Raw genomic sequence first — 57,671 nt, 5'->3', positions numbered from 1 at the left:
AGCTTGGTAAAGTAATCCTTTCAGGGCTGCTACTACCAAAGGCTGACTTTTGTTGGTCGCAAGTTCCCCTTGCAGTCGCACAGTGAGTGTTTCCACCCGTCCGCCAGCTAGCTGTCCCACCAGATTACCTAGAGTTTCTGCTAGTTCCATGTAGGGTTTGAGTTCTTCCAACACATCGGGGCCGAGTCCGGGAATGTTGACGGCTGAACGTGCTGGTAGTCCTAAAAGTACATCCCGAATTTGTTCGGCAACATCAATAGCCACATTCACTTGAGCTTCCGTGGTAGAGGCTCCCAAGTGGGGGGTGAGGATAACTTCTTTGCCTAGCGATCGCAACTCAGATTCACCCAGTGGTTCTGACTCGAACACATCCAAGGCTGCACCCCCAATTGTACCAGCTTTCAGAGCTGCTGCTAAAGCTACTTCATCAATGATCCCACCACGAGCGCAGTTGATAATCCGGGCTGTGGGTTTCATTTTTGCCAGAGTTGTGGCATTGATTAAGTGGGTAGTTTCTGGGGTTTTGGGGATGTGTAGGGTAATATAGTCTGCTTGCCGGAAGAGTAAATCTAGCTCCACCAACTGACAGCCAAGTTGTTCGGCTCGGTCTGTAGAAATAAATGGGTCATAAGCTAGGAGTTTCATCCCCATTGCCTTAGCTACAGAGGCAACATGGGAGCCAATTTTACCCAAACCGACAACGCCAAGAGTTTTTTTGTAGACTTCCGCGCCGACAAAGCTATTGCGATCCCATGCACCGCGTTTCACCGAAGCGTTAGCATCGGGGATGTAGCGAGACAAAGCCAAAATCATTGCTAGCGCATGTTCGGCGGCGGCAATTGTGTTTCCCTCTGGAGAATTGACTACCACAATTCCCCGGCGTGTGGCAGCAGGAACATCTACATTATCCACACCCACACCAGCACGACCGATGATTTTTAGCTGAGTGCCGGCTTCAATGATTTCTTGGGTGACGCGTGTACTAGAGCGAATCATCAGCGCGTCATACTCACCAATAATTTCGAGCAGTTCGGCTGGTTTTAGACCTAGTTTGACATCAACGGTAGCAACTTGCGAAAGAATGTCAATTCCAGCTTGGTCAATAGAATCAGAGACAAGAACCTTAGACATGATTATTTCATTTAAAGCTACAGGTTTTGCTGCACAAGACTTTTTAGTTTAGTCTTTATCTGCCGCAATTTAGCAAAAATTATTCGTTTTAATATCAACTTAACCTTTACTTACGCTGCGTGCTGATGGTATCAAAGCATGAGTTGCTTCCGGTGGGTACTGCCTCCTAACTATTTGAACATGAGTGGCTGTTTCTACCACCCTGTCGCTAAATATAAAGCATGAATAGCACTAAGCACTTATATATTTATTAATAGTTAAGAGTTACCAAAATTTTATCGGCTTAAGCAACTTCCTTGGTGAGTTAGAAATGCCTGCATTCTTGACTGGGCTGCAACTTTAGCTGAGGCAATACTCTGGACAACCACCAAAGGAGCCAGTAACTATTATATCTATCGAATCTTGGCTGTTTCTCAATACCACAAGTAGTATCTCTTAGTCAAAGCAAAACATTGCATCATCAAAATAATTGGATTGTGACAGTTAGAATTTAGGCATCAAATAAATTTTCTTGTTCCTGATTGCGGCAGATTTAAGATTGCTTAGTAGTTAAAAGCTGCCAATTAGTGTCAGGAAAGTACTTGATATACTGATACCAGGCTTACTGAAGGCGTTCCTGCTGATACTTTGGGCAGAAAGCATGGACTGGTTGTTTTGCATAGATATGGGTATTTATTATCACCCCGATAAACCACATCCCTCTTTTATCAGACTTCGCTATAACTCATGGAGGAGATATTACCGTCACCAGTCAATCAATTTTGGATTTTAGATTTTAGATTGACCCCATGCCTAAAATCAGAGGCTTGTCAAGTAATTTGAGATTTTGGATTTTAGATTTATTCTCGCGTTTAAATTCGCAAGTCTCAGACCTTTTTAAATTTACGATGTTTGAATCTTCAATCTAAAATCCAAAATTTAAAATCTAAAATTCGGTGAAGTCGGTGTTGGTAGCTGCTTTCAAGTACGTTTGCCATTAGCTTCTTAGTTTAATTCTTGGGGTTTTGCCGAGTCTTTTTACCAAATAAACCAGACATACTTAATCCTGTTGCCAACAATCCCAGAAGTCCTAATCCGTTCAAAATGGGGTAGATTCCTTGAAGATGAAAGATTTCGCCTGTATGGATACTTAAGAGGAAGCTAGCTGGAACTCCTATATTCATAGACCACTCGCGGACAAACGTTGTTAACATCCCAGTCAGTACGGTTAAAACAAGTGGCAGAGATAGGATGATGCCAAGAATACGATGATACTTACGAAATGAACGTTTCATAGTAGTTCTCCGGTCAGTAGAAACTTTTTTCCAATATAATGTAGCCTCAATATCACCGGGAATGCAAATTAGATCAGAAAAATCACTACCTCAAATATTTAATTAAAAACTATTGCCTTTTAGGAATAACGTTTCTGATTCCACTTTTGGCACCAACAGTATCACCTTTGTAACGAGGGATGATATGAATACTGGCGTGCATAATATTTTGACCGGCGGCTCGATTGATATTCATTCCTATATTAAAACCATCAGGTTCAAATTCTGCTTTGAGAATTTTTTGTACTTTGTTCACCATAAACCAGCAAGCAGATTGTTCTTTAAATGGTAGTTCAAAATAACTGCTAACATGACGTTTGGGAATAATCAAAATATGTCCTTTACTTATAGGATAGCCATCAAAAATAGCATAAGCAGTTGCAGATTCAGTTAATAAGTTGAGATGTTTATGAGGATTACAGAATATGCAATAGTTAGATGAATTTCGCTTATGATTATAGTGAGCATACTTATATAATTCCCGATTTTCATCTAAAAAAACTGAAGAAAAGGGGAGTTTGACAATACATTGATAGGTAGGTTTTTTATGGACATAATGCTCTCGAAAACCTTCCTTTTTGATATCCCTTCTTACAGCATAATAAGCTTTACCACCTGGTTTTAATAAGTGTGATACTTCCATAAGAACATTAGTTTGTTCTTCAGTAAATAAAACATTTAAAACATAAAAGCAAATTATTGTATCGAATTTCTTATCAGGATATTCTGAAAAATAGTAAGGGTCATAACCTGTAATATCGCAACCTTTTTGGCGCAATATTTTAACATCATTACCAAAGCCACAACCAAAGTCTAGTATTTTGCCTTGGAGAAGGTTTTGATTTAATAAAAACTGTGCAGGAAATGATAGATAACTTCTTTCGATCGCAGTGAGATGGCTGAACTGATTTTTTTGCTGTTTCATGGAATTTTGGTGCTGATGTCCCAAAATTATTATTCCCAGCATCCTTTGAGATTATGCGATCTCTACGACCAATACGGTTCGGTTAAGAGTTATTGGTGTAGATAATTGGTCTTTGAAGACGCGATAAATCGCGTCTCTACATCAGGGTTTTGGGCTTATCCCAAGCGTATTGTGTCTACGACGGGCTATTCGGCGATCGCATCAGGGTCAATACCTAGCTCACGTAACTTAGCTGCTAATATATCAGCACGTTGGCGTTCTTGTTCAGCACGTTGGCGTTCTTGTTCAGCACGTTGGCGTTCCTGTTCAGCACGTTGGCGTTCTTGTTGGGCTTGTTCGCTGCTCCACAACAGCATATTTCCTTCTGTATCCCACCAGCGCAGCCAATTCATGGTTTGACATAATCTTTCACCTTGCCAAATTCCGAGAAATAACTCTAACTCAGGAATCCAGTAACGTCCATTAGCGTCTGCTTGCTGCAAGGTATATTGTCCATTTTGTAAGCAGCGTAGTTCTATGCTTGGTTCGTAAGGATCGTAGGTTACGTAGGTTGGAACTTGGAGTATCTTTTCGTAATAATAGAGTTTACCGTAGGGTGGAGTTGAGCGGACTGATAGTTCTCCACCTTCTGTGTCTGAGAGAAATTCCATCACCACAGCCACAGCAGCGCCTTCTGAATTCGGGGTATAGCTGCGACGAACTACATTTGTTGCTACAGACTGCACTTGAGGGACATAAAACCAATCAGGGGCTTTGACAACGATTTTTTTGTTGACTGTGGCTACCAGTCCAAAATTAGAGCCAATCAGCATCTGGGGTTGGATGCGTCCTGTGCTTCCCAAAGCATCGGTAAGCGCAGCAGCGATCGCGGGTTGTTGAATATTTTCCACTGGATCGTCAGGTAAAATGAAGTCGGCTGGGAGTGCTTCCCAAGTTACAATTGGTTGTTTTTGGATGGGGTTAACTTGTAAAACCATAAAACTACTCCTAATATTAATGCACAGTATATTAGTTATTTTTAACAAATCTTCAGCCAGAATCGCTTTTAAGCTTAGAGGTAAAAAGAATGTTCGTGTTAAGGAACGTGGATTAAATAAAATGCAAAACTTCATCCTGCCTCTAGCTTCCATCTCCAATATATCGGAGAGGGATTGAGGGTGAGGTAAGCCAGGGACATAAATTGGATGTTATTTAATTCTTATTCCTAACCATAGTTTTGTGCGATCGCAGCATCTAAATCCAGATAATCTTAAGTTTTGAATCTCTTCGTCTACACTCCAGCTACAGTAATTAGATGAATTCAATTTTTGGGTCAGCAATGAAATTATCTGCAACTCAGTTAGGCATAGTCAATATTCTCGGTCACAGGCTGATAAATAATCAATTTTAGTTGATATGTTTTAATAATGCTTTGTACATTCCCCGCATTTTTGTAACAGTCAAAGTGCCGCGTTGACTAATATCCCGCCCAGAACTTAAGTTCTGGGCTAATAGCTCAAGTCCACTCAAGTGGACTGAAATCTTCCCTTTGACAGAGTTTAGCCATCGACATCGCTTAAAATCTTATATTTATAGGACTTACGCATTGACAAGAAATATCAAATATGGAGAAGTTTAAAACCCACATCTTTCGTAAGGGCACAGCATTGCTGTGCCCCTACAGCATGGTCTATTTAATATCAAAAGATAATTAATCAAAGCCTGAAACAACCTATTTTAGTTAACGCACATCACAATTAATTTGTACAGTGCGTAAGTCCTAATTTAGTCCTCTTGAGAAGACTTTAGCTATTAGCCTCGGAATTTATTCCCAGGCGGGTTAGCAACGAAGCGTCAGATTTAAAAGATGTTGGTAATGACAAACTCTTCTAGAGTGAGGGCATTTATGGCGAAGGTATTGTGTGTGCCGCAGCTACGCCCGTCGTAGACATCGCATTTATTCTGGGAATCATATATTTAGCAAGATTTGCTACTTAATCTCTACTATCCCCAGGTAATTATACGATGGCTTATCAAAACATCACAGGCACTCTTTCGCCAGAAGATATCCAAGAAATTAAAGCAGCGCTACAAATAATCGAACAAAAGATGCCCTTTCTCATTGCTTTAACTGCCCAAGAACGCCGCAAGTTATTCAAAATGGGCAATAAAAGCCTAGCCTTTGTGAACAATAGCGTTAACGCTGCTCAGTCTAACCCTGAGATTTTCCCAGCCAGCTTTGACATTGACGAATTTATCCGGAATTATCAACTAGCCACCACACTCAGCGAACTTTTAATCTCAATCCGCCAACTCAGCGAACAAGTAGATGATACCCTATTGGCCGTCGGTAGCGAAGCGATGCTCGGCAGTTTGACAGTTTATGATTACGTCAAGACAGCAGCGAAAAAGACTCCAGGCTTAAAAAGTGTAGCAGAACTGTTGAGCGATCGCTTTAAAGCTATTAGTAAAGGCAGAGCCGCAAAAACTTCCGGTTCTTGATAAATTAATACTCGTGAACGAGTCTTTTAGCTCCGTTCATCCAGCTTTGATACTCGTGAACGAGTCTTTTAGCTCCGTTCATCCAGCTTTGATACTCGTGAACGAGTCTTTTAGCTCCATTCATCCAGCTTTGATACTCGTGAACGAGTCTTTTAGCTCCATTCATCCAGCTTTGATACTCGTGAACGAGTCTTTTAGCTCCATTCATCCACCTTTGATACTCGTGAACGAGTCTTGGAACTGGATTTATCTATTTAAGTAGGGTGCGTTATGGCTAAAGCTATAACGCACCATGTTCTATAGCTGACTTTTCACGGTATCTGGAAAACCTCACTTCTATTTCTCTCTCCTAAAAGGAGAGAGACTTTGAATTTTCCCCCTTCCCGCATCGGAAAGGGGGTTAGGGGGTTAGGTTTTTTTCCTACATGACGTACAAAGTTAGATTCTATGGCAGTGCGTTAAGCGCCTTTATCATATTTTTTAACAAATCATATCGAAATATGCACTTAACACACCCGATAGTTGATCTAAATTTTTTGAAACGAACCGCAGAGGCACAGAGGATGCAAAGGAAGAGGTAGTAAATCTATGGCACACGCCACATTTTGATAGTATTGTCTTTACTCCCACTAACTAAAGTCTGTCCATCTGGACTGATAGCAATGGCATAAACTAAATCTGTATGCCCGGTGAGAGTATTTTTCAACTCACCCGTTTGCAAATTCCAAATTTTGATTGTGTTATCAAAACTTCCACTTACTAGCGTCTGTCCATCTGGGCTGATGGCGACGGAAGTCACCCCATATTTATGCCAGTTAAGGGTATTTTTTAACTCACCCGTTTGTAGATTCCAAATCTTGATTGTTTTGTCAGCACTTCCACTCACCAGGGTTTTTCCATCTGGGGTGATGGCAAGAGAATAAACTAAATCTGTATGCCCAGTCAGGGTAGCTTTTAAAGAAGGTGGTTGTAGATTCCAAATTTTGATTGTATTATCGTAACTCCCACTCACCAAAGTCTTCCCATCTGGACTAAAAGCTACTCGCCAAACAGATTTAGTATGCCCAGTGAGAGTATTTTTAAGTTTACCTGTTTGCAAATTCCAAATCTTGATAGTCTTGTCAGCACTCCCACTCACTAAAGTTTCTCCATCAGGGTTAATGGCAACAGAATTAACCACATCTTTATGTCCAGTGAGAGTATTTTTTAAGCTCCCATTATCTAAATTCCAAATCTTGATTGTACCGTCCTTGCTCCCACTTATCAAAGTCTTACCATCTGGACTAATAGCAACAGAAGTCACCGCATCCGTATGTAAGGAAAGGGTAGTTTTCAAGCCACCCGTTTGCAGATTCCAAATTTTGATGCTTCTGTCCCCACTGCCACTTACTAAAGTCTGTCCATTGGGACTAATGGCAAGGGAACTTACCCAATCTCTATGTCCAGTGAAGCTGTTAACTAGCGCCAGTTTCTCATAAGCGACGGTTTTGGCGGAAAGATGATTAGTAATTTGCGAAATTCCATATCCGCCTAAAGCCAAAGACAGAAGAACACCAGCTATTAGCAATGGTTTTTTAGATTTAGCTTTTTGTTTGGGTAAATCTACAGGTGATAATAGTTGATTATCGTCAGTTGCTGTGGGCAGTATCTCTGCTAGCTGCGGGGATAATTGATCATAATATGTTGCAGTGGCTGGAATCTCTAGCGGAAGCGGGGATGATTGATCATAATATGTTGCCGTCGGTGGAATATCTGGCAGTGGCGGCGATGGTTGATGATAATATGTTCCTGTGGGCGGGATATTTGGCAGTGGCGGCGATGGTTGATGATAATATGTTCCTGTGGGAGACAGATCAGCTAGTGGTGGCAGACAATTTAAATCTTGTAAAACTGTCTCAGCCGATTGATAACGCCCGTGGTAATCTGTTTGCAGCAACTTATCTAAGATAGCTGCCAATTCTTCGCTGAATGGTTGCCGCAAATGTTGCCGCCAATCATCAATCCAGCCGTATCCTTGTTTTTTCCACAATTCCCAAGGGGCAATAGTGGTGAGGAGATGAAAGCAAGTTGCACCTAAACTATATAAATCACTAGCTGGATATGCTTCACCACCCTGCATTTGTTCTAAGGGTGCATAACCAAAGGAGCCGATAGTTGTTCCTGGTTGAGCAACCACTGTCTCGCTCAACTGTTTAGATGCACCAAAATCGATGAGTACCAAATCTCCTTTAGTTGGTTGGGGGGATTTGCGACGAACGATATTCTGTGGCTTGATATCTCGGTGAATGACTTTGTATTGATGAACAGATTTAAGGATGTTTAATAAATCGAGCAATAATTCCCGAATCTTGAACTCACTAAAGATTCCCTGGTGTTGTAATTCTTCTAATAAATTTTGCCCTTCGATATACTGCTGCACCAAATATAAACGCTTATCTTCCTCGAAATATGCAAACAGCGTCGGAATTTGGCGATGTTCTCCTAATTGTTGCAGTCGCCTTGCTTCTTGCTGAAATAATTCTGTTGCCTTGTGGAGTGCGCCAGTTCCCTGTACCTGCGGTGCAAATTGTTTGATGACGCATATTTCATTGAACTTTTCAACGTCTTCAGCCAAATAAGTTTTACCAAATCCCCCGCTACCTAATACTTGGATAGGGCGATAGTGTCGCAATATTACCAGGGGAATTCCGCAATTAGCGCAAAACTTTATCTCATCAGAACACGGGGGATTGTGGCAAGAGGAGTTGAGGCAACATATCATATAGAGTGCATCTACCGATAGATGTATTTATTATTACCTAGCAAACAGCTACTGTCAGCCTTCGGTAGTGCGCTTCTTATGAGTACTAGATAAAATTCTAGGGGTAAATGCAGAGCGATCGCTAGTTGATGTGGTCATTAGGTGAAATTTTGCGTAGGGTGGGCATCGCCCACCCCAAATTGTTATCCCATCACCTCAGCCGTCTTCTTCTTATCCAACTTGAGAATCAACACACCCAAAGGTGGCAAACATAAATCCAGCGAATAGGGACGACTGTGCAAAGACCAATCATCTGTCCATTTACCACCTAAGTTGCCCATATTACTGCCGCCATACTGACGCGCATCACTATTGAACAACTCAGTATAAAATCCCTGTTGCGGTACACCGATGCGGTAGTGAGAATGTGGTTGCGGTGTAAAATTGCAAACGACGATCGCAAAATCATCAGAATCCTTGTCACGACGCATGAAGGAAACTACACTATGGCGATTATCGCTACAGTCAATCCACTCAAACCCCGGTTGGGCAAAATCCTGGGTGTACAAAGTTGGTTCAGAACGGTAGAGATGGTTCAATTCCTGGAAAAACGTTTTCAACTTTTGGTGGGCTTCATTCTGCAATAAATGCCACTCCAAATCTGCCCAAGCATTCCACTCACTCCACTGCCCAAACTCCATGCTCATAAACATGGTTTTCTTGCCTGGGTGAGCAAACATATAGCTAAATAAACAACGCACATTCGCTAACTTTTGCCACGTATCCCCCGGCATTTTACCGATGATATTGCTCTTGCCATGCACCACTTCATCGTGAGACAAGGCCAGCATAAAGTTCTCGCTGTGGTTGTACCACATACTAAAGGTGATATTGTTTTGGTGGAACTGACGGAACCAAGGGTCCATGCTGAAGTAATCCAGCATATCGTGCATCCACCCCATATCCCACTTCAAGTTAAAGCCCAGTCCGCCTGTGTAAGTCGGCCAAGATACCATTGGCCAGGAAGTAGATTCTTCAGCAATTGAGAGAATACCGGGGAAATAGCTAAAGATAATGTGATTTACCTGACGCAGAAAATCTGCTGCTTCGAGGTTTTCTCTGCCGCCGTACTTGTTGGGCAGCCATTCTCCAGGTTCGCGGCAATAGTCGTTATAGATCATCGAGGCAACAGCATCGACACGAATCCCGTCAATGTGGTATTTGTCAAACCAGAAGAGGGCATTGGCTGCTAAAAAATTACTAACTTCATGACGACCGTAGTTGAACACCAAAGTACCCCATCCTTTGTGTTCGCCCTTGCGGGGGTCAGAGTGTTCGTAGAGGTGGCTACCATCAAAGAAAGCTAAACCATGTCCATCTTTGGGGAAGTGACCCGGAACCCAATCTACAATTACCCCTAGATCATTTGCGTGACATTTGTCAACAAAATACATGAAATCTTCCGGGCTACCAAAACGGGACGTGGGGGCATAGTACCCAGTTACTTGATAACCCCAAGAACCATCAAAGGGATGCTCCGCAATGGGCAGCAATTCTAAATGAGTGTATCCTAATTCTTTGACATAGGGAATGAGTCGGTCTGCTAGTTCTCGGTAGGTAAGGAAGCGTGCCCCCGGCTTCAGTTCGGAAACGACAACTACAGGTTCAGTTTCACCATTTGGCAGTTTAGCTGGTTCGGCACTCGAAGCATGTAACCAAGAGCCTAAATGCACTTCATAGACTGAGACGGGCTGGGTAAGGGGGTCAGTGCGACGCCGCTTTGCCATCCACTCTTCATCACTCCATCTGTAAACATCTAAATCAGTGACAATAGATGCTGTTTTCGGACGGGGTTCCTGCTGGAAACCGTAGGGATCAGATTTTTCGTAAATGTGTCCTTCAAAATTTTTGATTTCATATTTGTAATGCTCTCCCACACCGATTTCAGGAATAAACAATTCCCAAACCCCGGTAGGTCCTTTACGCATCTGGTTTTTACGCCCATCCCAGAGGTTGAAATCTCCCAACAATGAAACATTACGAGCGTTGGGTGCCCAAACAGCAAAATAAACGCCCTTAATGCCGTCTATTTCCGTGGGGTGCGCTCCCAGTTTTTCATATATCCGGTGATGGTTGCCTTCTTTAAACAAATGCAAGTCAAAGTCTGTCAAATGGGGAGAACGGAAAGCGTAAGGGTCATAGGTGACACGCTCATGTTCACCCTCTTTAATCCGTAACTGGTAGTTTGCCAGTTCTGCGGTTTCAATCGTGCATTCAAAAAAGTGGGGATGATGCACTGTTTCCATTGGGTATTCCTTCCGTTGTTCGGGAATAACTACCCATGCGGCACTTGCATTTGGTAGGTAAGCCCGCACAGCCCAGACAGTTTTGCCGTCTTGTTCTATGGGATGAGAACCTAGTATTTCAAAGGGATCGTTATGCTGATTCCAAACGATGCTGTTAACCTGTTCAGGGGCGATCGTGGTCATGGACATGAAGCTACCTAAGTGAAATAACGTGATTGACTAAATCTACTTTCTTAATATCTATATATTCTTTACATTTATTTGCAATTTTGTCGTCACCGTTATCCTACATCAGAATTGGGCATTGGGCATGGGGCATTGGGCATTGGGCATGGGGCATGGGGCATTGGGCATTGGGCATGGGGCATTGGGCATTGGGCATGGGGCATTGGGCATGGGGCATTGGGGAAAGCTCTTGACTTTTGACCCTTGAGTAATTTATCAAAAATTTAAAAATGGGAAAAACTGAAATAACGTTTTACGTAGGCGAAGCAAGAAAATCTGTTCCCGAATTTTGGGGTCTAGTTTTGGTGGCGGGGCTTCTTGCAGCTGTGCTTGCAATTGGATGTATTCGGCAGCTGTTAGGAATTTTCCATCAATAGGCGATCGCGCTTCTATGATAATTTTAGTGCGTAATATTTCTTCTGGTGTATCCTCTGGTGGCGGTAATGCTATTACCACTAACCCCCAATAGTTACTTAACGCAAAAAAACTTGCAATAATCACAGTCAAGCTCAGAAATTTTACTACCTTTCTCGCTTTAACTCTCCCCATCTCCTGAACTGCGTTCACAACGCAGCATGAAAATCTGTTTTCCTAATGCCCCATGCCCAATAAAAATAAAAATCTGGCAATATCAAGGGACATTACCAGGTCTCTTCTGATATGGAATAGACTACAGGGAATGCTCAGGAGCAATTGCCAGCGTGCGATCGTAATGAATTCTTTTACCCTCTCAAAACTTAGGAGTATAAGCCATTCCAAATACCAAATCAGGGAATTACCTTACCCACAAAACAGCTTAGATTCACGTAACTCAACTTCCTTTGACTTGGGGAAGAAGATTTGGTCAGGCGAGAATTTCCGGCGGATACTTGGTTGAGGACGTAACCCTCATCACCCGTGTCCTCTACTTGCTGCCCTACTTAGCTGATATTTGAGCAAACTCTGGGCTTCTGATACACCAATAGAAAGATATAGGTTTTTACGTTAACCTAATTAATTCCAGCTATGTGGTGACGAGCCTTGTTAATAAGCTGTTTTGGGTATGATTTAAACTAAAGCTGATAGATGCCTTATTTAGGAGTAGCTGCGGGAGTAGTTGCGGGAGTAGTTGCGGGAGTAGGTGCTGTAGTAGCGGCAGGGGTAGACCCAGCAGGAGGTGCATCAGTTGGTTCACCTGTAGCAGCGGGAGTACTAGTGGTACCAGCACCATCACCACCACCTTCACAGGCTCCAAGCATTGTAGCCAGACTTAACATTAGAGCCAAACCAAAGATTTTTGTTTTCATAACTCCTCTTTCACCAATTGTGGCTAGAACAATTTTTCGCCTGTTGAATACGATACCGTATTTATTGCTTTTTTTTAAGGCTGCGAGATTACATACTTAAAAAAACAATCCTTTGGCGTATTATTTTTGGGATTACACATCATCTAGCCATCTGATTAGTTTCTCTTAACTCAGGAGCAAAACGGAAATAACCAAGTTTTCTAGCAAACCGAGTTATCATAGCAAAAAATTTTATTTTTTTCGCAGAGTATTGCATCTTGCTGCCCCGCGTTGCCATACTTTAGGTGCGATACCTAAAGGACAAGCTGTCCAGTTGCTAATCGCTGATTGCAAACATTGATACAGCTACCTATCAGAATAGTTAAAAGAGTGTAGTCTGTTATGTGTGCTTGTTCCAGAAAAGGTGACTTTAACCTCAGCAAAAACAATCAATCGAAAGTACAGTATTTCCCATCTAAAAAAAATTATGGTAGTTGCTCGTAAATCTGCTGTTTCTACAAGAGGTAATTGGTTCCGGCAAGATTCTATCCTTTCTTTAGGGAGGCGACGCTCTGCGCGTATGGAGTCAGCAGCACGGAGCGCTTCTACACCAGTATCCTCTCAAAGACAACAGCATTCCTCGAAAAATCTCGCGGTTTCTCCCACAAATGAGGCCGTTATGCCCAAATCGGTGAAAGAGTTGGGTAGACGACAAGTACCAAATCTCAATGAACAGTCGAGTGCGAACCAGAAGCCTCCGAGGGTAGGTTTTCTTCCCCTTCCCACAATGCCTAATTCGGGAGCGACACCAGCGACACCTTTGTGGTTACTGCGCTTGTACACCTTTCATCGTTATTCGACAGTTTTGGCATTCTTGTTAGTAGCCTCGACACTTGCTGTTTATGGCTGGACGGTATATTCCCAAGAGCTTTGGAGTCAGTCATATCGCAGACTGCAAAGCCTCCAACGTCATGAGCGACTGCTAATGACAACCAACGCGACGCTGACAAATAAAATGGCCCAAGAAGCAGAACAACCAACAACAGGGCTGGTATCGCCGAATCCTCAAGGGATGATTTTCTTGCCTCCAGCATCTCATAGTTCTAAGCCAGCATCGTCTAACACAACGCCAAATTCTCAAACGCAACAGCAAACACTCTCGCCACTGGGATACTAATTCGTAATTCGTAATTCGTAATTCACAAAGTCAGATTTACAGCAATTTTCAAGTAATTAAACCATACTGTCGAGCGAACAGATGTGCAGAAGTCACCAAGCAAAACAAAATTCAGAAAGTTTCGGAATCCAACACTTACAAGGCGACAGAAGGATTATAAACGAGGGCTTTTGGGAAAATTAGCCTCTAATATCCAAAACCAAACATCCAACACCAAGTCCCGACTGTTTATAGTATGGGGTGTATTAATGGCAGCAGGGTTGGGGTTGAGTATCAACTTGTATAACCTACAAATTGTCAAGGGGCGAAAATTAACAGAGCAGGCGCGAAACCAGCAAATGGTAAATTTGCGACCTTTTATGCCCCGTCGCCCGGTGGTTGATCGCAATAGTAATCTGTTGGCGATTGACCGTCCTGTATATACTTTGTACGCTCATCCCAAGCTGTTTGATAAGTCTAATGAAGATATGGCAGAGCGACTTGCCCCAATTTTGGCAAAAGATCCTGCTGAATTGGTGAAAACTTTTCAAGGCAAAAGAAGCGGAATTATACTTGCCCCAGCTCTACCGGAAGAAATTATCGATCGCATTATCTCTTTGCGCTTAAATGGCTTGGAGTGGATTCAAAAATACTCCCGATATTACCCCTCAGATGATTTGGTTGCTGATGTGGTGGGCTATGTGAATCTTGACCGTCGTGGTCAAGCAGGTGTGGAATACTCTCAAGAGAAGTTGCTAGAACGTCCTGTGCAAACTATGCGGCTCAGTCGGTCGGGTAATGGGGACTTGATGCCTGATCATGCCCCTGAAGGTTTTCTACATTTTGATGATTTGCAACTGCAACTCACTATCGATAGCCGCCTGCAACGAATTGCTCGGACTGCGCTCAAACAACAGATGCAGAAGTTTGACGCCAAACGTGGAGCGGTAATTGTGATGGATGCGTTGGATGGTTCCTTACTCGCCCTCGTTTCTGAACCTACCTATAACCCTAATGAATACGCTAAAGCTAATATTTCGCTATTTAAAAACTGGACGGTGGCGGATCTTTATGAACCGGGATCGACTTTTAAGCCTTTGAATGTGGCGATCGCTCTGGAAAATGGCGTCATCAAACCAGATGATATGTTTAATGACTCCGGTTCTATTCAAGTAGCTAATTACACTATTAAAAATGCTGAGAACAATGGTTACGGGCGGATCAACATCGCTCAAATTCTGCAACATTCTAGCAACATTGGCATGGTGCAAATTATCCAACGTTTAAAGCCTTCAATCTACTACAACTGGCTAGAACGTTTGGGGCTAGGACAAAAAGTTGATACAGATTTACCTTTTGAAGTTGGCGGCCGGCTCAAAAGTCAAGAAGAATTTATCGCTTCGCCAATTGAAGCAGCTACTACTTCCTTTGGACAAGGCTTTTCCATGACACCGTTACAGCTAGTGCAAATGCACGGTGCTTTAGCCAATGGCGGTAAGTTGGTAACACCCCATATAGTTCGGGGGCTGATTGATAGTAAAGGGCAGATGCATGATTCACCCACTCGCACCACCCCCCGCCAAATTTTCTCAGCCGCAACAGCTCAAAAGGTTGTGGAAATGATGGAAACTGTTGTTACTGAAGGCACTGGCAAGGTGGCACAAATTCCGGGATATCGCATTGCTGGTAAAACTGGTACAGCCCAAAAAGCTAGTCCTTCTGGCGGCTACATCAAGGGTGCTAGAATGACCAGCTTCGTAGCTATTTTGCCCGTGGAATCTCCTCGCTATGTAGTGTTTGCACTCGTGGATGAGCCAAAAGGAGAAAGTGCCTATGGTGCTACTGTCGCCGCGCCAATTGTGAAGTCAGTTATAGAAGCCCTGATTCCTCTTGAGGAGATTCCGCCAAGTTCTGCTATCGAGCAACAGACACCAACGCCGTAGGGATTGGGGGCAGAGGAATGGAGCAACGCCAATTTTTTTATGTTAGCAAATGCAAACAACAGGTAAGTAATTAAGTGGGTCAAATTAAATATAAAACCTCACCCTGCCTCCGGCTTCCCTCTCCTTAGTAAGGAGAGGGATTGAGGGTGAGGTTTGATCTTATCGAAACAGAATTCAGGAGTCAGGAGTCAGAATTCAGCAATGTTTTCTGTACGACTGGCAGATGAATAGATGGGTTTAAGACCCCCACTAAATTTTCAATTTGGTGGTGCAACAATTCAGTCGCGGGTCTGAATCCCCGACGGGAGCATCTCAGTTTTGCAAATACACCAGATGAAAAACAAGATTCCTGCTCCCTCTCCTTAATAAGGAGAGGGCTGGGGTGAGGTTTAGGCTTTCTACGAAAGTGAGATGCTCCCATCCCCGACTGATTGATTCTGACTCCTGAATTCTGACTTCTGAATTCTTCTTTATTGATTCCTTTTCAAGTTGGTAGATCACAAGTGGTAACAAACACAAACATATTCTATGATGAGTAGATTTGATAATGTGATGTCTGTCTATGCCTGCTAATACTACTGACTTGGAGAAACGTTTATGGGAAGCAGCTGATGAGTTACGCGCTAACTCCAAGCTAAAGTCTAGTGAGTATTCTATCCCCGTACTGGGGTTAGTCTTCCTCCGGTACGCTGATTGGAAATTTACCCATGCTGAGGAAGAACTCAAAAATATAGGTAGTAGAAGACGGGGGATTACCAAAGCAGACTACCAAGCCAAGGGTGTAATGTACTTGCCTGATGCTGCCAGATTCTCTACACTGCTGAATTTACCAGGAAGCGCAGACATTGGCAAGGGAATTAATGATGCCATGCGTGCCATTGAAGCAGAAAATGAAGAATTAAAGGATATTCTCCCCAAAACTTATAATCGCCTCGAAAATGATCTGTTATTTGACTTGCTGAAAAACTTTAACAAAGTCGAATTAGGAATAGATTTATCAGGTGATGCTTTCGGGAAGATTTATGAATACTTCTTGGGTAAGTTTGCTATGAGTGAGGGACAGAAGGGGGGAGAATTTTTTACTCCTATTTCTGTAGTAAAACTGATTGTGGAAGTAATCGAACCTTATCATGGACGAATTTATGACCCGGCTTGTGGAAGTGGTGGTATGTTTGTCCAAAGTGCATCTTTTGTAGAAAGGCACAAGAAAAATCCCAGTACGGAAATTAGTATTTATGGACAGGAAAAAGTAGGTGAAACTGTGCGCTTGTGCAGAATGAACTTAGCCGTACATGGACTTGCAGGAGATATTCGGCAGAGTAATACTTATTATGAAGACATTCACGAGTCAGTTAGCAAATTTGACTTTGTGATGGCTAATCCACCTTTTAATGTAGACAAGGTGGACAAAGAAAAAATCAAAGGAGATCCGCGTGTTAGTACATTTGGGATGCCTAAGGCAGATAATGGTAATTACCTGTGGATTCATTTTTTCTGGAGTGCATTAAATGCCAGAGGTAGGGCAGGATTTGTCATGGCTAATTCTGCCAGTGATGCGCGAGGTACTGAGTTAGAAATTCGGCAGAAACTCATCCAATCTCATGCAGTGGATGTGATGATTGCTGTTGGTTCTAATTTTTTCTACACTGTTACTTTACCCTGTACCTTGTGGTTTTTGGATAAGGGGAAAGCAGATACTATCCGCAGGGATAAGGTATTATTTCTTGATGCTAGGCACATTTACCGTCAAATTGATCGAGCGCATCGGGAGTTTAGCGCCGAACAGATTGAATTTTTGGCGAATATTGTCAGGTTGTACAGAGGTGAAGCAGTAGAGACTAGCGATGGAAGTCAAGCTTTGCTGGATGAGAAATTCCCGGAAGGAGAATATATTGATATACCTGGACTGTGTAAGGTAGCAACGTTAGAAGAGATTGCAGCGCAGGGATGGAGTTTAAACCCTGGACGTTATGTAGGTGTTGCGGAACGGGTAGTGGATGATTTTGATTTTGCTGAGAGGTTGGAGGAGTTGAATGAGGAATTGGAAGTTTTGAATGTGGAAGCGAGGGAGTTAGAGGAGAGAATTGCAGAGAATGTGGCGATGTTGTTAGAACAAAGTTAATGCATTCAATTTTTTAGCTGAGGTAATAGTTATGAATATCACACTCAAACCAGAAGTAGAGCAATTTATTCAAGCGCAAATTGCAAGTGGTAGATTTGCAAATGCTGAGGAAGTGATTAGTAAAGCATTAAAGTTGCTGGAAGAACGGGATAAAGAGTATCAGGAATGGGTAGAAGAAACTCGGCAAAAAGTTGATGTCGCAATTGCAGAACTTGAGCGCGGCGAAGGTTTAGATGGTGAAACTGTAGTGATGCAAATACTCGAAAGATTTCAAAAAGCGCGTGAGGTATAGGAATGAGTAATTACTTTTTCACAAGAAAGTTCCGGTGTACATACAAGCTAGAAAAGCTGATTTTTATAGGCTTAAATCTCGTAGGGTGCGTTATAAACTTTAGTTTTAACGCACCGAAAATATAGAATGGTACGTTAGCATTCGGAATAACACATCCTACAAAACAGAGAATGTAATTGAATTATTGGATAGTATTGTATGAAAAAACCTGTAACTCAAACAAATTTTGGTTTATTTATTCAAGATTGGAAACTAGCTTATTTCCCTGATTATGTTTATTTCCAAGAAGGTCCTGGATTAAGAACATCACAGTTTACTGATTCAGGAATTAAAGTAATCAATGTAAAAAACATACTTTTAGACGGAACAATAGATATATCAAATTCTGAGAGATATATTTCTCTAGAGGAATTTGATAAAAAGTATAAGCACTTTGCTATTGAAGTTGGTGATATAGTTGTTTCTAGTTCTGGATGGAGCTATGGCAAAGTTGGGAGAATCCAACAAAATCATCTTCCCTTAGTGATGAATACGAGTGTAATTAGATTTCGTCCTCTATGGGAAGAATTATTAGATGCTAATTTTTTATATTATTTTTTATGCTCATCTTTTTTTAGGAACCAAATAGAAAGCTTTATTATTGGTTGCCAACAACCTAATTTTGGACCTGCACACATAAAAAGGATGCAAATTCCAATAATATCAATTAATACTCAGAAGAAAATAGCCGCTATACTCTCAGGGTATGATGACCTAATAGAAAACAACACAAGACGCATCAAAATATTAGAAGAAATGGCACAAACCCTCTACCATGAGTGGTTTGTCAAATTCCGGTTCCCTGGTCATGAACACACCAAAATGGTTGATTCTGAATTGGGGTTAATTCCTGAAGGGTGGATAGGAAAGCTAGAAGATGCTTTAATTTTGCAGAGAGGATTTGATTTACCAACTAAAACACGGCAACAGGGAAATGTTCCCGTTTATGCAGCTACAGGAATTACTGGATGGCATAATGATGCAAAGATTAAAACTCCATGTGTAATTACAGGTCGAAGTGGCTCACTAGGAACTGTAATGTATGTTGATGAAGATTTTTGGGCTTTGAATACAACTCTATGGGTAAAAGAGTTTCGTAAAGTTACCCCAATATATGCATTTTACTTATTAAGTAGTTTAGGTTTAGAACAATATAACTCTGGTGCAGCAGTTCCAACTCTTAACAGAAACGATATTCACGGTTTATCAGTAGTAATTCCTCCATCTCCAATACTTGAACAATTTAATAGCCATGTTGACCCCTTATTTAAATTGAAAAAAAATCTTATCAAGAGAAATGAGAATCTCTGCCAAACCCGTGATTTACTTCTCCCCAAACTCATCTCAGGAGAAATCGATGTAGAACACCTAGACATCACCACAGAGGACATAGCAGCTTAGTCAATTACAAATATAATTATGATCAAATTGGAACTATATCAGTATGTTGCTCTCCGTCGTGATTTCCCAGAATACAACCTCAAACAGGGTGATGTCGCCATGCTAATTGATTATGTGACTCATCCAAGCGATGGAGAAGATGGCTATATATTAGAAGTGTTTAATGCAGCAGGTGACTCTATCGCTGTTTTTACCGTTCCCATGTCAGCAGTAGAAAAAATGCCTAGCGATGCAGTTCTTGCTATTCGCCCATTAGCAGAATTAAAATAGTCACCCAATAAAACCACTAACCAACTTGCAATCTGCTGTAAAAGTCGTTCAACATCGTATTTAGGTACTTCAACATCGTATTTAAGTACTTGGAAGTCGTATTTAGGTACTTAAAAGTCGTGTTGGAGTACTTAAAAGTCGTGTTGAAGTACTTAAAAGTCGTGTTGAAGTACTTGAAAGTCATGTTGGAGTACTTGAAAGTCGTGTTGGAGTACTTGAAAGTCGTGTTGAAGTACTTAAAAGTCGTGTTGAAGTACTTGAATATCGTGTTGAAGTACTTAAAAGTCGTGTTGAGGGGGAGCATCTCAAATGTGCAAAAACCTTGAGAGCCCTCATCCCCTAACCCCTTCTCCCAAAGATGGGAGAAGGGGAACTAGAATTATGTCTCCCCTCTCCCATCTTTGGGAGAGGGGCTGGGGGTGAGGGAAAAGATTTAAGCAAAATTGGGATGCTCCTTGTTGAAGTACTTCAAACTTTGTCGCACCACGAGCTGTGTCAATACTGCTCGGTTAAGAATATTCGTAGGTTGGGTTGAGGCTTTGCGAAACCCAACAAACCTCGCCAAATGTTGGGTTTCGTTCCTCAACCCAACCTACACATTTTTATTTTTTGGGCAAAACCTACGCAGTATTGCAATCTGTGTAGATTGGGTTGAGCTTTTGCAACTGTGCGTGAGAAAATCACCCCCTCAATCGCCAACACCAAATTTTTGAGTTAAAAATGGAGTAAATCGATACTCCATACCTATGCGTCCACCTCACCCAGACTCAGAAGCAGCGTTAGAGAATGCCACTATTAACCTATTCTCTCAACTGCAATGGCAAACAGCCAACTGTTACAATGAAACCTTTGGTACAAACAGCACACTGGGGAGAGAGACAAAGGGTGAGGTAGTTTTAATTCCCAAACTCCAGTCAGCTTTACAAAACTTAAACCCTGACTTACCCACAGAAACTATCCAACTTGCCATTGAAGAATTAACTCGTGATAGAAATACATTGAGTTTAGCCAATGCGAATGCAGAAATTTATCAACTCCTCAAAGATGGAGTAAAAGTCAGTTTTAAAAATGATGAGGGTGAAGACGAAGCAGAAACAGTCAAAGTCATTGACTGGAATCACCCAGAAAATAATAACTTTTTTCTCGCTTCCCAATTCTGGGTTACAGGAGAGATTTACACCAGAAGAACAGATTTAATCGGGTTTGTGAATGGTTTACCCTTAATATTCATTGAATTAAAAGCACATCACCAACGTTTAGAACTTGCCTATAAAAATAATCTCGCAGATTACAAACAAACTATCCCCCAACTCTTTTGGTACAACGCATTTATCATCCTCTCCAATGGTACAAAAAGTCGCATTAGTAGCTTAACTGCCAAATGGGAACATTTTGCTGAGTGGAAAAAGATAAATTCTGAAGGGGAAGAAGGGATAATTTCTCTAGACACCATTATTAGAGGAACTTGTGAACCTACCAAATTACTGGATTTAGTTGAAAATTTTATCTTCTTTTATTCTGCCAAAGGCAGTTTAGTTAAAATCATTGCCAAAAATCACCAATATTTAGGAGTTAACCAAGCAGTTACCGCAGTAACAGAAATTAAATCCAACCAAGGCAGATTAGGAGTATTTTGGCATACCCAAGGTAGCGGTAAAAGTTATTCAATGGTCTTCTTCTCCCAAAAAGTTGTGCGAAAACTCTATGGAAACTGGACTTTTGTAATTATCACCGATAGAGAAGATTTAGACGAACAAATATACAAAAACTTTGCCTATGCTGGTGCTGTGACAGAAATAGAAAAAAATGTCCGCGCTAAAAGTGGAGAACACCTCAAACAACTCCTGCATGAAGATCATCGCTACATTTTCACGATGATTCAAAAATTCCGCACCGAAAAAGGCGGAACCTACCCGATAATTTCAAATAGGTCAGATATTATCGTGATTGCAGATGAAGCACACCGCAGTCAATATGACACATTTGCTCTCAACATGAGAAATGCCTTACCCAATGCAGCATTCATTGGTTTCACTGGTACACCCCTAATGCTAGGAGAACAAGAAACCAAAAAAACCTTTGGTGATTACATCAGCATTTATAACTTCCGCGAATCAATAGAAGATAGCGCCACAGTTACCCTCTACTACGAAAACAGAATTCCCGAATTGCAACTCGCCAATGATGCACTCAATGAAAATATGGCAGAAATCATTGAATCTGCAATACTGGATGAGGAGGAAGAGAAGAAATTAGAAAGACAATGTGCCAGAGAATATCAATTAATTACCAGAGATGACCGATTAGAGAAAATTGCTCAAGATATTGTCACCCATTTGTTGGGTAGAGGTTATCAAGGTAAAGCAATGATTGTCAGCATTGACAGATTTACTGCTGTCAAAATGTACAATAAAGTTCAGCACTACTGGCAAGAACACTTGCAACAGTTTAAAAATCAAATTGCTCAGTTTAATTTAAGCGAATTTGAACAAAAAAAATTATCAGTCACTATTAAATATATGGAAGAAACAGATATGGCAGTAGTCATATCTCAGTCTCAAAATGAAGTAGAAGTATTTCAGAAAAAAGAATTAGATATCACTCCTCACCGTCAAAGGTTAGTGAGTGAATCTCCCCCATTGGATGAAAAATTCAAAGATGCATCTCATCCCCTACGCATTATATTTGTCTGCGCTATGTGGATGACTGGATTTGATGTCCCCAGTTGTTCCACCATTTACCTAGACAAACCGATGAAGAACCATAGTCTGATGCAAACGATTGCCAGAGCAAATCGTGTCTTCCCAGGTAAAATAAATGGACTGATAGTTGATTATATTGGTGTCTTCCGAGATTTACAGAAAGCACTAGCTATTTATGGTTCTGCATCTGGTGGTAGTATTCAAGAAGGGGATACCCCAGTTAAAGCTAAAACAGCTTTAGTGGCACAATTGAGAGAAGCGATCGCCCAAACCACAACATTCTGTACGCAAAAAGGCATTGATTTTGCTGTACTGGAGTCAGCACAAGGTTTTGCACGCACCAAATTTTGGGCAGATGCAGTAGAATCCATCATTATTAATGATCATGCCAAAAAAACTTATCTTTCTCTAACAGGTAACGTTAACAAACTTTACAAAGCCATTCTTCCAGATGCTGGTGCTAATGAGTTTACTCTTATCAATGCTCATTTGCAGGTAATCAAAGACCAAATTCTGGCAGAAGTACCAGAAGTTGATGTGTCCGAAGTGATGTCCGAAGTGGAAGAACTGTTGGATTTGTCCATCACTGCTGGCGAGTTTGTGATTCAGGAATCTCACAGTCAACGCATCGACTTAAGCAAAATCGACTTTGCAGCCTTAAAAAATAAATTTGCTAGTACTGACTACCAGAGAACAGAGACAGAAAAACTCAAAACTGCGATCGCGCAAAAACTCCAGCAGATGCTGAAGTTAAATAAAACTCGCATGGGCTACCTGGAGAAATTCCAGCAGATGATAGCAGAACACAATGCTGACTCACGCAACGTGCAAATATTCTTCAATGATTTGATTAATTTTGCTCAGGAATTGGGTGTTGAAGATAAAAGAGCGATCGCGCAAAATCTTACTGAAGAAGAATTAGCAATTTTTGACTTCTTGACTAAACCAGAAATTAAACTGACTAAGCAAGAGGAACAGGAAGTCAAACAAGTTGCTAAAGAACTATTAAAAACTCTTAAAAAAGAGAAGTTAGTTTTGGATTGGAAGAAGAGACAGCAAACCAGAGCATCAGTAGAAGTGGCGATTAAGGATAATTTGGATAGATTACCTCAGAGTTATTCTGCTGAACTGTATGAACAGAAATGTCAGGAAGTTTATCAGCACATTTATGAGAACTATTCTGGACAAGGGAGTATCTATGATGCTGGTGCGTAAATTCTACTAGTACAAAATCTGCTTTTATCAGACGACCTAAGCCTTACATATTTACCCCAGTTTTACCCCAAACTACCCAAAATTACAAAGAAGGCAGGAGTTAGGAGGCTCTGGAAACAATCCCTATAACTCAATACGGTTCAGTTAAGGTTAAAACTCTTTGTCAAAGCCAATTTTTTTAACTAACCGCAGAGGCGCAGAGAAGCCAGTGCGTTGCGGGGGTTCCCCCCGTTATAGCAACTGGCGCGACACAGAGAGAAGAAAGAGATGCTTAACTGAACTGTATTGCCCTATAACTCGCATTAAAAAAGGGCTTAGAAGCCCTGTAATGCTTATATTTATTTTAAGGCGGCACCCGGATTTGAACCGGGGGTGGAGGTTTTGCAGACCGGTACTGTGTACCCTTTGGCTTCAAAAATGCCCATGCAGTGAACAATCTAGCAATAATCGCTTGACTTTGAATATCAAAATGAATATCATCATAGGGAGATAGAGGTTAGAGATATTCAAATGGGTATAGCCAAGACAGCTAGAACAGCCAGGGGTAATGTAGGTGTTGAGGAGTTCAGGGGTAAGCTAAGGCTGAGATTACCCAGGTCAGTAACACCACTGGGTAAACAAGTTATCATTAGTACTGGGTTAGATTCAAATGATATTAATAGGCGGCGAGTGGATTCAGTTGCTAACTGGATAGAAGAGGAGATAATCACAGGGCAACTTGACCCAACACTTAAGCGCTACAAAGAGAAACTAGAGAGCTACAGAAAACCTCTGTTAACCCTGGTTAGCCCCAAAACACCACAGACAGACATCCTGGAGTTATGGGAGCAATACTGTGTCTATATGAAACCGCAGCTAGCCTCTACCACATATAGGCGCGATTATGCCAGAAAGTACACTAATCATATTAAGGGGCTACCGACAAAGGACTTAAGCCAGTCGATCGCAATCAGAGATCACCTGTTAACCCAACTGTCCCCCAATGCTGCCAAGAGGGTACTAACCTACCTAGCAGCCTGTTGTAAATGGGCTATGGGGTCAGGTCTGGCTAAGGATAACCCCTTTGCCGGGATGTCAGAGGACATCAAGTTACCAAAGCATGATTCAGATGCCATTGACCCATTTAGCAAACAGGAGATGAATAACATCATCCAGGCATTTGAGACTACCAGGGCGCACTATGCCCCCTTTGTTAAGTTCCTATTCTGGACTGGTTGCCGGACTGGTGAAGCGATCGCTATCCAATGGAAACATATTAACCCTGAATGCACACAGATTAACTTCTGTGAGTCCTATGATAGCCAGTTAAATATTAGGAAGGGTACTAAGACTGGCAAGGCTAGGAAGTTTCCCTGTAACACCCAAGTTAGGGAACTATTGTTATCCATTAAGCCCCAGGATATCAGCCTAGAATCACAAGTATTCACTAGTCCAACTGGGGGAATAATCAGCAATACTAGATTCTCTACTCAGGTCTGGAAAGGGGGCAGGACAAGTAATAAAAACTACAATGGAGTTATCCAGGGGTTATTAGATGCTGGTAAAATCGAGCGCTATCGATGCCCATATAACACCCGGCACACCTTTATTACCCTAATGCTGGCTGAGGGGTTAACAGTCTCCACAGTGGCCAAGTTAGTTGGTAACAGCCCAGAGATTATTCTGAAGCACTATGCGGGTAACACAGTACCCCTAAACCTTCCAGAACTCTAGTAAACTGGTTAACCTATGAAGAACCCCCGGATCATTTCAGGGGTTTTGTTGTTAGTCTACTGGGTTTACTTGTCTCCAATATTCCCTAGTCTCATCTATTGGCTCCCAGGTTAGCCCTTCAGGATCTTTTTTGGCTGTCCAATCTGCTATGGTTTTCATCTTCATCTTGGCTCCCCCTAATGTAGAAAGAGTTGCTGCAAGGGTCTGGGCTTCCTTTGGTGTCTTGGTAAACCTCTGGGCTAACTCAGCTCTGGTAAGCACTAAGGGTTCCTGGGATGTTTCAAGGCTAACCTGGGGAACTTCCAAGTTATCTAAGGTACTCTCTGTCTCTTCAGAGTATGTAACTGGTTGGATAGGTTGTGTAACCTCTTCATGCTCTGGTGTAGGGTTGGTTCTTTGCCAAATGCCCCCTGAAGTACTCATAGGATACCAAGGCTCCCCCTGTTTATCCCTATTGGCTAAGTTCCACCCTACACTTAACATTTCCTCTGAGGACTGATAGGCATCCTTAGCCCACTGCCTGAGTATATCTTGAGGCATCCCAAGCTTCTTACTAAGTAACTGAACTCCTATGCTCTCTCTTTCAAGGTTAGGTAATAAGTTAGGTAGGTTACATAACTTTTGGTTGATATCAGATATCTGGGCTTGCATAATGATTACTTGCTGTTCCAGTTGAGTAACCTTTAGGTCTGGTTGGGTAACTGGTTGTGTAATCTGATCATAACTAAGTGCTAAATCCTTCAGGAAACTAGAGACAGATTTGCCAGTAAGTTTGGCTTTTGACTCTATGATTACCTTCTCTGCCTCTGAAACAACCACTTGAAACTTAGGCTTAATACTTGGCATAATATCTCTTTTAGGTTAGGTAACTAGTTAGGTAAGTTATGTAACTTCAGGCTAGCATATTCTGTGGTCTTCCTGAGTCCAGCGATCACAGCATAAGGATTCTTTGGGTGGTAGTTAGCTAACCCTAACCAGCCATTGCCACCCATGAGCTAAACTGGCTACTAGTTAGTAAAATCAAAGGTGTAGGCTTCATCCTCATCTGGTAGCTTATTTAGCACTTGTAGGCTGCTAATCTTGGTTATGTAGCACTGACTATGATAACCAGAGGTGTGGTTAACCTGAGAGGCCTCGATAACTTCAGGTGTAGCCGCTAGCAATGACCCATCAGCCAACTTATAAACCACCAAGGCAGGTTTTATTCTTTGATAATCTACTACTTGGATACCTTTAAGGTCATAGAAGTATTTGTACTTGATCAGGGAATAGCAGTTATTATCAGGGTAGTTAACCGAGACTGGCTGACCATTGGTAGCATTAAAACTTACCAAAGTAGGTCTAGGGACTACACAAATCTTACCAAGTGTGCTATAATATCTATATTCAGAGTTTTTGCTGTACATTTTAGTTATTCCTTGGGAGTTGTATCTCCCTGTAATGTTTTCTTGATGGCTCCCTCTGGTACTGGACATACCTTGGGAGCTTTGGCTATTTAGGTTAGTTAGCAGATAAATCTTGTGCAGCGATCGCGGTCTTGAGTAGCTCTCTAACCAGATAGCTGGTAGAGACACCAAGGGAACCCGCAAAGTTATGGGCTGCTTCCAGTTCCTCATGGCTAATAGGAACCATCAGGCGCTTATCCTTCTGCTGCCTTGGTTGGTCATTGATAATACTGATGATGTTAGTTGCGGGTCTACATTTACCCTTGGCGGTTGCACCAACCTCTCTAGCCATTTGAATCAGATTAGACATATCAGTTGTAGAAGTAAGTTCTACAGATAATCAGTCAGGTTGTCTCTAAGTGCCTAATGGACACTAAGAAAACCATAGGAACCACAGAAGCCATAGGTACTTGGAAGTCCTAATAAAAGTACTATCATTAGGACTTCTTAGCCTCTAGCAGCCCTGCTTAGGATTGCCACTTTAGAAGCCCCAGAAGCCATTAAAAATCCCTCAGAGGCAATCTGTACCTTAAGGGATTTACTGTGGATTCTAGGGGGCTAAAGCTAGCTGTTTAGGGGTCATCTGGGTATCCTTGGGGTCTTGGTTGTATCTGTATTAGTCTTGGGTGATTGGTATCCTTGACCTCGGCTATTTACCGGAATAGACTGAGAGAAGTAATATTAAATACCATTAAGTTTAATGCTAGATAAATACTTAGACCTTATTGAGAACCACCTCAAGCGGTTAGTTGCCACAATAGCTACTGTCACAGGTGTCACAGGGTTGTGTCTTTTAGTGTACATACTGATTCAAATAAGCACATCTAAAACAGATCGACCTAGTATAGAGGAACAGCCCCAAACTCAAGCCCAATCAGAGAAACCATCAGAGGAGGTAGAGTCTAAGAAACCCTTTGACAGAAACCAGTGCAAAGTATATAACCTGGGGTTAGCTTTAGGCGCTTGGGTGTTTCAGTACAGGGGTATAGATGGGAAGCTAAACTACATCTTATTTACAGACAATCAAGAGGTTGTCCAGACATTTGATAGAACCCCTTTTGGTATCAGTTGGTGGTCTAGTTCTGGCTTCAGGAGTTCTGATTATCCAGAAATAGCGAAGGTATTACCTCCAGAAGGCTTAAAAGAACTAGACTCATCACTAAATCACTTTAGTTTTGCTGCTATTGGAACCCCTGCTTTTGCAAAAGCAGTACAGGAAAGCCATAATGCAGGGTTATTAGATACCTGTGATGTTGATTAGGTGATTATCAGGGTCGGACTCAACATCTAAGGGGTTTCTCTGTTATCCCTGGTAACAGAAGTAGCAGAAGGGTAACAAAAGGTAGCAATAGTTTGTTACCTCTAAAACCCTTATCCTGTATGGGTTCTAACCAAAAGGTAGCAAAGTAGCAGTGGTTTTGATGTTAAAAAGTCCTATACTATTCTCTATCCCTTTTTTTAGAGAAAATATATGCTACTTTGCTACCTTTGGCTGTGAAGCCAACCCCTGTAAGGATTTCAGAGGTAGCAACTGTTGCTACCTTTCTGCTACCTCCTGCTACCTTTGTTACTCTTGGGAATCCATAAATAACCATTGCATTGTCTGCGGATCAAACTTAGATACTTTAGGCTTCACAGCATCAGTTAGAGCATAATATCTAGAGTTATTACCCTTGACCTTCATCTGTCTCTGGTCATAACCCAGTTGCTTAAGGCTGGCTTGTACTGCCACCTTATTCTTCCCTTGGTTTTCATACCTAATATTCATGGCTGACATGAGATCAACTAGCTTAAATGCGATCGCCTTAGTACCATCTTTGGTGGCAGTGGCTAGCACAGTCTCTAGTTGCTCAACCCATGAACCCTCGACCATATAATCTCTGTTTCTAGCCTCTGATGCGGCTTGGCTGTCTCTACTTAAGTCTGTAGGATGTCCATTAGCTAACTTATGATAAGCAGTAGCCCATAGCTGATCTACATTCGCATCTAGCCAAGCCAAAGGTAGTTTCCAATCATCAGCCATATCCACAACCCAATACCTTTTATTACCTGTATCATCCACAAGGAACTGAGACTTATTAGTTGTGCCTATGAACACTGTAACCCTTGGGGTAACTGACATCTCATCAGCTTCCTTATACTTTGGAGTGTACTTATCTACAGTGGTTGATAACTGTTGCTTAAGGATGCTAGCCTCTTTACCTTTGAACAAGCGATCGCACTCGGCCAACTCCATAATCCATGTCCGGGTACAGAATCTAATGAAGTCCATGTCCGAAGTCCCAGAGGGTAGCTCAGTACCCCAGAACTTAGCCAGCTTGCTAACAAAGGCAGACTTACCCGCATCTTGATCACCTTTGATGATCAAGGCTCTCTTCATGAAACAACCGGGTTCTAAGGCTCTTTTAACCGCACCACAGAGCCAAGTAGTAATCATTTCCTGAGTCAGTCGGTCTTTAGTACCAAACAGAATCTCACCTAAGTTATCCCATTCTGGTAAAAGTCTAATCTGTTTCTCTGTGTAGTGTTGTGCGGCTCTATGTAAGCGCTTTTCTTCAACAATCCGATCCTGTTCTTCCAAGCTAAGATGTCTAAAGTAAACTAGGTTTTCTGAAAACTCCTTATAAACCTTATCCAAATATTTCTTAACTGGCTGAAACTTTTTATCCTTCAGTAATAAACCCAGTTGGCGATCATAGAAGCCCTCAGATGTTCTAGGTCTAGCCATTTCCAATGCTTGTTCTAACTTGGCTACCAGCATCCCGACTGTGGTGGACTTCTCATCATAGTAAACAGTACCCGCCCAAGCATCTTGCTCTAATGATTTAGAATAAACTGCCTCGAATACTTTCCAGAAAGCATAGGATCTATCATCAGCTTTCAATATAAATGCTCTGGCTTCCTTTCTAGCTCTAACACCACTATTACCATCTTTAGGATCAGCCCATCTAGACCTATCAGAACCCAACTGGGCTGTTACTGCAAAGAAGTCTACACATCTCAACCATGCTAATAACTTCTCACATTCAGAGCTACTATTATCCTCAAACCTTGACTGAGTATCTGTATCTGAGCTATAATCCTCATTAGAGGAGCTAGAGTGTCTACCTAAAGATGCTTTAGAAAATCCCATTATTTGAATCCTTGGGCTAAGTGCCCGGTTGTTTGTTTACTGTGAATATTGAACTTTAGGGCAACTAGCTGTGAACTGGTTGCCCTATTTGGTTTCTTGGGGTTGCACTAAAAAACCTAGTGCAGCTAACCTGATATACTCTGACTGCGAGTATCCAGCGATCGCCGCTAGTTCCTTAATCCTTAATCTTTCCTGTTCAGTAGCGCGGAAGTTAACTTTTGCTGTTCTAACCATCTGAGTAATCCTTATTGACCTTACTAATAGGATTTTGTCAGATTTGGTTATTCAACAGTAGAATAAGGGTTTCAGCCTCTGGTTATCCCTGATTCTCATCTGCAAACCTTAAGAGAATCTAAAGAAATCTAAACATATATCTAAAGGAATAAGTATTTATACTTGCGAAGTGTTTAAGGATATTCCTAAGTCAGCCTTGATCGCCTTCAGTACAGTAGACCTGACATAGCTAGACATTCCCTGGCCTGTTTCAGTGGCAGCCTGGGACAGTAACTGGTGTTCTTCCTCAGTTAGCCATACCTGCAACTTGACTTTCCGGTTAGTTCTCTGGTTAGTCATTATTCGCACTCCTCATCATCCAAGAAGATTTCCTCACCCTCAGCCCAAGGCCAGGTATCGATATATATTGCACCTAAATCACACTTAGACCCGCAGCAAGTATACAGGGTTTTCATTGCTGACTTGACCAATGGGATAACTGATAAATTCTCTAAAGCTTCCTTATCTAGCCCTATTAGATATTCATCTAAACCTAAAACCACTCTGGTAAAAACTGGGAGTTTCATTGTTTTTTTGTTTCTTAGTATACTCCCATTATAGCCTCAGTAAGTTATTATGGCTACCTATAACTGGCACATTGACAGGACAAACTGGTACATAGGGTTAACCTGTTTACAATCATTCTGGTATTTTAAACTGACCTAAACTACCTGAGTCAGCCCCAGGCATCCCCCAGGATAACTAGTAACTAATGTGGCAGTCTTAAGTAACAGTGTTACTATAAATACTGCAAGTACTTAAAACTATTTATGATAACCAAGATAATCTCAGGGCTGCTAGGGGTGTCCATAGTGCTGTCCAGTTCCCCTGTGCTAGCCAGAAGTATCTTTATGGGGGTAACTAATAATGGGGCTAAACTGTATGCCTTAACTGGCTACCCCCCTAACTCTGAGGATGATGGTATGCTTGGCTGGACATCCTTCACTTATGGCATAGAGGATACCAAGGGCTTCAGAAAAGTAGAAGCCTACACATCTTTCTGTAATGGTGGTGAGCTTCTGTCTCATCCAGTTAAAGGTACTGGGGAAATCTTAAAACTCCTGGTTGGCATTCTAAAACACATAATGGTTTTGTAATGGTGATAGCAGACAGTAAAGCCAGCCTAGACCTGCTTAAGGCTATCTGTGCTGTGGTTTACCACTAACTAAAGAATCCTCAGAATACTCTGAGGACTTAGACTTTGAATATCACTTTGAATATCAAGAAAGCCTTTTATTTGGTTTTAGATTATCCTTAAAGGCTGAAAGCCTTAAGGCGGCACCCGGATTTGAACCGGGGGTGGAGGTTTTGCAGACCTCTGCCTTACCACTTGGCTATGCCGCCACACCAGGATTCCCTGAACTACTTTAATGTTTTTAAGGTATCTTAGTAGCCATAGGGCGCTAGTTAACCCATAATAGCATAGGATTCTGAGGTAGAGATAGTGGGTTAAGTGGATGTTTTTGGTAGTCTTTAGGCGATCGCTAGGGAGTCCTAATGACAGGTTAACCATAGCACAAACAACCCTTAGCAGATTAAGGAGAATTATGAGTTTTAATTCCTCACTCCTCAATTGTTACACCTTCACTTCATCGGCAAAATTGCCCCAACGGACAAAGTGAAAAGGACCTGCGATAGAACCCCACAGACGTTCATTAGTGTCTAAATCCCTTCCCCGGTCGAGGCTGAAAAATTCTTTAGCATCAATCTCAAATTCGTTATCTAGATAAGTATTTTTGCCGTCACGAAACACAATGCAGCCTTTACCAGGTTCAACCCTGCCTTTGAAGCTATTACCTGTCCACTCTACAACCATGTTGCAACCTGACATTTTCTCCAATTGGTCAACGGATAAAACTTTTAAACGTTCGGGTTCACGAGATGCGCCATAAAATTTTTGTTCTTCTTTAACCGTGTAGTGTTCAATAACAATGTGGTTTTCTGCCGGAATCAACTTCATTACCCGCATCCGGTAGGGTTGATTGAGCATAAAATCATAAGCTTGTTCGAGAAATAAACTTACCCCTGAGAATAATTCCAAAGGAAGGGGACGGATACACACGCGAATGTGAGCATAAAAAGGCGGATTTTCAAAAGCTTGTTCTTGATTGCTAAAGTCAGCTGCCATCCACCGGGCTAAGGTGGCAATATCAGTAGAATGAGTCACGTCGTTTTGCTCCGAATTCAAAATTCAAAATTCAACTAGATATTACGATCGCTTTTAGTTCCAGAGTGCTAAAATCCCATTGCCTCGGCTACTGCGCCCAATTCTGCTGCAATACCCTGTTTAAATAGACTGTGATTGTGTTTAATGGCTGTATCTGGGTCTTTTAAACCATTGCCTGTGAGGACACAAACCACTGTCGCCCCTGTCGGAATTTGGTCTTTCACCTGCAACAACCCGGCTACAGAAGCGGCACTAGCCGGTTCGCAGAAGATACCTTCTGATGCTGCCAAAAGTCGATAAGCGTCGAGAATTTCGGCATCGGTAACGGCGTGGAAATTACCTTGACTTGCGGTTTGCGCTGCAACAGCTAATTCCCAACTAGCAGGGTTGCCAATGCGAATTGCTGTCGCTAGGGTTTCGGGATGTGCTACTCGCTGACCGTGTACTAAGGGGGCTGCACCTGCGGCTTGAAATCCCATCATTCGGGGTAAGCGATCGCATTTTTTGGCTTGATGATATTGACAAAAGCCCATCCAGTATGCTGTGATATTTCCCGCATTGCCCACGGGGATACACACCCAGTCTGGGGCATCACCTAACACATCAACAATTTCAAAGGCTGCTGTTTTCTGCCCTTGTAGGCGGTAGGGATTGACCGAATTCACCAAAGTAATCGGATAGCTTTCGGCCATCTCGCGGACAATTTCTAGCGCTTGGTCAAAATTACCTTTAATTGCCAATACTTCTGCACCGTAGAGTAATGCTTGGGCTAACTTGCCCAGCGCCACATAACCTTCGGGAATCAGTACAAAGGCATTCATTCCCCCACGCCTTGCATAAGCGGCGGCGGAGGCTGAGGTGTTGCCCGTACTGGCACAAATTACTGCTTTTGCCCCTGCTTCCTTGGCCTTGGAAATTGCCATAGTCATCCCCCGGTCTTTGAAGCTGCCGGTGGGATTGAGACCGTCGTATTTTACAAAAACCCGCACTTGTCTGCCAATGCGTTCGGCGATCGCTGGCACTGGTATTAGAGGTGTGTTACCCTCCAACAGAGTCACAATCGGTGTTTTTTCGCTCACAGGCAAGTATTCGCGATAGGCTTCTATCAGTCCGGGCCAGGGTTGGCGATGAGATTTAGCAGTAGACAGGCTCAAAGTCACGGGATTTAAAATTTCTTAATGTAAGGATCGGATATTTAGAAAGTGTGGGATCAGGAAGCGCCGAATGGGGAAGAGTCAGAAAGTAAATTTCTCTTTGCCAGTTCCCAGTTAAGAGTCCCTTAATTCCAAACGTATATTATTAAGAATATTATTTTTTGTGGTACAGGCGTTACACTTGCTATTTTTATTTTATTTAAAACGTCAGTTGATCATAAACGGCCACGGCACTCTTCGGTTTAACGAAATATAGTCTATATCTGATTTCTTGCGTAAATTACCCATAAACAGTGATAATAATTCATACAACCAGAATTGACAAGCTACCAATTCAGTATTGCTAAGTACCGTCGATTGGACGGAAGTTTTGCACACTTGGGGGGATGTATTCTCTGGAACACAGTCATTATGATCACCGTCTCTGATGATTAAACCTGAAATCCATTAGAGTAATTGATTTAAAATCTCAAATATTATCATAAAGCTTAAAAGAGCATTATTATAATATTTCTAATGGTGTGAGTTAAGTTGTGGATTTAATTAGCGATGCCTACTTGTTTATCTAGTGTTTCCGATCGCGACTCCCAGACCAACTGGGTTAGTAAGTTAACCAAGTCTTATTATCAAGACGACCAGCAAGCTAAATTCATGCATTTACAAGCAGAGGTAGACTCCCTGTTGCAGCAGTTGGAAAACCTGAAGCACCAACGTCTAGCCAACGCTAACCAAAAAGAATAAATCAGTTTTGTCGATAGCGATGTCTACGACGGGCTATTCGGCGTCGCTTTTCCCCTCTCTAATCTAAATTTTAGTCAGGGGCTAAATTTTGCTAAGGGGACTGCTATTCAAAGCGCTGATTTTTCTCTGACCAGCGCCTCAAACTGTAGTTATGAGCATTTTCTACCAGTAAAGCTAAAGATTGCACCCCTGAAAGTTTGGCGATCGCAGAGAGTCTTTGTAGGTAATTTCCTGTAAAATCAGTGTAAATTACTTTATTACTATCAGACAAAATTATCGTCCGTTCACGGCGTTGCTCTGTGTTTTCCGCCGAAATCCCAGGTGTAGACTGATTCAATGATGCTATTTCTGCTACTGAGATAGTCAGTATTATTTCTGGTTTAGTGTTATTTGTTAAATCAATCACTTGAACTGGCCAATCACCCAACTTTACCTGCATCTGCTCAAAGCTTGGAATAGCACCAGCCGGAACTTCACCAGATTGCTGTAAAGATTGCCACAGACTCGATAAAATTGCCTTGACCCCTTGGGGATTTTGTTGATACTCTTCTTGTAGAGTGATTGGAGATGGTTGCACCCATTCCAGCGCTGCATTTGTCAAGGCTAAAGGTTTGGGTTGGAGAACATCGTTTAGATTCCCTGGAGTTTTTGGACCAGCAACTAATAGGCGCAAAACTTTACCCCGTAGTTGCACCGCTTTGATAGCGGCTAGAGTAATTTGTTGTTCTCCATTTGGCAACCAGACCACAATTTGGATTTCCGGGTCAGAAGTGATTCCCAAAGTTTTCCAGAAAAATTTGGCGGTGTCAGTTTTGGGTAGGTTGAAATTCTCAAAGGGGGAATTTAGCCAGCGTTTCCCATCATTAAAAGCACTCACCTCTACCTGATACCAAACTTGGTTATCTGTCAGTTTCAAATCTGCTGGGGAATTTGGTTGCAGCCATTCAGTGTTGATGACTTGAGTAATTGCTTGCACTGTACCAACAATTTGGCTAGGGTGAGTAGAGGATATTTGCGATGTACCCTCACCATTGAGTCTTGCTAATAGACCTTGAATATAGGCAAGATGATCTTTTGTAATTTCTGGTTGAGCCTTTAACCAGGAATTAGCATTTGCTTCTCCTCGCTGAACTGCTAAAATCAAAGCGAACCAAGCTTGCACATCTAGTCTATTTGGGTTCACCCGCAACGCGGCGGCTGTGCGATTCCACAACCGTTTTTCATCAGCTTTGAGTAGAGTAGCAATTTCTTGGACATTATGTGGCGACGCTTCAAACACCTGTAAAGCTTTCCCCCAGCGACCATCAATCAAATCTGCCAGCACTTCTTGACTAGGACTTGCCCAAATTTTCTGGGCTTGGGTTTTAGTAAGTTGGGAATGCAAGCGAATCAAATCCATTTGCGCTTGCGCCGCCTCTGGCAAAACTCCTTTGCGCTGTTTCTTGAGGAATTTCAACCATTCAAAGGCTGGTGTCCACAGTCCACTACGGGCAATTAACAGGGCGTTTTGGTATGCAGAATCCTTGAGGGCTAGTGAGTTGAGGGTAATCGCCTCCAATTGAATTGGTTTGAGGAATAACTTCAGAGGCTTGACTTGGTAAACCTGTAAGTGCGGTTCTAAACCGATAGTTTGATCAACAACTAACTCTTTTGTACCATCACCAGTTACCTGCTGCCATTTGGGCAATTGTCCATTAGGACTAGTCCAAGACAACATTTGTAATAAATTCGTGCGTTCTGGATTGTAGTATACGACATAACCGTAAGCGATCGCACCAGTTCCTAGTTGGCGTTGACCCCGCAAATTAAACCAAACTCCTGGTAATGGAGTCCCGCCTTCAAAGCGTTGCACCTCAGTTAAAGGTAGGGGAATGCTGATATCCTGGGGTTCTGATATCCCATCAAGCAAGGGAGAAATCACAAAGGATTCATCTGGCCCTGTTACAGGTAATTGAGTCGCTAGATAGTAATAATTTTCTGACTGAGATTTAAACTCTAACTCTTCTGAGCGTTCGTAAACCCTCAGTTCCACAAGTTCTTCACAATTAGATTGACAATTAGCACGCTGTTGAAAAACTGGTAGTAAAAATGAGTTTTCCGCATTTTGATATAAAGGTAGAGTTTCCCCAAATATTTGGTTTTTTTTACTCAAATCGAGTTGAATTTCTTTGAGAGTTTGGGGGCGTTCGTGCTTACCAAGGGGAATTTGTGCCCATACAGGTAAAATTTTATTTAGCCAGCTTACCTGATCTGGATTAAAGATGAAGAGAACACTAATCCAGGCAAAAGCCATAATTAGACTAGCACTAGTCAAGAGAATTGCGTAGCTTGCCGCCGTAGGCATCGCTAGCATTGATGACAACCAACTTCCCCGTTTTAGCATTTTCTGGGGTTTTTTAGCAACGCGTTTCATCACACCAGCATGAGGTTTATTTAGTTTAGAGCCTTTTGGCCTCAGCTTGCGTGGGCGATTTGCCATATTAGTTTCCAATCAATCCAGTGGGGTATTGGGCATTGGGCATTGGGCAAAACAGTTGCTCTTTTCCAAGTTCCGAGTAAAGAAGTGAGATTCCCCACTCAGCACTCAAAACTCAGCACTGATGAGGGACATGGGGCAATTCAATTTTGGATTTTGGATTTTAAATTTTGGATTAAATTTCAATCTAAAATCCAAAATCTAAAATCTAAAATTCTTGCTCCCTCTGACTCTTAAGAGTCCCCAGTACCTAATATCCTGTTATACTCGCCCTTTCAGAAGTTGCCCAGAAGCATTAAGTCTAATTTTGGACAAAATCCGTAAATATCCCCATGTGAACCCTAACTGATCGCGAATACACTCTACTCACTTAAGTATGTGAGCAGAGTGTAAAAAGTTGAAAGGTAGACTTATTAGCCGCAGTCATCGCCAAACCTGGATGTTCGCATGGTTACTAATTGCCGGAGTAAATGGAGTTGCACAAAAAGCACTGGCACAAGAGTACACAGATATAGGAACTACTGAGGAGTCAGGAGTTAAGAGTGATAATATTATTCCCTCATCTCGCCTTTCCCCAGAAAATCCGATGGCGCAAGTTACATCGGTTTCTCAACTCAAGGATGTACAACCTAACGATTGGGCATTCCAAGCATTACAGTCTTTGGTAGAACGCTATGGTTGTATAGCCGGATATCCAAATAGCAACTATCGCGGTAATCGCGCCTTAACTCGGTATGAATTTGCTGCGGGTGTGAATGCTTGTTTAGATAGAGTCAACGAATTAATCACTACAGCCACCAGCGATTTAGTCACCCGCGAAGATTTAACAAGATTACAAAAATTGCAGTCAGAATTTGCCCCGGAATTAGCAACTTTGCGGGGTCGTGTCGATAGTTTAGAAGCCAAAACCACCGAAATCAAAGCCAACGAATTCTCAAGAACAACCAAACTCAATGGATTACTGATAGTTGGCATTCAAGGACGGACTAACAATCGTGGTGATGTTAATCCTAGAGATGGACAAAAAGATACAAATGATGCAGGGAAAAACATTAATGTTATATCCCTAGCGCAACTATATTTAACTAGTCAAATCACCCCTCGTAGTTACTTGTTTACAGGTCTTTTAGATGGTAAAGGAAGAACTACGCCGAGATTTACCAATAGTGTGTCCCGAAATGATGTTCTTCTTGGCTACGAATTTCCTACAGATAACTTGATTGTAAGTGACCTCAATTTTCATTGGCTGGTGACAGATAAATTAGCAATAATGGTGGGAACAGAAGGCGTAGGTATGTCATCTGCTTTCCGAGGCCCTAATCGGGTAGAAAGTGCTGCAACCGGCCCGTTGTCTTATTTTGCCCAAAGAAACCCAATTTTAAATATGGGATATGGTCACGGCGGTATAGCTATTGATTGGCAATTTGCTAAACGCGCTAGTTTGCAGGCAATTTATACTAGTTATCAACCAGGAAATCCCGGTAAAGATAGCGGTTTATTTGATGGAACCACCACTACAGGCGTGCAATTGCTGCTAACACCAACTGATACTCTAGATTTAAGTTTGTATTACGTTAACAATTACTCCTCAAATGGTTGTTTAATAACCTTTGTTGGTGATGAATGCTTAACTACAGTTAATACCACTACTGGAAAATCAGCACCTTTGCAAACCAACGCCGTGGGTGCGACTCTAACTTGGCAAATTTCTCCGCGCATTAGCGCCGGTGCATGGGGTGGTTATACTAAATCTTACATTCCTGGACAATCTGGAAATGTAGAGACGACGAATTATATGGTGTTTCTAAATTTCCCTGATTTATTTGCTAAAGGAAATTTGGCGGGCATTTATATCGGTCAACCTCCTAAAATCACCCATAGCGACCTACCTGTAGGGAATAATGTCCCTGATTTTATTAATACCGGCTTAGGACGTGCAGGTGGACAACCAGGGACAACCACTCAAATCGAGGCATTTTATCGTTTCCAGCTAACAGATAACATTAGCATTACACCGGGAATAATTCATATCTTGGAGCCTGGGAACACACCAGATAGTGACTCAGTTACCATCGGCATTCTGCGGAGTACTTTTACTTTTTAATTCTGCTTGCAGATAAATATTATAGAACTTAAATAATTACCAATAAAAAAGACGGGGGTTAGCCCGTCCTCTGTATAAAAAGTAAAAACATCTTGGTAATTTATGCAATATATCAAAAGACTCTCATAACAATCTGCCAAATTGCCAAATGCTTACCAATCAAATAGTAAATAATTTTGGCACTTGCCAATTCCCAGCAAATACTGATTCTAATGGAATTTTTCTGGGTAATACTAGAGAAAAAATTACTGGCAACGAAGTTCATTATGAACCTAAGTATACTTGATGATAAATTCCAGATAGCCTAAAAAAACCTCACCCTGGTTCTGCTACGCAAAACCTGTCCCTCTCCTTACTAAGGAGATGGATTAAAGTCAGGACAGGGTGAGGTTATTGTTTTGGATAATTCGATGACTTGTGTGTACACCGGAGCCTAAAGTCACGGGGAGAACGTCAACAGAAATGGGGAGCATGTCAACTTTGCTAGAACAGATGAACTATTGAATAGTGACAGAATCAATCAAAATAGAGGAAGAAATCAATCCTTACTCAACAATCAAACCAGCCAATCAGAAAAAACTCCAGAAACATCTCCAAGCCGTAGCAAAAATTCTGTATCAAGAAGCAGAGAATAAAGAACTAGAGAGTCTAGCCGGGATTGTCTATTGGTTATTCCAAACCAGAGGATGTGAGGCTTGCTATCCCTGCACGTTTGACTTGAACTTGGGAAACATATTTTTCGTGAAAATTTGCTTTGGGTTTGTTGAGCCAAGGACGGCATATCCATAACAAAACAACGAGTAGAACATAGAAAATTAGTCCTGTCGCGCAGATGATGAATACTCCTGGTAGCCTATCTTTTATCGTTTCAGACTTTAAGTTCTTCCACCAATCTTCATCCATTCCCTTATCCCAGTATCTAACAGTAGGCTAGTTCTAAAAATGTTGCTCCATTAAGTTTAGCCTCATTTAACGGATGTAACTTGGAGTAGGCGAGTGACCCGTTCCCTGATTTCATCGCGCACACGAGCAAAAATTTCCGGTTGCTCTGCTGGATCATCTAACTGCCAGTCTTCAAATACTTCCCGTGTCACCCACTCCGGTGGCAAATTCACGCCACAGCCACACAGAGAAATCACTACATCAAAGTCTTGGGCTTGGAAATCACTTAGGGGTTTGGAGTGTTGATCAGTAATGTCGATACCTGCATCTTTCATGGTAGCGATCGCTTCTGGTTTGACAAGACTTGCTTCTAATCCAGAGCTAATCACTTCAATCTTTCCTTTACCAAGAGTTTTGGCAAAACCTTCCGCCATTTGGGAACGGGCAGAATTCTTTTTACAGACAAACATTACACGTTTCATGGTTCAACTTCTCCGAATAATTTGCGCCATTGCTAAAAAAATCCACAAGGTTAGGAAGCGGTCAATAAAAGAGAGGCGTTTTGAAGTCTTTTTGTTCATTACGGAGTTCATATAGCTGACATTATTCAAAGTTTGATAATGAACAAGTTGGTTGGTTTGGATCAGGGCTATTTCGTTTTAGACATAAACCGCCCATAACTAAAGTTCACAGGCTTTTAGCTAAAGTCCGTTTTAACGGACTGTAACCCTTTCTAGTCGTCTTCAAAGGACTTTTGTTATTAGACTCAGAATGAATTCTGAGGCGGGCTAGATGAGAATGAAATAGCTCTGGCTTTGGATGATTGTCCATGTCTAAAACTTTCCTTCTTTCCGTAATAATTCCCCAATTGTCAGGTTCATCTCTGCTTTTCCTTCAAATACGGTTCCCACTTTTCCTTGATACAAGTGAACGTAATTGAGGTGTTTGCTGTCGTCTGGTAAAGGTATATAGCCCACAGCACTAGCTGTTATTGGTGCTTTGTCAATGTAAAATTCGACAAATTTGTTTACTAATGCTTTGTTTTGGTTATCCCGAAAATTAACATAGATAAACAAAGGTCGAGCCAGGGGCTGATACTGAACTTTCTCTACAGTTTGACGTGATGGTAATACTGCACCTTTGCCACTATCAATTGCCAGCGCTTTTAATTTATTTTGGGATTTTTCGTAATAGGCGTAGCCAAAGTAACCCAAAGCATTTGGATCTTTGGTGATGCCATCCACCAATACATCATCATCTTCACTCGCTGTATAGTCATTACGGCTGGCTCTAGTTTTACCTACAGTCGCTTCTGTAAAGTAGTCAAAAGTACCAGACTTTTTCCCAGCACCATACAAATTAAGTGGGCGATCTGGCCAAGATGCACGTACTTGGTTCCAGCGAGTAATTTTCTTTTGGGCTTCCGGTTCCCAAATCTTTTTCAACTCTGCTACTGTGATGTCTTTTGCCCAATTGTTTTGCAGATTCACGGCGACGGTAAGCGCATCAAAAGCAATGGGAAACTCCATATATACCACACCATTTTTCTTGCAAGTTTCCATCTCCGCCTTCAAAATCGGTCGGGAAGCCTCGCTAATATCGGTTTCTCCAGCACAGAATTTTTCAAACCCACCAGTAGTACCGGAAATGTTAACTGCAACCTGTACCTGATTCTTTGGGTCAGCTTGATAGTCTTTCGCGATCGCTTGTGTAATGGGATAGACCGTGCTGGAACCATCAATTTCGATTATTGTTGTTCCAGCCTTACCAGAATCTCTTACCTTAGCTTCATTCTGTAACTGCTGAGTTTGAGCAGATGTGTTAGATGCTACTGTGCAACTGGTCGTTAAAGCTAATATTCCCAGTGCGTAGGCGTAGCCCAACCCAGGCATCGCCAATTCCTTTGCTGTTGTCTTCATAGACACCATCCTTGTGAATTATATTAAGAGTATATCTAAGTAAGTCAGCGTTAAAAAATTAACCTATATGACGAAATGTAAAATCAGCAAACAGCTTATAAATCGCTGATCACACAGGTTTTATAAAACTAAATATACATGGGTTTTATCGTGCCGATCTACTTCTACCATATCAAAAAAAATTGATTTTTAAATGACTACAGAGCTAGAAGTAAACAAAACATTACAAAAAGATTTGATGGATTTTTAAGTCTCGCGGCTAGGACGAATAGGTAATATTGGGCTAAAGCGGCGGAATTCTGCTAGATACTGCTCTAGGGCAACAAACTGCGGCAGATTGAGACTGTAGTAAATCCAGCGTCCTTCTTGACGAGGGCGAACTAAACCAGCTTCTTTCAGGGTTTTGAGGTGAAAAGACAGTTTAGACTGAGTGGTTCCCAAGTGGTCGCACAGGTCACACACGCATAGTTCTTGAGAGCGCAGTAGTTCTAATACTTGAATCCGTAGGGGGTCAGACAGAGCATGAAAGCCAGCAGCGATCGCATTAGGAGTGAGGGTGCTATTAGAAGCCATCAACTTTTTTTGAAGTATTTCTTTATGGTAAAGTCTAAATCATCGCAAAGCAATGGGCATCATTACACCGTGAATGATGCCTACTTATTGGTCGTTACTCCATCTGTGTAGATGTTGCTTTTAAGTCTGCGGTCGATTTTAATCGGGTAATAATAGCTTTACGAATGCGATCGCTTTTTTGATCGCCGCGATTCATCGCGTCTTATGCCTGTGCGTTTTGTGCGTTTTGTACGTTTTGTAAATTTATCCAAATCCAGGAAATGCGTAGGCGTAGCCCGTCGCAGACATCGCCCCTGGTAAAACAGATATTTTGAAGTAGAACGCATTCCTAAAAGAACAAAGATAAGAAAGAAATGCTTAACTCAACTGTATTAGTTTTTGGTTTATAGTCGGTTCTTAGTTGGAATCACAATCATTGAAAAATAGGGTACTTTATCTGGATCAACTTCATCCAGGGGTACGATACGTTGCTGTGACGTTGATGCCCGCTCAATATATCTTGCTCGTGATGCTAGCCCTAATTTATGCAGGATATCTCGTACTTTGGTAAAGTGACGACCCAGCTTCATAATTGCGGCGGCGTCGGTAATCAGCAGATGTGTAGTCAGTTCTTCTGCTGGTAATGGGGCGGGTAAGACGGTAAGAATATCGGTGTAGTAGGTGAAAGGTACACCCAAGGCTACCGGACAAGCCATCAGTGAGGAAACTCCGGGGACAACTTCTGTTTCGTATTGGTCAGATAACCGCGTGAACAGGTACATGAATGAGCCATAGAAAAACGGATCACCCTCACATAGCACCACGACATCTCGACCCGCAGCTAAATGGTCAGCAATTGGTTCAATTTCCTTGTCATAAATAGACTTTGCCTTTTCTGGCTCCAAAGCGCGGGGGAGGTGAAATAGCACTTCGATTTGATTACCAGGAAGATACTGCGCCACGATCGCTCTAGCAATACTTGCCTTATCTGTGGCTGATTGATAGGCTACCACGGGAGCCGCACGCAATAACCGCAGCGCTTTGAGAGTCAATAGTTCCGGGTCGCCTGGGCCGACACCAATTCCATAAAGACGACCTTTGGTTTTCATCATCATTCTTCCTCTCTTGCCAGGGCGTTAACTGCTGCTGCCGCGATCGCACTTCCACCGCGCCGACCATGTAATGTCAAAAATGGTACATTTCTGCTGTCTGCTGCCAGTGCTGCTTTAGATTCTGCTGCACCCACAAACCCCACTGGAAAGCCTAAGATTATAGCAGGTTTGTGAGCTAATTCATCGAGCATTTCTAATAGCCGAAACAGTGCTGTAGGCGCATTGCCAATTGCAATCACTGCTCCTTCAAGGTGCGATCGCCATAATTCTAAAGCTGCTGCCGACCTTGTAGTATTTAGACGCTGGGCAATTTCTGGCACTTCTGGCTCATTGAGAGTGCAGATAACTTGATTGTTTGCAGACAACCGCCGTCTGGTAACACCTTCAGCAACCATCCGGCAATCGCACAAAATTGGCGCTCCCTGTGCCAGTGCTGCCCTGGCAGATTGTACTGCTGTTGGTGAATATCCCAAGTCAGTGACAATATCCGTCATCCCACAGGCATGAATAAGACGCACAGCAACTTTTGCTACATCTGGTGGTAGCGCATCTAGGTTCGCTTCTGACCGAATGATTGCAAAGGAATTACGGTAAATTTCGTTGGCATCTCGGATGTAGTCGGGCATTCAATTTGGGATTTTAGATTTTGGATTGAATTGTGATTAAATAATTGATGTAATTGGGCGATCGCATATCGATTAGCAAATTCCCCAAAGGACTCATTAGAATTTAGGCGTTGAATTTTATATACATATAGCATCCGCTTTATTAATGCAGGTAGTTCGGTAAAAGTCACATATTGATATATTTCACGTCCGAATTTCTGCTTGCTATCACCAACATAAACGTGATATCCTTCAACAGTTCCATTGTCAGCCTGAATGCTGACACCGAGGAGAGTAATATCGCTCTTGCTATGCTGGGCGCAGGATTTTTCGCAGCCGCTAAAGTGGATGTTAACTGGACAATCCAGAGTCAGGCGAGTTTCAAGATACTCTGCCAATGCCAACGCATGATCCTTGGTATCTGTGGCAGATGCGGCGCAACCCTTTTTGCCAGAACAGGCAACTAATGCACTCTTAATGTTGGTTGCAGAGGTATTTAATCCTAAGAAAGCAATTTCACTTTGGACATCATCAACCCATTGCTGAGGAATATCTGTCAGGAGTAAATTTTGCCACGGGGTTAACCTTAGAGTGCCGCTACCGTATTTTGCTGCTATATCTGCTAAACCCCGCATCTGCTTACTTTCCAATCGCCCAAGGGGCAAGACAACACCAAGGTAAAATAAGCCTTGCTGACGTTGGGGATGGATGCCAATATGCTGATACTTCCCCTCTCCTTGCAGTGAGAATTCCTCCCCCTTCCCTGCCTTCGGCACGCTTGGCGAACGCAGGGAAGGGGGTTGGGGGGTTAGGTCTTTTCTTGTTTCACTGGATAAAAGAGGGAAAAGTAGATGTTGCTTAACTTCCTGGAGATAATTTTCACAACCGAAAGTATTTAATAACTCTAAGAGACGTAGCCGACCCTTATTTGTAGTATTACTATGAGCTAGATAGACATCCGCCAAAGCTGCCAAGACGGGCAAACATTCATCTGGTGGTAACAAAATTCCCATATCGCTAGGCGGTTGACCCTTTGCGCCTACACTGAGATGGAGACGAAAGTAAACATTACCGTTAACTAAGACAGCAGCAAAGGTGATATCATTCAAGCGATCGCACACCCGAATTATTCCACCACCATCAAAGCAAACGCTAAATTTTGCCGACAGTCCCGAAAGCGCCGGATGTGCAGCGATATAATCATCCCAACCTTGGACAAAAGGGCGAGTGTCGATTAATTCCTGGGGGTCGATACCAGCAGTTGGGCTGGTCATAATATTGCGGATGTGGTCTACAACAGGATTGCCAGAACCCAATTTCATATCCTGTAAATGCTTGAGAATCTCAGCATTTATCCCCGTGCGGATTTCGCGGACTTGGAGGTTAGCTCGATTAGTCACATCCACATAGCCGCCACCGTGCTGTTCTGCTATATCTGCGATCGCACGGCACTGCTGACTACTAATAATCCCACCTGGTATTCTAATGCGAGATAATATCCCATCTGCGGCGGGTGTAGCATAAAACAGGCCAGGACAAGTGGCAAATCCAGAAAGCAAATTTGAAACTCCTTCCCCGTGCAACGCAGGGAGTAGATAGTGTGTGTGTCCTGAGAGTTGGCATTCTGACTTGGGTGATCCCATCACAGCTGCGGCACAGTCCCGGAATTTCACCGGAGTTTCCCAACTCGAAGTGTTAGTAATTTAGCACGATAAGGCAGTCAGAAAATTTAATGCTTCATATTTTGAAAATTCTTCCCTCCTCCATTCCTCGTCCATGTAATCATATCAAGTTCGGCTAATTAAGTAAGTGGGTCAAATTAAATATAAAACCTCACCCTGCCTCCGGCTTCCCTCTCCGAACTCAGGGAGAGGGATTGAGGGTGAGGTTTGATCTTATATTTAATTACGCCTACCTACTTAGTTATGATTCCCACAGTCATTACACCCCAAGCCCTCTGACAGGTGTAGGTTTATTACAATTAGGAGGAGTTAGGGTAATGGTTTGGGTTTGCGAGGCTTTGAGAAAGCCACATGCTGGTGGGGAAGTTGTTCGACATTGGGGGGAGGTGACTGATTTTGACGATCTCCACCAAAATCCCCTCCGTTTTTTCTATCTGGAGAGGATTTTATTATGAATAGTGACCCAATACGCCAATGCAAAGCGCTAACGGAGAGTAACTAGCAACTTGGGTTAATTCGGGAAATATCAAAGGGGGTAAAAACAAGAGCGATCGCTTTTCATCAGTCTTAGGGTTAAGTAGCACCATAGTGATTTTATCTAAGTTCGTGGGCAAACGGGCGAAGAGGCGATGTCTAACGACAAGCCGCTCCGCGTCTACGCGATCTCTACGCTAGTGTTTTAATTCACCTGGAGGTGATGAAAAAATGATCCTGCCTCAAAATATTGTGTGTACATTAGCCACTAATATTAGCTATGCTGTAAACAGAGACTCAGCTAAAGGTGGGAGTTAGCCATGTCAGAAACATCATCTGCAAAAGATTGCCGTATCGATTTACGAGTTACGCAAGAGCAAAAAGAACTATTAGAACGTGCTGCGAGTCTTAAAGGAATTTCTTTGAGTGCTTATACACTTTTTCATGTTTTGCCAGTCGCCAAGCAAGATATAGATGCGAATGAAAGGCTGGTGCTGTCTAATCTTGATAGAGATTTGTTTATGTCAGTAATGGAAAACCCCCCAGAACTGAAGGGAAAACTCAAATCTACTATTCACAAATATAGACAGAAGTATGACAAGTGATAGCGAGGTAAGATGGAATTTTGTACCAATTGATAAAAAGCATCAAAGAAATTCTTTTGATTGCGGTTATGCAATTTTGAATGATTATCTCAATAAATATGCGCGGCAAAATCATAATAGGGGAATTGCTAAAACATTTGTAGCAATTCCGGTATCAGGAAGCTTAAAGATTCATGGCTATTATACTGTCAGTGCCAGCATTATTGAGTATGAATCCTTACCAAAATCTGATCATCGTGGAATGCCTGCCTATCCAATTCCAGCAATGTTGATTGGGAGATTAGCTGTAGATAACTCGATTAAAGGACAAGGTTTGGGAGGTGAATTGTTAGCTGATGCTTTATATCGTGCTGTTCGTGCTTCTCAAGAAATTGGTATGTACGCTGTGAGAGTTGATGCTATCGATTTGCAAGCAAAGGAATTTTATCTTAAGTATGAGTTTATTCCTTTTCAAGACAATGAACTCTCACTATTTCTGCCGATAACAACGATAGTTAGAGAGTTTGGTTAACAGAACTATATAAATCTTAAAGGTTACTGTGAAAAGAGCGTAGACGCTTCTTCGGTTTGTCGTCAGACATCTCTTTTCATCAGGCATGGGGAGTTAAGCAGCACCATAGTGATTTTTAATTTTATCAAAGTTAATAAAAGATAATGAACTATTATGATCAAAGGATAGGATGAGTCATTACTGGGCTTCTAAAAGCCTAGCAATCTCTAACTTCCAGAAATTTATTTTGTTAGTTTGACTAGGAGATTGCCCTATTAATGATTTCCACGTATGGTTTGCAGCTCCGCTGGGGTGAGGAAATTCAATATGCTTAATTCCTAGTTCTAGATTTCCGATAATACGTCCAGAAACTTTTCCCCAAGTAATAATCACATTTGGTTGAACAACTTCCAATTCCGGCTTCAATATTTTTAAGAATCTCTCTTGGTCTTTCAGACTTAGTTTAAGTGCCTGATACTTACGGTTTACATCACAAACCCAAACTTTGAAAATATCTGTTAAATAAACTCTATATCCTAATTCACAGATAACTTTTATAAATTCAAAGTAAAGCTTGGTTCTGAAATACTCTTCTCGGCATCCTTTTAAATGCAACCCATATGGAGTTCCTACTAATATTTCTTGATTACTTTCATTTCGCTTAGGGTCTTGACCAACTACTGCAACAGTAACTTTATCTAGAGTGCCATTGTCTTGTTCTAAAAGGCTTGGTAAGTCAACTCCAATAGCCGGAGACTGACAATAGAGTTTCTGAAAAAACTCATCCTGTGACTCAAAGAAGCTCCGGCTGATTGTGTGCGTGGTATAACCAGGACTATTAAATGTACCACGCAAGTAATTGTAAAGTGAATGCAGTTCTTGAGGGTTTGTGTCAAATATTGAACAAACAACGTGACTTAAGGCTTGAAACTCATTTGTTTTGAACTCTGAAAACAAGTATCTATTCATTTTGGAACTGGTTTTTAGTTTGATAGTAATGGGTGCTTTGCACAAGTTAGGCGATCAGGACTTACGCACCAGTAACGGAAAAATGAACCGCAAAGAACGCGAAGTACACGAAGGAATAAGAGTTTGAGAGAGTTTTTGCGTAAGTCCTGGCGATAATCGCTCAATTAAATTAAGCGATCGCTTCCTCAGCTTAATAGACAATAATCAGTATGGCGATTTAGATTGAGGGTAGATGCCCAACAAAATTAGATAGTTAAAAGCAATTTTGTTGAAGACCGGGTTTGTCTATCGTCCTGCAAAAGGTAGTCATACCTTCTGAACTCACCCATTGATACCTGATCAACCAGTTACCATTGCTGGAAAAGATGGAGACGATGCACCCCGATACTTGGAAAAGCAAGTCAATCGTGTTTTGAAGCAACTAGGAAGAAGAATGAGCGATCGCTACAATATGATAATTCAATGGTCAGACGAAGATAATTGCTACTTGGTACACTTACCATAATTTCCTTGGCAACAATTCCACACTCATGGTAAGACTTATGAAGAAGCCGCTAAACATGGACAGAAAGTAATTGATTCTCTGATTGAATGGTATAAAGAGCAACGAAAAGCTTTGCCAGAGCCAATTATTTTTAGCCAATCGCAACCTTGAGCAAACTGTTGGTCTAAATTCTTAACTTTCCACAATTGGGCTGTTTTCTCAGGACTGACGGTAACAATCCGCTTTTTTGGTCAGGTTAGCCAGTAAATTAGATATAGGGCGTAAAAAATAAACTGAATCAAAGCGATGTCTAACGACAAGCCGCAAGGCGTGTACGCTTCTTATTTTGCATCTATCGTCGGTGAAGAAAATGCTGTTTGTTTTTGGGAAAATATCGAAGTAGGTCAGCAAAAACGTATCCAACAGGCTATAACTTCTGGAAATCCTCCCAGTTGTATCGTCTATCCCCGCAGCCAAGAACAGCTAGCTGCTGTCATCGCCACAGCTCACACAAACAACTGGCGCGTCCTCCCCTGTGGTAGTGGCAGTAAACTCAGCTGGGGCGGTTTAGCTAAGGGCGTTGATGTCGTAGTCAGCACAGAACGCATCAACCAACTGATTGAACACGCTGTTGGGGATTTCACTGTCACAGTAGAAGCTGGGATGAAATTCTCTGATCTCCAAGCACTTTTAGCAAAGTCGCGGCAATTTCTTGCCATTGACCCCACAGCCCCAGAGTCGGCAACAATTGGCGGTATTGTCGCCACAGGTGATACAGGTTCTCTGCGGCAACGTTATGGTAGTGTGCGCGACCAATTACTAGGTATTACCTTTCTGCGTGCTGATGGACAAGTCGCCAAAGCTGGGGGAAGAGTAGTCAAAAATGTTGCCGGATATGACTTGATGAAGTTGTTTACTGGGTCTTATGGCACATTAGGAGTTATTAGTCAACTAACTTTTCGCCTATATCCGCTATCAGAGGCATCAGGGACGGTGGTACTGACTGGTAGTGCAGAGGCTGTATCCCAAGCGGCTAATATCCTTCGGGGTTCGGCGTTAACACCAGTTCAGGCTGATTTGCTATCCGCTAAACTGGTGTCCAGCTTAGGTTTGGGTCAAGGACTGGGATTAATTGCCCGCTTTCAAAGTATTAGCGAGAGTGTTAAGGAACAGTCAAATCGAGTTTTGGAAGTAGGACAAAAGTTAGGTTTAGATGGGGCAATTTTTGCAGATGGTGATGAAACTAATCTATGGCAGAGATTACAAAAACGAATACATACTACTGCCACAGAATCTGTAATTACCTGCAAAATAGGAGTGTTACCTACTGCTGCCGTGGAGATTTTGACTCAGGTAGAGTTGGGTTTAATTCATATAAGTAGTGGTTTAGGTTTGTTACAATTAGAGGATAAAAATCAGGTTTTGAAACTGCGCGATGAGTTACGCTCTGCCGGAGGCGATGCCTACGGCGGGCTGCGCCTACGCACTGAAGCTCATAGAGGTTTTTTAACAATTCTGTCAGCACCAGTAACGGTTAAAGAAGAAGTAGATGTCTGGGGCTACACGGGGAATGCTTTGCCGTTGATGCGCCGCATTAAGGAACAGTTTGATAGTAAGAATATTTTAAGTCCTGGTAGATTTGTGGGTGGTATTTAGTTTGAAGAAAATGAACCGTCAAGGACGAGGCAGTGCGCCCTTGCGGTTTCTCGACTTCAAGCAACTGCCGTGCCAAGGATGCAAAGGAAGAGGGGAGAAGAATTAATTATGCAAGTTTCAGAAAATTCTGTTAATAATACGGCTAGTTTAAAGAATTTGAAAGGGTTTGATGAGAATCATCCACCTGATCCGAAGTTGATTGATAGTTGTGTACATTGTGGATTTTGTCTCTCAACTTGTCCTAGTTATCGGGTGCTTGGGAAGGAGATGGATTCTCCTAGAGGACGTATCTATTTAATGGATGCGATTAATCAGGGTGAAATTCCTCTCAATACGGCAACTGTAGAACATTTTGATTCTTGTTTGGGATGTCTTGCTTGTGTGAGTACTTGTCCTTCTGGTGTGCAGTATGACAAGTTGATTTCTGCAACTCGTCACCAAGTTGAACGAAATTATCCCCGCAGTTTACCAGACCAATTTTTTCGTCAATTGATATTTTCTCTGTTTCCTTATCCTAAACTTTTACGGATTTTATTAGTTCCGTTATTGGTTTATCAAAAGTTGGGGTTTGCCAAATTATTCCGCGCTACGGGTTTACTCAATAAAATATCGCCCCGTTTGGCAGCAATGGAATCAATTCTGCCAGAAATTACTCTCAAATCTTTTCAAGATAATTTCCCTACTGTTATTCCCGCCCAAGGTGAGAAGCGCTACCGAGTCGGGGTAATTTTGGGTTGCGTCCAACGGCTGTTTTTCTCCTCAGTGAATGAAGCAACGGTGCGGGTTTTAACAGCGAATGGTTGTGAAGTTGTGATTCCGAAATCTCAAGGTTGTTGTGCGGCGCTTCCCGAACATCAAGGACAAGCAGAACAGGCGAAAGCTTTAGCAAGGCAGATGATTGATAGTTTTGCTAATACTGATGTAGATTTTGTGATTATCAATGCTGCTGGTTGTGGTCATACTTTGAAGGAATACGGTCATATTTTAGAAGATGACCCAGAATATCGGGAAAAAGCGAAGGATTTTGCGGCTAAAGTTAAAGATGCTCAAGAGTTTTTGGCAACTGTTGGGTTAACAGCAAAACTTTCGCCACTGACTGATAAACCCTTGAATTTAGTTTATCAAGATGCTTGTCATTTATTGCATGGACAAAAGATTAGCGTGCAACCGCGTCAGGTGTTGCGACAAATTCCCGGCGTGAAGTTGAGAGAACCAATAGATGCAGCTTTGTGTTGTGGCAGTGCTGGGGTTTATAATATGCTGCAACCGGAAGTTTCTGAAGAATTGGGTCAGCAAAAAGTGCAGAATTTGTTGAATACTGGGGCTGAGTTAATTGCTTCTGCTAATCCGGGGTGTACTTTGCAAATTACGAAACATTTGCAGTTGCAAGGTAAGAAAATTTCAGTTATTCACCCGATGGAGTTATTAGATTATTCGATTCGGGGTGAAAAGTTGGAATTATAGACATTTCTTGTGGGGTGGGCGACACGAGCGCCCGTAACGAAGGGCGGACAAGATGTCCACCCCATAAGAAATGTTAGATATTTTTTTAATTGGAAGTCCTTAATCAGCTGCTTTGAAGAAGTTTTTTCCGAAATAGCGGCTTTGTCGTCTGTATAATCACTGAAATGGGCAAGAGTGTCAAGGCTAATTTCGGGTGATTTGTAATGAAACTAGATTTAGTCAGGTTTTTTCAAGCTTGCAACCCCAGCAAGACTCTGGTTGTCAGCAAACCGGAAGATAGACAGTATTATATTGATTTCTCCAAAGTGCGTGGTGCCAAGATTATTGAAGAACTTGGGCGAACTATCACCCACCTTTCACCAGAAGAATCTACCTGTCAATTATTTACCGGACATATCGGCTGTGGCAAATCCACTGAGTTACTGCGGCTAAAGGCAGAGTTAGAGCAGCAGGGATTTCATGTGGTTTATTTTGAGTCTAGCCAAAGCTTGGATATGGCTGATATTGATGTTACAGATATTTTACTGGCAGTAGCTCGTGAGGTAAGTCAAAGCCTGGAAGCAATAAAAATTAACATTAAGCCAGGATACTTTAAAAATCTGTTTACGGAAATTTCTGAGTTTTTGCAAACGCCGCTAGATATTGGGGTGGAGGCTCAGTTGTCTGTAGGTATTGCCAAGATTACTGCTAAAACTAAAGATAGTCCCAAACTTCGCGGTCAGTTGCGACAATATTTAGAACCGCGCACTAATGGCATTTTAGAATCAATTAACAAAGAATTGCTCAAGCCCGCTAGAGAAATACTCAAGCAGCAAGGTAAAAAAGGACTGGTGGTAATTGTCGATAATCTCGACCGAGTGGATAATTCTTTGAAGCCTTCGGGTTATTACCAGCCAGAATATCTCTTTGTTGAGCGCGGTGAACAGTTAAATCAACTAAATTGTCATGTTGTTTATACTATTCCTCTAGTATTGATTTTTTCCAACGCTTTAGGAAGGTTAACAAATCGCTTTGGCGTAGACCCCAAGGTTTTACCGATGGTTCCTGTGCAACTAGAAGATGGTTCGCAATTCTCACAAGGAATCACGCTGCTGCAACAGATGGTTATGACGAGGGCTTTTCCTGGTGTTAGTTGGGAACAAAACCGGAATTTAATTACTGAGGTTTTTGATAGTCCTGATACTTTAGAGCGACTTTGCCGAGTTAGCGGCGGTCATTTGCGTAATTTACTAATGTTATTGTTTCGCTGTCTTCAGCAAGAAGACCCCCCTTTGTCGCGGGAGTGCGTAGACAGGGTAATTAAACAACGCCGCAATGAGCTAACTTTGGCAATTACGCCCGATGAATGGGAAGTACTGCGTGAGGTGGCGCAAGGCAAAAGCTTGAGAGGTAATGAAAAATACGAACTTTTGCTCCGCAGTATGTTTGTATTTGAATACCGAAATGAGGATGGTTCTTGGTTTGATGTTAATCCGATTTTGACTGAAGCTAAGGAATTTAGTCCATAGCCCGTAGGGTGTGTTATGCAGTAGGCTAACGCACCTTCAATTCTTGACGGTGCGGCGCTTGGCGACAACACATTACATTTAAATTTCTTAACATAGCTTGAAATATTAGCGCCGACTTAGTTATCAGGTATTTTGTGAAATAGTATAACGTTAACCATCTCAGTCGTGATGGGAGCGGTTGCAGTCGTGATGGGAGCGGTTACAGTCGTGATGGGAGCGGTGTCAGTGGTGACGGGAGCGGTGTCAGTGGTGACGGGAGTGGTTACAGTCGTGATGGGAGCGGTTACAGTCGTGACGGGAGCGGTTACAGTCGTGACGGGAGCGGTTACAGTTGTGACGGGAGCGGTGTCAGTCGTGATGGGAGCGGTGTTAGTCGTGACGGGAGTGGTGTAAGTTCTAATTTTCACAACTACAGCTTTTTATAACTATCAAAAATCATCCTCTTGCACCCTATTTGTATGATTACATTATGCAAATGACTAGTATATAGCGGTTCTCGGTTGAGTGAGAGACAAGAACCCCACCCCCAACCCCCTCCCCGCAAGCGAGGAGGGGGCTATGATGTAGTTTATGTGATTAGGAAACGGTATAAGGTAAATTATCTATTTTACGTGATGTGCAACTTATTTTTAGAACTCCGCTTCTATTTCTCTCTCCCTGTGGGGGAGAGGCTTTGATTCTTGCTTCTCAAGGCTAGTAGAGAAGCGAGCATCTCACTTTCGTAAAAAGCCTTGTAAAACCTCACCCCAACCCTCTCCTTAGTAAGGAGAGGGAGCAAGAATCTTGTTTCTCATCTGGTATATTTGCAAAACTGAGATGCTCCCAGTAGGGAAGGGGTTGGGAGTTAGGTTTAAGAAAAAGTTGCAATACGGCGTTATGTTATGAGTAATCAGCAAGAGCCAGAAAATTTAGCCCCTGACAATGAGCGCTCATTGCAAACTCTGGTGCGAGCAATTACCCTTTCTCAGGGTGAGTTTTCGCTGATTTTGTTGCGCTGTAACTATGCTGTTTTACGTCAGCGCATGGTACAACGTTTGCACCAACTATCTCCTCTACACATTAGCGAAATTACTTTACCTGCATCGGTCAAAACGCTTTACACAAATATACGCGAACAACTGGGAGATGAACAGGCACTTACATTGATGATTTTTGGTTTGGAGTCGGTTAAAGATGTTGACACAGTTCTGACTTCAGCTAACCAAGTACGGGAGGAGTTTAGAAAGAACTTCCCGTTTCCGATATTGTTATGGGTTAATGATTCAGTTCTGCAAAAATTTATTCGATTAGCAACTGATTTAGAGAATTGGGCAACTATCATTGAGTTTGAAAACCCTACGGATGAGTTAGTCAACTTCCTCCAGCAAAAAACTGATGAAATCTTTGCTGGTGAGGTAACGCCTAATGCCCAAATGTGCCGGGAACTAGAAACCGCCCGTCAGGATTTGCAAAATCGAGGAGAAGTATTAGAAGCAGTACTTCAAGCCAGTTTAGAGTTTGTGCTTGGCTTTAATGATTATCTCTATGACCAGATAGATTCTGCTTTAGCACATTATCTACAAAGTTTGGGGTTTTGGCGACAAAGTAATTATTTAGAACGACAAGGTATATTACTCGTTAATATTGCTTTAGCCTATGACCGCCAAGCCGAAAAAAATCAGACAGAAAATCAACGTTATTGGCAAGAGGCTAGAAATTCCCTTCAGCAAGCTATTGATATTTTTGAACAAGCACAACGTTTAGATTTAGTCGCAAAACATATTACTAAACTGGGTGAAGTGCTGCGACGTTTGCAAGCATGGGCAGAGTTGCAAGCCCTTGTGGAAAAATCTCTGCCGCTACATCAAAATTATGGCACGCCGTTGCAGTTGGCTAAAGATTATGGTTTTTTGGCAGAGGTAGCCTTACAACAGTCACGCTGGAGTGAAGCGCATCAACTCGCGGGGCAAGCATTGCAAATATTAACTGATATTCCTAATTTACAACCAGATGAATTTGGGTTGTATCGGTTTATTTTAGCTAAGTCGCAACAGGGTTTAGCTCAAATTCAAGCAGCAATTACTAATTTAGAAGCTGGCAAAAATGAAAGTAATCATCAATACAATCCGCATTTGTATATATCTATATTAGAGACATTACGCTTACTCTATTTTGGGCAAGGTGAATATCTCAAAGCTTTTTATATTAAGCAAGAGCAATTACAAATTGAACAACAGTATGGTTTTCGCGCTTTTGTTGGTGCATCTTATCTTAACCCACAGCGACAGGCAATTAATTCTGCACAGTTGCAAGTAGAAAATCCTGAAACAATTGCTCAAGAAATTGCTGCTTCTGGTCGGGGACAAGATGTAAAGCGGTTGCGAGAAAGAATTGGCGGGACTGAGCATAAATTGACTGTAATTCATGGTCAATCAGGAGTGGGTAAAAGTTCAATTTTACAGGGTGGATTAATCCCGGCGCTACAACAGGAAGCAATTGGTGAGCGAGATGCTTTACCGATTTTGTTGCGAGTGTATACAGATTGGGTGGGAATGTTGGGGCAGAGTTTAGCTAAAGCTTTTGAGGAAGTCAGAGGTAATCAATTATCTGTGAATCTTGATTCTTCAGCAGCTATTTTAGAACAATTGCGGAGAAATGCTGGCCGAAATTTGTTGACGGTTTTAATGTTTGACCAGTTTGAGGAGTTTTTCTTTGTTTATACCGACCAAAGTCAAAGACGAGCATTTTATGAGTTTTTGCGAGTCTGTCTAGATATTCCTTTTGTGAAGGTTATTTTATCTTTGCGGGAAGATTATTTACATTATTTATTAGAGTTAGAAAGATTATTTGATTTAGGTGTTATTAATAATAATATTCTTGATAAAAACATTCGCTATTATTTGGGTAACTTTTCACCAGCAGATGCTAAAGCTGTTGTGCAGAGTTTAACAGAACGTTCTCACTTTTATCTTGAGCCAGCATTGATTGATGAATTAGTGCGGGATTTAGCAGGTGAGTTGGGGGAAGTCCGCCCAATTGAGTTACAAATTGTGGGGACGCAACTGCAAACTGAGAAAATTACAACTTTACAAAAGTATCGTCAGTTTGGCACTAAAGAAAAACTGGTTGAGCAATTTTTAGAAGAAGTCATCCATGATTGTGGTGCTGAGAATGAACAAGTTGCTCGACTGGTTTTATATTTGCTCACAGATGAAAATGGTACTCGTCCCCTAAAGACTCGTGCTGAGTTAGTCGCAGATTTGCCAGCAGAAGCCGATAAACTAGATTTGATCTTAGAGATTTTTGTGCTATCTAGGTTAGTATTGCTGTTACCAGAATCTCCTGCTGACCGTTATCAATTGGTGCATGATTATCTTGTATCGTTTATTCGCCAACAGCAGGGAAGTGAGTTGTTAGCTGAACTAGCAAGAGAGCGAGAACAACGCTTGCAAGCAGAAGAAAAATTGAAGCGTGAACAAGAGGCAGGGCAGATATTAGCTGATGCAAAACGCAAAGCTGACCAGCAAATTCAAGAGGGACGCAAGCGGTTGACGGTAAGTTCTGGTTTAGCGGTGTGTCTATTATTATTGGCAGGTATATCATCTTTATATGCGTTGAATCAAATTAAAGTTGCTAAGGATGCTGGAAATCAAAAGCAACAGGCAGAAAATAAAATGACAACGGCTGAAGCAAATTACAATCAAGTAACTCAACGCTTGCAAGCTACGCAAAATAAAGAGGCAGAAATACAGAATAAAGCGCAAGAATTAGAAACTAAAAAGAAAGATGCAGAGGAAAAGTTTCAAGTAGCGCAGAAGAATCAGCAAGCCGCAGAAGGGAAATTTAAGGCAGCAGAAGCAGATTTAGGGGAAGTAAAACAGAAAGCCTCAGAATTACAAGGGAAAAACGCCCAAGCAGAGGAAAGAATTAAAACGGCAAGGGAAATAGTAAAAACTTCTGAGGTAAAATTACAACAAGCAGCGACAAAACAACAGCAAGCAGAATCTCAAGCTCAACAGGCCCAAACCACCCTCAACCAAGCGCGAGCAAAACTTGCACAAGCACAGAAAGCAACAGAAGGAGCGCAAGCAGCACAAAAAGAAGCACAAGAGGGAACAGAATTAGAACGGGCTGGAGTTAATGCTGCAAAACAGTTTGAGTATACGGAGTTAGAATCGCTGGTGTCAGCAGTGCAGAGTGGTAAAGAGTTAAAAAATCTGGTAAAAGATGGTCGTCCTCTAGAAAAATATCCAGCTATCAGCCCTATTTTTGCTTTGCATACTATTCTTGATAATATTAAAGAACGTAACCAGTTCCAAGGGCATCAAGGCCCAGTCTGGGGTGTGAGTTTCAGCCCGGACGGCAAAACCATCGCCACGGCATCAGATGACAAGACAGCGCGGTTGTGGAACCTGCAAGGGCAACTGCTCCATGAATTCAAAGGGCATCAAGGCATTGTCAATAGTGTGAGTTTCAGCCCGGACGGCAAAACCATCGCCACGGCATCAGATGACAAGACAGCGCGGTTGTGGAACCTGCAAGGGCAACTGCTCCATGA

The 57,671-nt window shown here is 42.1% G+C and carries 49 protein-coding genes, 1 tRNA gene, 1 pseudogene and 1 riboswitch (1 of these 52 running past the window's edge); of the genes and pseudogenes, 22 read left to right on the top strand and 29 right to left on the bottom strand.

All coding sequences use genetic code 11. From position 1 onward, the window contains the following. The 4 genes from serA to V7K31_RS09510 all read right to left on the bottom strand — a co-directional run. Nucleotides 1-1,131, bottom strand: the 5' portion of a protein-coding gene (gene serA, locus V7K31_RS09525) for a phosphoglycerate dehydrogenase (RefSeq protein WP_335093996.1). It extends 450 nt beyond the left edge of the window; 1,131 of the gene's 1,581 nt are visible here — the first part of the coding sequence; it begins with the start codon at nucleotides 1,129-1,131; its stop codon lies off the left edge, out of view. Between the two features lie 989 nt (nucleotides 1,132-2,120). Then, a complete protein-coding gene (locus tag V7K31_RS09520; RefSeq protein WP_334824294.1) occupies nucleotides 2,121-2,405 on the bottom strand; it encodes a peptidase in 285 nt (94 codons plus the stop codon). Nucleotides 2,406-2,514: 109 nt separating this feature from the next. Beyond that, nucleotides 2,515-3,369: an HIT family protein gene (locus V7K31_RS09515; protein ID WP_335093994.1), complete on the bottom strand. Its 855-nt coding sequence runs from the start codon at nucleotides 3,367-3,369 to the stop codon at nucleotides 2,515-2,517. Nucleotides 3,370-3,554: 185 nt separating this feature from the next. Next, nucleotides 3,555-4,346: a Uma2 family endonuclease gene (locus V7K31_RS09510; protein ID WP_335093993.1), complete on the bottom strand. Its 792-nt coding sequence runs from the start codon at nucleotides 4,344-4,346 to the stop codon at nucleotides 3,555-3,557. Between the two features lie 1,027 nt (nucleotides 4,347-5,373). Between V7K31_RS09510 and V7K31_RS09505 the strand changes: the two genes are divergently transcribed. Further along, entirely contained in the window at nucleotides 5,374-5,850 is a 477-nt protein-coding gene (locus V7K31_RS09505) for a hypothetical protein (protein ID WP_335093992.1), read from the top strand. Between the two features lie 586 nt (nucleotides 5,851-6,436). Here the strand turns inward: V7K31_RS09505 and V7K31_RS09500 are convergent. From V7K31_RS09500 to V7K31_RS09480, 5 genes are all read right to left on the bottom strand, one after another. After that, on the bottom strand, nucleotides 6,437-8,611 hold the full coding sequence (locus tag V7K31_RS09500) for a serine/threonine-protein kinase (protein WP_335093990.1): 2,175 nt from the start codon (nucleotides 8,609-8,611) through the stop codon (nucleotides 6,437-6,439). A 182-nt stretch (nucleotides 8,612-8,793) separates the two neighbouring features. Next, nucleotides 8,794-11,085, bottom strand: coding sequence for a 1,4-alpha-glucan branching enzyme (gene glgB / locus V7K31_RS09495; RefSeq protein WP_335093988.1), 2,292 nt, complete (start codon nucleotides 11,083-11,085; stop codon nucleotides 8,794-8,796). A gap of 97 nt (nucleotides 11,086-11,182) precedes the next feature. Beyond that, complete coding sequence (locus V7K31_RS09490; RefSeq protein WP_335093987.1) at nucleotides 11,183-11,341, bottom strand: hypothetical protein; 159 nt, start codon at nucleotides 11,339-11,341, stop codon at nucleotides 11,183-11,185. After that, entirely contained in the window at nucleotides 11,338-11,670 is a 333-nt protein-coding gene (locus V7K31_RS09485; RefSeq protein ID WP_335093986.1) for a hypothetical protein, read from the bottom strand. The genes V7K31_RS09490 and V7K31_RS09485 overlap by 4 nt, the downstream gene beginning before the upstream one ends. Nucleotides 11,671-12,191: 521 nt before the next feature. Then, nucleotides 12,192-12,407 (bottom strand): hypothetical protein, encoded by a 216-nt coding sequence (locus V7K31_RS09480; RefSeq protein WP_335093985.1) that lies wholly within the window; start codon nucleotides 12,405-12,407, stop codon nucleotides 12,192-12,194. Nucleotides 12,408-12,873: 466 nt separating this feature from the next. Here V7K31_RS09480 and V7K31_RS09475 point away from each other — a divergent pair, with 466 nt between their 5' ends. The 8 genes from V7K31_RS09475 (at nucleotide 12,874) to V7K31_RS09440 (ending at nucleotide 25,239) form a co-directional block, all read left to right on the top strand. Next, a complete protein-coding gene (locus V7K31_RS09475) occupies nucleotides 12,874-13,563 on the top strand; it encodes a hypothetical protein (protein ID WP_335093984.1) in 690 nt (229 codons plus the stop codon). Between the two features lie 83 nt (nucleotides 13,564-13,646). Then, complete coding sequence (locus tag V7K31_RS09470; RefSeq protein ID WP_335093983.1) at nucleotides 13,647-15,485, top strand: peptidoglycan D,D-transpeptidase FtsI family protein; 1,839 nt, start codon at nucleotides 13,647-13,649, stop codon at nucleotides 15,483-15,485. Between the two features lie 562 nt (nucleotides 15,486-16,047). Then, a complete protein-coding gene (locus V7K31_RS09465; RefSeq protein ID WP_335093982.1) occupies nucleotides 16,048-17,607 on the top strand; it encodes a type I restriction-modification system subunit M in 1,560 nt (519 codons plus the stop codon). A gap of 31 nt (nucleotides 17,608-17,638) precedes the next feature. Beyond that, on the top strand, nucleotides 17,639-17,899 hold the full coding sequence (locus V7K31_RS09460) for a type II toxin-antitoxin system ParD family antitoxin (protein WP_335093981.1): 261 nt from the start codon (nucleotides 17,639-17,641) through the stop codon (nucleotides 17,897-17,899). A 198-nt stretch (nucleotides 17,900-18,097) separates the two neighbouring features. After that, the gene (locus tag V7K31_RS09455) at nucleotides 18,098-19,339 is read left to right on the top strand and encodes a restriction endonuclease subunit S (RefSeq protein ID WP_335093980.1); all 1,242 of its coding nucleotides are present in this window, start codon (nucleotides 18,098-18,100) and stop codon (nucleotides 19,337-19,339) included. An 18-nt stretch (nucleotides 19,340-19,357) separates the two neighbouring features. Further along, a complete protein-coding gene (locus tag V7K31_RS09450) occupies nucleotides 19,358-19,609 on the top strand; it encodes a DUF4926 domain-containing protein (protein WP_335093979.1) in 252 nt (83 codons plus the stop codon). 746 nt (nucleotides 19,610-20,355) lie between these two features. After that, nucleotides 20,356-23,526 (top strand): type I restriction endonuclease subunit R, encoded by a 3,171-nt coding sequence (locus V7K31_RS09445; protein ID WP_335093978.1) that lies wholly within the window; start codon nucleotides 20,356-20,358, stop codon nucleotides 23,524-23,526. 510 nt (nucleotides 23,527-24,036) lie between these two features. Next, nucleotides 24,037-25,239, top strand: a complete 1,203-nt coding sequence (locus tag V7K31_RS09440) for a site-specific integrase (RefSeq protein ID WP_335093976.1) — start codon at nucleotides 24,037-24,039, stop codon at nucleotides 25,237-25,239. Between the two features lie 51 nt (nucleotides 25,240-25,290). On the opposite strand, the gene V7K31_RS09435 is transcribed toward V7K31_RS09440, so the two are convergent. The 4 genes from V7K31_RS09435 to V7K31_RS09420 form a co-directional block, all read right to left on the bottom strand. Beyond that, nucleotides 25,291-26,085: a plasmid mobilization protein gene (locus V7K31_RS09435; RefSeq protein ID WP_335093975.1), complete on the bottom strand. Its 795-nt coding sequence runs from the start codon at nucleotides 26,083-26,085 to the stop codon at nucleotides 25,291-25,293. A gap of 23 nt (nucleotides 26,086-26,108) precedes the next feature. Next, nucleotides 26,109-26,231, bottom strand: a complete 123-nt coding sequence (locus V7K31_RS09430) for a hypothetical protein (RefSeq protein WP_335093974.1) — start codon at nucleotides 26,229-26,231, stop codon at nucleotides 26,109-26,111. 15 nt (nucleotides 26,232-26,246) lie between these two features. Next, nucleotides 26,247-26,645, bottom strand: coding sequence for a hypothetical protein (locus V7K31_RS09425; protein ID WP_335093973.1), 399 nt, complete (start codon nucleotides 26,643-26,645; stop codon nucleotides 26,247-26,249). Between the two features lie 94 nt (nucleotides 26,646-26,739). Continuing rightward, entirely contained in the window at nucleotides 26,740-26,994 is a 255-nt protein-coding gene (locus V7K31_RS09420) for a hypothetical protein (protein WP_335093972.1), read from the bottom strand. Between the two features lie 390 nt (nucleotides 26,995-27,384). Between V7K31_RS09420 and V7K31_RS09415 the strand changes: the two genes are divergently transcribed. Beyond that, nucleotides 27,385-27,945 carry a hypothetical protein gene (locus tag V7K31_RS09415; protein WP_335093971.1) on the top strand — a complete coding sequence of 187 codons (561 nt, stop codon included), beginning with the start codon at nucleotides 27,385-27,387 and terminating at the stop codon, nucleotides 27,943-27,945. A 306-nt stretch (nucleotides 27,946-28,251) separates the two neighbouring features. On the opposite strand, the gene V7K31_RS09410 is transcribed toward V7K31_RS09415, so the two are convergent. The 4 genes from V7K31_RS09410 to V7K31_RS09395 all read right to left on the bottom strand — a co-directional run bounded on the left by V7K31_RS09410 (nucleotide 28,252) and on the right by V7K31_RS09395 (nucleotide 30,617). After that, on the bottom strand, nucleotides 28,252-29,817 hold the full coding sequence (locus V7K31_RS09410; protein WP_335093969.1) for a VapE domain-containing protein: 1,566 nt from the start codon (nucleotides 29,815-29,817) through the stop codon (nucleotides 28,252-28,254). Between the two features lie 84 nt (nucleotides 29,818-29,901). Next, entirely contained in the window at nucleotides 29,902-30,051 is a 150-nt protein-coding gene (locus V7K31_RS09405; RefSeq protein ID WP_335093968.1) for a plasmid mobilization protein, read from the bottom strand. A gap of 156 nt (nucleotides 30,052-30,207) precedes the next feature. After that, nucleotides 30,208-30,390, bottom strand: coding sequence for a plasmid mobilization protein (locus tag V7K31_RS09400; protein WP_335093967.1), 183 nt, complete (start codon nucleotides 30,388-30,390; stop codon nucleotides 30,208-30,210). After that, nucleotides 30,390-30,617 carry a hypothetical protein gene (locus V7K31_RS09395; protein WP_335093966.1) on the bottom strand — a complete coding sequence of 76 codons (228 nt, stop codon included), beginning with the start codon at nucleotides 30,615-30,617 and terminating at the stop codon, nucleotides 30,390-30,392. The genes V7K31_RS09400 and V7K31_RS09395 overlap by 1 nt, the downstream gene beginning before the upstream one ends. A 243-nt stretch (nucleotides 30,618-30,860) precedes the next feature. On the opposite strand from V7K31_RS09395, the gene V7K31_RS09390 reads away from it, so the two are divergent. Further along, entirely contained in the window at nucleotides 30,861-31,187 is a 327-nt protein-coding gene (locus tag V7K31_RS09390) for a hypothetical protein (RefSeq protein ID WP_335093965.1), read from the top strand. Nucleotides 31,188-31,363: 176 nt separating this feature from the next. Here V7K31_RS09390 and V7K31_RS09385 read toward each other — a convergent pair. The 3 genes from V7K31_RS09385 to thrC all read right to left on the bottom strand — a co-directional run bounded on the left by V7K31_RS09385 (nucleotide 31,364) and on the right by thrC (nucleotide 33,417). Beyond that, nucleotides 31,364-31,434 (bottom strand) — tRNA-Cys (locus tag V7K31_RS09385). Between the two features lie 232 nt (nucleotides 31,435-31,666). Continuing rightward, entirely contained in the window at nucleotides 31,667-32,257 is a 591-nt protein-coding gene (locus V7K31_RS09380; RefSeq protein WP_335093964.1) for a chromophore lyase CpcT/CpeT, read from the bottom strand. A gap of 68 nt (nucleotides 32,258-32,325) precedes the next feature. Further along, nucleotides 32,326-33,417: a threonine synthase gene (gene thrC, locus V7K31_RS09375; RefSeq protein WP_335093963.1), complete on the bottom strand. Its 1,092-nt coding sequence runs from the start codon at nucleotides 33,415-33,417 to the stop codon at nucleotides 32,326-32,328. 543 nt (nucleotides 33,418-33,960) lie between these two features. On the opposite strand from thrC, the gene V7K31_RS09370 reads away from it, so the two are divergent. Then, the gene (locus V7K31_RS09370) at nucleotides 33,961-34,152 is read left to right on the top strand and encodes a hypothetical protein (RefSeq protein ID WP_334943205.1); all 192 of its coding nucleotides are present in this window, start codon (nucleotides 33,961-33,963) and stop codon (nucleotides 34,150-34,152) included. Between the two features lie 103 nt (nucleotides 34,153-34,255). Here V7K31_RS09370 and V7K31_RS09365 read toward each other — a convergent pair whose 3' ends face one another. Beyond that, entirely contained in the window at nucleotides 34,256-36,631 is a 2,376-nt protein-coding gene (locus V7K31_RS09365) for a hypothetical protein (RefSeq protein ID WP_335093962.1), read from the bottom strand. Between the two features lie 436 nt (nucleotides 36,632-37,067). Here V7K31_RS09365 and V7K31_RS09360 point away from each other — a divergent pair, with 436 nt between their 5' ends. Further along, nucleotides 37,068-38,732 carry an iron uptake porin gene (locus V7K31_RS09360; protein WP_335094016.1) on the top strand — a complete coding sequence of 555 codons (1,665 nt, stop codon included), beginning with the start codon at nucleotides 37,068-37,070 and terminating at the stop codon, nucleotides 38,730-38,732. Between the two features lie 507 nt (nucleotides 38,733-39,239). Beyond that, entirely contained in the window at nucleotides 39,240-39,521 is a 282-nt protein-coding gene (locus V7K31_RS09355; protein ID WP_335093961.1) for a hypothetical protein, read from the top strand. Nucleotides 39,522-39,697: 176 nt separating this feature from the next. Here the strand turns inward: V7K31_RS09355 and arsC are convergent, their stop codons facing one another. The 7 genes from arsC to V7K31_RS09320 all read right to left on the bottom strand — a co-directional run bounded on the left by arsC (nucleotide 39,698) and on the right by V7K31_RS09320 (nucleotide 46,071). After that, nucleotides 39,698-40,096, bottom strand: coding sequence for an arsenate reductase, glutathione/glutaredoxin type (gene arsC, locus V7K31_RS09350; protein ID WP_335093960.1), 399 nt, complete (start codon nucleotides 40,094-40,096; stop codon nucleotides 39,698-39,700). 351 nt (nucleotides 40,097-40,447) lie between these two features. Beyond that, nucleotides 40,448-41,533, bottom strand: a complete 1,086-nt coding sequence (locus V7K31_RS09345) for a PstS family phosphate ABC transporter substrate-binding protein (protein WP_335093958.1) — start codon at nucleotides 41,531-41,533, stop codon at nucleotides 40,448-40,450. A gap of 246 nt (nucleotides 41,534-41,779) precedes the next feature. Continuing rightward, a complete protein-coding gene (locus V7K31_RS09340; protein ID WP_335093957.1) occupies nucleotides 41,780-42,106 on the bottom strand; it encodes an ArsR/SmtB family transcription factor in 327 nt (108 codons plus the stop codon). Between the two features lie 383 nt (nucleotides 42,107-42,489). Next, a complete protein-coding gene (locus V7K31_RS09335) occupies nucleotides 42,490-43,194 on the bottom strand; it encodes a precorrin-2 C(20)-methyltransferase (RefSeq protein WP_335094015.1) in 705 nt (234 codons plus the stop codon). A 2-nt stretch (nucleotides 43,195-43,196) separates the two neighbouring features. After that, entirely contained in the window at nucleotides 43,197-43,823 is a 627-nt protein-coding gene (locus V7K31_RS09330; protein WP_335093956.1) for a precorrin-8X methylmutase, read from the bottom strand. Continuing rightward, on the bottom strand, nucleotides 43,748-45,361 hold the full coding sequence (cobG, locus tag V7K31_RS09325; protein WP_335093955.1) for a precorrin-3B synthase: 1,614 nt from the start codon (nucleotides 45,359-45,361) through the stop codon (nucleotides 43,748-43,750). Before cobG ends, V7K31_RS09330 begins: the two co-directional genes overlap by 76 nt. A gap of 50 nt (nucleotides 45,362-45,411) precedes the next feature. Next, nucleotides 45,412-45,501, bottom strand: a riboswitch (adenosylcobalamin-variant (AdoCbl-variant) riboswitch). Between the two features lie 432 nt (nucleotides 45,502-45,933). After that, nucleotides 45,934-46,071: a hypothetical protein gene (locus V7K31_RS09320; protein ID WP_335093954.1), complete on the bottom strand. Its 138-nt coding sequence runs from the start codon at nucleotides 46,069-46,071 to the stop codon at nucleotides 45,934-45,936. Between the two features lie 207 nt (nucleotides 46,072-46,278). Here V7K31_RS09320 and V7K31_RS09315 point away from each other — a divergent pair, with 207 nt between their 5' ends. After that, complete coding sequence (locus tag V7K31_RS09315) at nucleotides 46,279-46,563, top strand: type II toxin-antitoxin system TacA family antitoxin (RefSeq protein ID WP_335093952.1); 285 nt, start codon at nucleotides 46,279-46,281, stop codon at nucleotides 46,561-46,563. Beyond that, nucleotides 46,553-47,074, top strand: a complete 522-nt coding sequence (locus V7K31_RS09310) for a GNAT family N-acetyltransferase (RefSeq protein WP_335093951.1) — start codon at nucleotides 46,553-46,555, stop codon at nucleotides 47,072-47,074. Before V7K31_RS09315 ends, V7K31_RS09310 begins: the two co-directional genes overlap by 11 nt. 177 nt (nucleotides 47,075-47,251) lie before the next feature. On the opposite strand, the gene V7K31_RS09305 is transcribed toward V7K31_RS09310, so the two are convergent. Beyond that, nucleotides 47,252-48,022, bottom strand: a complete 771-nt coding sequence (locus V7K31_RS09305) for a uracil-DNA glycosylase family protein (protein WP_335093950.1) — start codon at nucleotides 48,020-48,022, stop codon at nucleotides 47,252-47,254. A 433-nt stretch (nucleotides 48,023-48,455) separates the two neighbouring features. Here V7K31_RS09305 and V7K31_RS09295 point away from each other — a divergent pair. From V7K31_RS09295 to V7K31_RS09270, 6 genes and pseudogenes are all read left to right on the top strand, one after another. Continuing rightward, nucleotides 48,456-48,677, top strand: a pseudogene (locus V7K31_RS09295) (type II toxin-antitoxin system HicB family antitoxin). Between the two features lie 135 nt (nucleotides 48,678-48,812). Beyond that, nucleotides 48,813-50,162, top strand: a complete 1,350-nt coding sequence (locus V7K31_RS09290) for an FAD-binding oxidoreductase (RefSeq protein WP_335093948.1) — start codon at nucleotides 48,813-48,815, stop codon at nucleotides 50,160-50,162. Between the two features lie 108 nt (nucleotides 50,163-50,270). After that, nucleotides 50,271-51,626, top strand: coding sequence for a (Fe-S)-binding protein (locus V7K31_RS09285; RefSeq protein WP_335093947.1), 1,356 nt, complete (start codon nucleotides 50,271-50,273; stop codon nucleotides 51,624-51,626). A gap of 203 nt (nucleotides 51,627-51,829) precedes the next feature. Next, nucleotides 51,830-53,134 carry a P-loop NTPase fold protein gene (locus tag V7K31_RS09280; RefSeq protein WP_335093946.1) on the top strand — a complete coding sequence of 435 codons (1,305 nt, stop codon included), beginning with the start codon at nucleotides 51,830-51,832 and terminating at the stop codon, nucleotides 53,132-53,134. A gap of 249 nt (nucleotides 53,135-53,383) precedes the next feature. Then, nucleotides 53,384-53,527 (top strand): hypothetical protein, encoded by a 144-nt coding sequence (locus V7K31_RS09275; RefSeq protein ID WP_335093945.1) that lies wholly within the window; start codon nucleotides 53,384-53,386, stop codon nucleotides 53,525-53,527. A 488-nt stretch (nucleotides 53,528-54,015) separates the two neighbouring features. Next, on the top strand, nucleotides 54,016-57,671 hold a 3,656-nt coding region (locus tag V7K31_RS09270; protein ID WP_335093943.1), incomplete at its 3' end, for an nSTAND1 domain-containing NTPase.

Origin of the sequence: Nostoc sp., assembly GCF_036917675.1 — a bacterium.
Classification (GTDB): Bacteria; Cyanobacteriota; Cyanobacteriia; order Cyanobacteriales; family Nostocaceae; genus Nostoc.
The sequence above is the reverse complement of the archived record's forward strand: the minus strand, read 5'-3'. Positions and strand labels throughout refer to the sequence as shown.

Bases quoted from the DNA above. Each gene is read 5' to 3' on its own strand.
- V7K31_RS09520 (WP_334824294.1), bottom strand. From the start codon at position 2,405: ATGAAACGTTCATTTCGTAAGTATCATCGTATTCTTGGCATCATCCTA.
- V7K31_RS09515 (WP_335093994.1), bottom strand. From the start codon at position 3,369: ATGAAACAGCAAAAAAATCAGTTCAGCCATCTCACTGCGATCGAAAGA.
- V7K31_RS09510 (WP_335093993.1), bottom strand. From the start codon at position 4,346: ATGGTTTTACAAGTTAACCCCATCCAAAAACAACCAATTGTAACTTGG.
- V7K31_RS09505 (WP_335093992.1), top strand. From the start codon at position 5,374: ATGGCTTATCAAAACATCACAGGCACTCTTTCGCCAGAAGATATCCAA.
- V7K31_RS09500 (WP_335093990.1), bottom strand. From the start codon at position 8,611: ATGATATGTTGCCTCAACTCCTCTTGCCACAATCCCCCGTGTTCTGAT.
- glgB (WP_335093988.1), bottom strand. From the start codon at position 11,085: ATGTCCATGACCACGATCGCCCCTGAACAGGTTAACAGCATCGTTTGG.
- V7K31_RS09485 (WP_335093986.1), bottom strand. From the start codon at position 11,670: ATGGGGAGAGTTAAAGCGAGAAAGGTAGTAAAATTTCTGAGCTTGACT.
- V7K31_RS09480 (WP_335093985.1), bottom strand. From the start codon at position 12,407: ATGAAAACAAAAATCTTTGGTTTGGCTCTAATGTTAAGTCTGGCTACA.
- V7K31_RS09475 (WP_335093984.1), top strand. From the start codon at position 12,874: ATGGTAGTTGCTCGTAAATCTGCTGTTTCTACAAGAGGTAATTGGTTC.
- V7K31_RS09465 (WP_335093982.1), top strand. From the start codon at position 16,048: ATGCCTGCTAATACTACTGACTTGGAGAAACGTTTATGGGAAGCAGCT.
- V7K31_RS09460 (WP_335093981.1), top strand. From the start codon at position 17,639: ATGAATATCACACTCAAACCAGAAGTAGAGCAATTTATTCAAGCGCAA.
- V7K31_RS09455 (WP_335093980.1), top strand. From the start codon at position 18,098: ATGAAAAAACCTGTAACTCAAACAAATTTTGGTTTATTTATTCAAGAT.
- V7K31_RS09450 (WP_335093979.1), top strand. From the start codon at position 19,358: ATGATCAAATTGGAACTATATCAGTATGTTGCTCTCCGTCGTGATTTC.
- V7K31_RS09445 (WP_335093978.1), top strand. From the start codon at position 20,356: ATGCGTCCACCTCACCCAGACTCAGAAGCAGCGTTAGAGAATGCCACT.
- V7K31_RS09440 (WP_335093976.1), top strand. From the start codon at position 24,037: ATGGGTATAGCCAAGACAGCTAGAACAGCCAGGGGTAATGTAGGTGTT.
- V7K31_RS09435 (WP_335093975.1), bottom strand. From the start codon at position 26,085: ATGCCAAGTATTAAGCCTAAGTTTCAAGTGGTTGTTTCAGAGGCAGAG.
- V7K31_RS09430 (WP_335093974.1), bottom strand. From the start codon at position 26,231: ATGGGTGGCAATGGCTGGTTAGGGTTAGCTAACTACCACCCAAAGAAT.
- V7K31_RS09425 (WP_335093973.1), bottom strand. From the start codon at position 26,645: ATGTACAGCAAAAACTCTGAATATAGATATTATAGCACACTTGGTAAG.
- V7K31_RS09420 (WP_335093972.1), bottom strand. From the start codon at position 26,994: ATGTCTAATCTGATTCAAATGGCTAGAGAGGTTGGTGCAACCGCCAAG.
- V7K31_RS09415 (WP_335093971.1), top strand. From the start codon at position 27,385: ATGCTAGATAAATACTTAGACCTTATTGAGAACCACCTCAAGCGGTTA.
- V7K31_RS09410 (WP_335093969.1), bottom strand. From the start codon at position 29,817: ATGGGATTTTCTAAAGCATCTTTAGGTAGACACTCTAGCTCCTCTAAT.
- V7K31_RS09405 (WP_335093968.1), bottom strand. From the start codon at position 30,051: ATGGTTAGAACAGCAAAAGTTAACTTCCGCGCTACTGAACAGGAAAGA.
- V7K31_RS09400 (WP_335093967.1), bottom strand. From the start codon at position 30,390: ATGACTAACCAGAGAACTAACCGGAAAGTCAAGTTGCAGGTATGGCTA.
- V7K31_RS09395 (WP_335093966.1), bottom strand. From the start codon at position 30,617: ATGAAACTCCCAGTTTTTACCAGAGTGGTTTTAGGTTTAGATGAATAT.
- V7K31_RS09390 (WP_335093965.1), top strand. From the start codon at position 30,861: ATGATAACCAAGATAATCTCAGGGCTGCTAGGGGTGTCCATAGTGCTG.
- V7K31_RS09370 (WP_334943205.1), top strand. From the start codon at position 33,961: ATGCCTACTTGTTTATCTAGTGTTTCCGATCGCGACTCCCAGACCAAC.
- V7K31_RS09365 (WP_335093962.1), bottom strand. From the start codon at position 36,631: ATGGCAAATCGCCCACGCAAGCTGAGGCCAAAAGGCTCTAAACTAAAT.
- V7K31_RS09360 (WP_335094016.1), top strand. From the start codon at position 37,068: ATGTTCGCATGGTTACTAATTGCCGGAGTAAATGGAGTTGCACAAAAA.
- arsC (WP_335093960.1), bottom strand. From the start codon at position 40,096: ATGAAACGTGTAATGTTTGTCTGTAAAAAGAATTCTGCCCGTTCCCAA.
- V7K31_RS09345 (WP_335093958.1), bottom strand. From the start codon at position 41,533: ATGAAGACAACAGCAAAGGAATTGGCGATGCCTGGGTTGGGCTACGCC.
- V7K31_RS09340 (WP_335093957.1), bottom strand. From the start codon at position 42,106: ATGGCTTCTAATAGCACCCTCACTCCTAATGCGATCGCTGCTGGCTTT.
- V7K31_RS09335 (WP_335094015.1), bottom strand. From the start codon at position 43,194: ATGAAAACCAAAGGTCGTCTTTATGGAATTGGTGTCGGCCCAGGCGAC.
- V7K31_RS09330 (WP_335093956.1), bottom strand. From the start codon at position 43,823: ATGCCCGACTACATCCGAGATGCCAACGAAATTTACCGTAATTCCTTT.
- V7K31_RS09320 (WP_335093954.1), bottom strand. From the start codon at position 46,071: ATGGTGCTACTTAACCCTAAGACTGATGAAAAGCGATCGCTCTTGTTT.
- V7K31_RS09315 (WP_335093952.1), top strand. From the start codon at position 46,279: ATGTCAGAAACATCATCTGCAAAAGATTGCCGTATCGATTTACGAGTT.
- V7K31_RS09310 (WP_335093951.1), top strand. From the start codon at position 46,553: ATGACAAGTGATAGCGAGGTAAGATGGAATTTTGTACCAATTGATAAA.
- V7K31_RS09305 (WP_335093950.1), bottom strand. From the start codon at position 48,022: ATGAATAGATACTTGTTTTCAGAGTTCAAAACAAATGAGTTTCAAGCC.
- V7K31_RS09290 (WP_335093948.1), top strand. From the start codon at position 48,813: ATGTCTAACGACAAGCCGCAAGGCGTGTACGCTTCTTATTTTGCATCT.
- V7K31_RS09285 (WP_335093947.1), top strand. From the start codon at position 50,271: ATGCAAGTTTCAGAAAATTCTGTTAATAATACGGCTAGTTTAAAGAAT.
- V7K31_RS09280 (WP_335093946.1), top strand. From the start codon at position 51,830: ATGAAACTAGATTTAGTCAGGTTTTTTCAAGCTTGCAACCCCAGCAAG.